General features: G+C 69.1%; 48 protein-coding genes and 2 pseudogenes (1 of these 50 running past the window's edge). 27 read left to right on the top strand and 23 right to left on the bottom strand.

What is annotated here, in order from left to right:
• On the top strand, positions 1-2,392 hold the 3' portion of the coding sequence (locus IEY95_RS48520; protein ID WP_229702489.1) for a TIR-like protein FxsC. The gene continues 479 nt to the left of window position 1, outside the view; 2,392 of the gene's 2,871 nt are visible here — the last part of the coding sequence; its start codon lies off the left edge, out of view; the stop codon is at positions 2,390-2,392.
• Positions 2,393-2,395: 3 nt separating this feature from the next.
• Here IEY95_RS48520 and IEY95_RS00235 read toward each other — a convergent pair whose 3' ends face one another.
• Entirely contained in the window at positions 2,396-4,027 is a 1,632-nt protein-coding gene (locus tag IEY95_RS00235) for an acyl-CoA synthetase (RefSeq protein ID WP_189183748.1), read from the bottom strand.
• Between the two features lie 176 nt (positions 4,028-4,203).
• Here IEY95_RS00235 and IEY95_RS00230 point away from each other — a divergent pair, with 176 nt between their 5' ends.
• The 8 genes from IEY95_RS00230 (at position 4,204) to IEY95_RS00195 (ending at position 12,047) form a co-directional block, all read left to right on the top strand.
• Positions 4,204-5,004: a crotonase/enoyl-CoA hydratase family protein gene (locus tag IEY95_RS00230; protein WP_189183747.1), complete on the top strand. Its 801-nt coding sequence runs from the start codon at positions 4,204-4,206 to the stop codon at positions 5,002-5,004.
• Positions 5,005-5,080: 76 nt separating this feature from the next.
• On the top strand, positions 5,081-6,019 hold the full coding sequence (locus IEY95_RS00225) for a Zn-ribbon domain-containing OB-fold protein (RefSeq protein WP_189183746.1): 939 nt from the start codon (positions 5,081-5,083) through the stop codon (positions 6,017-6,019).
• Positions 6,020-7,075: a thiolase family protein gene (locus IEY95_RS00220; RefSeq protein ID WP_189183745.1), complete on the top strand. Its 1,056-nt coding sequence runs from the start codon at positions 6,020-6,022 to the stop codon at positions 7,073-7,075. It begins immediately after the preceding gene.
• Positions 7,072-8,238: a thiolase family protein gene (locus IEY95_RS00215; protein ID WP_189183744.1), complete on the top strand. Its 1,167-nt coding sequence runs from the start codon at positions 7,072-7,074 to the stop codon at positions 8,236-8,238. The genes IEY95_RS00220 and IEY95_RS00215 overlap by 4 nt, the downstream gene beginning before the upstream one ends.
• A gap of 83 nt (positions 8,239-8,321) precedes the next feature.
• A complete protein-coding gene (locus IEY95_RS00210; protein WP_189183743.1) occupies positions 8,322-8,564 on the top strand; it encodes a DUF397 domain-containing protein in 243 nt (80 codons plus the stop codon).
• A gap of 347 nt (positions 8,565-8,911) precedes the next feature.
• Positions 8,912-9,814 (top strand): universal stress protein, encoded by a 903-nt coding sequence (locus IEY95_RS00205; protein WP_189183742.1) that lies wholly within the window; start codon positions 8,912-8,914, stop codon positions 9,812-9,814.
• A 49-nt stretch (positions 9,815-9,863) separates the two neighbouring features.
• Positions 9,864-10,463: a CGNR zinc finger domain-containing protein gene (locus IEY95_RS00200; RefSeq protein WP_189183741.1), complete on the top strand. Its 600-nt coding sequence runs from the start codon at positions 9,864-9,866 to the stop codon at positions 10,461-10,463.
• Between the two features lie 228 nt (positions 10,464-10,691).
• On the top strand, positions 10,692-12,047 hold the full coding sequence (locus IEY95_RS00195; protein ID WP_189183740.1) for an NAD(P)/FAD-dependent oxidoreductase: 1,356 nt from the start codon (positions 10,692-10,694) through the stop codon (positions 12,045-12,047).
• Positions 12,048-12,605: 558 nt separating this feature from the next.
• Here the strand turns inward: IEY95_RS00195 and IEY95_RS00190 are convergent.
• Positions 12,606-13,199 (bottom strand): hypothetical protein, encoded by a 594-nt coding sequence (locus IEY95_RS00190; RefSeq protein ID WP_189183739.1) that lies wholly within the window; start codon positions 13,197-13,199, stop codon positions 12,606-12,608.
• A gap of 825 nt (positions 13,200-14,024) precedes the next feature.
• On the opposite strand from IEY95_RS00190, the gene IEY95_RS00185 reads away from it, so the two are divergent.
• Positions 14,025-14,960, top strand: a complete 936-nt coding sequence (locus tag IEY95_RS00185; protein WP_189183738.1) for an RNA polymerase sigma-70 factor — start codon at positions 14,025-14,027, stop codon at positions 14,958-14,960.
• Between the two features lie 98 nt (positions 14,961-15,058).
• Here the strand turns inward: IEY95_RS00185 and IEY95_RS00180 are convergent, their stop codons facing one another.
• Positions 15,059-15,997, bottom strand: coding sequence for a sigma-70 family RNA polymerase sigma factor family protein (locus IEY95_RS00180; RefSeq protein WP_189183737.1), 939 nt, complete (start codon positions 15,995-15,997; stop codon positions 15,059-15,061).
• Between the two features lie 442 nt (positions 15,998-16,439).
• Positions 16,440-17,336 carry an aminoglycoside phosphotransferase family protein gene (locus tag IEY95_RS00175; protein ID WP_189183736.1) on the bottom strand — a complete coding sequence of 299 codons (897 nt, stop codon included), beginning with the start codon at positions 17,334-17,336 and terminating at the stop codon, positions 16,440-16,442.
• Positions 17,337-17,525: 189 nt separating this feature from the next.
• Between IEY95_RS00175 and IEY95_RS00170 the strand changes: the two genes are divergently transcribed.
• Positions 17,526-17,726, top strand: a complete 201-nt coding sequence (locus IEY95_RS00170; protein WP_189184654.1) for a hypothetical protein — start codon at positions 17,526-17,528, stop codon at positions 17,724-17,726.
• A 566-nt stretch (positions 17,727-18,292) separates the two neighbouring features.
• Here IEY95_RS00170 and IEY95_RS00165 read toward each other — a convergent pair.
• The 3 genes from IEY95_RS00165 to IEY95_RS00155 all read right to left on the bottom strand — a co-directional run bounded on the left by IEY95_RS00165 (position 18,293) and on the right by IEY95_RS00155 (position 21,712).
• On the bottom strand, positions 18,293-18,889 hold the full coding sequence (locus IEY95_RS00165) for a YceI family protein (protein WP_189183735.1): 597 nt from the start codon (positions 18,887-18,889) through the stop codon (positions 18,293-18,295).
• A 189-nt stretch (positions 18,890-19,078) separates the two neighbouring features.
• Positions 19,079-19,825 (bottom strand): SDR family oxidoreductase, encoded by a 747-nt coding sequence (locus IEY95_RS00160; RefSeq protein ID WP_189183734.1) that lies wholly within the window; start codon positions 19,823-19,825, stop codon positions 19,079-19,081.
• 186 nt (positions 19,826-20,011) lie between these two features.
• Positions 20,012-21,712, bottom strand: coding sequence for an FAD-dependent oxidoreductase (locus IEY95_RS00155; RefSeq protein WP_189184569.1), 1,701 nt, complete (start codon positions 21,710-21,712; stop codon positions 20,012-20,014).
• 190 nt (positions 21,713-21,902) lie between these two features.
• Here IEY95_RS00155 and IEY95_RS00150 point away from each other — a divergent pair, with 190 nt between their 5' ends.
• On the top strand, positions 21,903-22,163 hold the full coding sequence (locus IEY95_RS00150; RefSeq protein ID WP_189183733.1) for a hypothetical protein: 261 nt from the start codon (positions 21,903-21,905) through the stop codon (positions 22,161-22,163).
• A gap of 139 nt (positions 22,164-22,302) precedes the next feature.
• Here the strand turns inward: IEY95_RS00150 and IEY95_RS48515 are convergent, their stop codons facing one another.
• The 3 genes from IEY95_RS48515 to IEY95_RS00140 form a co-directional block, all read right to left on the bottom strand.
• The gene (locus tag IEY95_RS48515; protein ID WP_229702487.1) at positions 22,303-22,407 is read right to left on the bottom strand and encodes an SDR family oxidoreductase; all 105 of its coding nucleotides are present in this window, start codon (positions 22,405-22,407) and stop codon (positions 22,303-22,305) included.
• Positions 22,395-22,697, bottom strand: coding sequence for an SDR family oxidoreductase (locus tag IEY95_RS00145; RefSeq protein WP_229702486.1), 303 nt, complete (start codon positions 22,695-22,697; stop codon positions 22,395-22,397). Before IEY95_RS00145 ends, IEY95_RS48515 begins: the two co-directional genes overlap by 13 nt.
• Before the next feature lie 238 nt (positions 22,698-22,935).
• Positions 22,936-23,409, bottom strand: coding sequence for a carboxymuconolactone decarboxylase family protein (locus tag IEY95_RS00140; protein WP_189183732.1), 474 nt, complete (start codon positions 23,407-23,409; stop codon positions 22,936-22,938).
• A 421-nt stretch (positions 23,410-23,830) separates the two neighbouring features.
• On the opposite strand from IEY95_RS00140, the gene IEY95_RS00135 reads away from it, so the two are divergent.
• Entirely contained in the window at positions 23,831-24,304 is a 474-nt protein-coding gene (locus tag IEY95_RS00135; protein ID WP_189183731.1) for a nuclear transport factor 2 family protein, read from the top strand.
• Between the two features lie 466 nt (positions 24,305-24,770).
• On the top strand, positions 24,771-25,346 hold the full coding sequence (locus IEY95_RS00130; protein WP_189184568.1) for a TetR/AcrR family transcriptional regulator: 576 nt from the start codon (positions 24,771-24,773) through the stop codon (positions 25,344-25,346).
• A 377-nt stretch (positions 25,347-25,723) separates the two neighbouring features.
• On the opposite strand, the gene cynS is transcribed toward IEY95_RS00130, so the two are convergent.
• Both cynS and IEY95_RS00120 read right to left on the bottom strand, forming a co-directional pair.
• Positions 25,724-26,194 carry a cyanase gene (gene cynS / locus IEY95_RS00125; RefSeq protein ID WP_189184567.1) on the bottom strand — a complete coding sequence of 157 codons (471 nt, stop codon included), beginning with the start codon at positions 26,192-26,194 and terminating at the stop codon, positions 25,724-25,726.
• Positions 26,195-26,305: 111 nt separating this feature from the next.
• The gene (locus tag IEY95_RS00120) at positions 26,306-26,911 is read right to left on the bottom strand and encodes a carbonic anhydrase (RefSeq protein ID WP_189183730.1); all 606 of its coding nucleotides are present in this window, start codon (positions 26,909-26,911) and stop codon (positions 26,306-26,308) included.
• Positions 26,912-27,037: 126 nt separating this feature from the next.
• Between IEY95_RS00120 and cynR the strand changes: the two genes are divergently transcribed.
• From cynR to IEY95_RS00100, 4 genes are all read left to right on the top strand, one after another.
• Positions 27,038-27,931 carry a transcriptional regulator CynR gene (gene cynR, locus IEY95_RS00115; RefSeq protein ID WP_189183729.1) on the top strand — a complete coding sequence of 298 codons (894 nt, stop codon included), beginning with the start codon at positions 27,038-27,040 and terminating at the stop codon, positions 27,929-27,931.
• Positions 27,932-28,459: 528 nt separating this feature from the next.
• On the top strand, positions 28,460-31,351 hold the full coding sequence (locus tag IEY95_RS00110) for an ATP-binding protein (RefSeq protein ID WP_189183728.1): 2,892 nt from the start codon (positions 28,460-28,462) through the stop codon (positions 31,349-31,351).
• A 103-nt stretch (positions 31,352-31,454) separates the two neighbouring features.
• The gene (locus tag IEY95_RS00105; protein WP_028799502.1) at positions 31,455-31,952 is read left to right on the top strand and encodes a hypothetical protein; all 498 of its coding nucleotides are present in this window, start codon (positions 31,455-31,457) and stop codon (positions 31,950-31,952) included.
• Positions 31,953-32,032: 80 nt separating this feature from the next.
• Positions 32,033-32,224, top strand: coding sequence for a hypothetical protein (locus tag IEY95_RS00100; protein WP_189183727.1), 192 nt, complete (start codon positions 32,033-32,035; stop codon positions 32,222-32,224).
• A 103-nt stretch (positions 32,225-32,327) separates the two neighbouring features.
• On the opposite strand, the gene IEY95_RS00095 is transcribed toward IEY95_RS00100, so the two are convergent.
• Together IEY95_RS00095 and IEY95_RS00090 are read right to left on the bottom strand one after the other, a co-directional pair.
• Positions 32,328-34,307, bottom strand: a complete 1,980-nt coding sequence (locus IEY95_RS00095; protein ID WP_189183726.1) for an N-acetylmuramoyl-L-alanine amidase — start codon at positions 34,305-34,307, stop codon at positions 32,328-32,330.
• Positions 34,308-34,601: 294 nt separating this feature from the next.
• Positions 34,602-35,744 carry an aminoglycoside phosphotransferase family protein gene (locus IEY95_RS00090; protein WP_189183725.1) on the bottom strand — a complete coding sequence of 381 codons (1,143 nt, stop codon included), beginning with the start codon at positions 35,742-35,744 and terminating at the stop codon, positions 34,602-34,604.
• A 233-nt stretch (positions 35,745-35,977) separates the two neighbouring features.
• Between IEY95_RS00090 and IEY95_RS00085 the strand changes: the two genes are divergently transcribed.
• The gene (locus IEY95_RS00085; protein WP_189183724.1) at positions 35,978-37,477 is read left to right on the top strand and encodes a DNA-binding protein NsdB; all 1,500 of its coding nucleotides are present in this window, start codon (positions 35,978-35,980) and stop codon (positions 37,475-37,477) included.
• A 72-nt stretch (positions 37,478-37,549) separates the two neighbouring features.
• On the opposite strand, the gene IEY95_RS00080 is transcribed toward IEY95_RS00085, so the two are convergent.
• On the bottom strand, positions 37,550-39,034 hold the full coding sequence (locus IEY95_RS00080) for a PP2C family protein-serine/threonine phosphatase (protein ID WP_189183723.1): 1,485 nt from the start codon (positions 39,032-39,034) through the stop codon (positions 37,550-37,552).
• 308 nt (positions 39,035-39,342) lie between these two features.
• A complete protein-coding gene (locus IEY95_RS00075; protein WP_189183722.1) occupies positions 39,343-40,023 on the bottom strand; it encodes a TetR/AcrR family transcriptional regulator in 681 nt (226 codons plus the stop codon).
• A 116-nt stretch (positions 40,024-40,139) separates the two neighbouring features.
• Between IEY95_RS00075 and IEY95_RS00070 the strand changes: the two genes are divergently transcribed.
• From IEY95_RS00070 to IEY95_RS00060, 3 genes are all read left to right on the top strand, one after another.
• On the top strand, positions 40,140-41,210 hold the full coding sequence (locus IEY95_RS00070) for a medium chain dehydrogenase/reductase family protein (RefSeq protein ID WP_189183721.1): 1,071 nt from the start codon (positions 40,140-40,142) through the stop codon (positions 41,208-41,210).
• Between the two features lie 56 nt (positions 41,211-41,266).
• Positions 41,267-41,710, top strand: coding sequence for an ester cyclase (locus IEY95_RS00065; protein ID WP_189183720.1), 444 nt, complete (start codon positions 41,267-41,269; stop codon positions 41,708-41,710).
• A 338-nt stretch (positions 41,711-42,048) separates the two neighbouring features.
• Positions 42,049-44,079: a phosphocholine-specific phospholipase C gene (locus IEY95_RS00060; RefSeq protein ID WP_189183719.1), complete on the top strand. Its 2,031-nt coding sequence runs from the start codon at positions 42,049-42,051 to the stop codon at positions 44,077-44,079.
• Between the two features lie 39 nt (positions 44,080-44,118).
• On the opposite strand, the gene IEY95_RS00055 is transcribed toward IEY95_RS00060, so the two are convergent.
• Both IEY95_RS00055 and IEY95_RS00050 read right to left on the bottom strand, forming a co-directional pair.
• On the bottom strand, positions 44,119-45,132 hold the full coding sequence (locus tag IEY95_RS00055) for a Gfo/Idh/MocA family protein (RefSeq protein ID WP_189183718.1): 1,014 nt from the start codon (positions 45,130-45,132) through the stop codon (positions 44,119-44,121).
• Positions 45,133-45,192: 60 nt separating this feature from the next.
• Entirely contained in the window at positions 45,193-46,290 is a 1,098-nt protein-coding gene (locus IEY95_RS00050; RefSeq protein WP_189183717.1) for a baeRF3 domain-containing protein, read from the bottom strand.
• A gap of 195 nt (positions 46,291-46,485) precedes the next feature.
• On the opposite strand from IEY95_RS00050, the pseudogene IEY95_RS48510 reads away from it, so the two are divergent.
• Positions 46,486-46,674 (top strand): annotated as a pseudogene (locus tag IEY95_RS48510) (arginine-ornithine antiporter); the annotation flags it as partial.
• Positions 46,673-47,152 (top strand): annotated as a pseudogene (locus tag IEY95_RS00045) (arginine deiminase family protein); the annotation flags it as partial. The pseudogenes IEY95_RS48510 and IEY95_RS00045, both read left to right, overlap by 2 nt.
• A 3-nt stretch (positions 47,153-47,155) precedes the next feature.
• On the opposite strand, the gene IEY95_RS00040 reads toward IEY95_RS00045, so the two are convergent.
• The gene (locus IEY95_RS00040) at positions 47,156-48,724 is read right to left on the bottom strand and encodes an FMN-binding glutamate synthase family protein (protein ID WP_189183716.1); all 1,569 of its coding nucleotides are present in this window, start codon (positions 48,722-48,724) and stop codon (positions 47,156-47,158) included.
• Between the two features lie 340 nt (positions 48,725-49,064).
• Here IEY95_RS00040 and asnB point away from each other — a divergent pair, with 340 nt between their 5' ends.
• The gene (asnB, locus tag IEY95_RS00035; protein ID WP_189183715.1) at positions 49,065-50,906 is read left to right on the top strand and encodes an asparagine synthase (glutamine-hydrolyzing); all 1,842 of its coding nucleotides are present in this window, start codon (positions 49,065-49,067) and stop codon (positions 50,904-50,906) included.
• Here the strand turns inward: asnB and IEY95_RS00030 are convergent.
• Complete coding sequence (locus IEY95_RS00030) at positions 50,899-51,444, bottom strand: DUF4232 domain-containing protein (protein WP_189183714.1); 546 nt, start codon at positions 51,442-51,444, stop codon at positions 50,899-50,901. The two genes, asnB and IEY95_RS00030, sit on opposite strands and share 8 nt — an antisense overlap.
• A 153-nt stretch (positions 51,445-51,597) precedes the next feature.
• Complete coding sequence (locus tag IEY95_RS00025; protein WP_189183713.1) at positions 51,598-53,163, bottom strand: alpha/beta fold hydrolase; 1,566 nt, start codon at positions 53,161-53,163, stop codon at positions 51,598-51,600.
• A gap of 278 nt (positions 53,164-53,441) precedes the next feature.
• Here IEY95_RS00025 and IEY95_RS00020 point away from each other — a divergent pair, with 278 nt between their 5' ends.
• On the top strand, positions 53,442-54,086 hold the full coding sequence (locus IEY95_RS00020; RefSeq protein WP_189183712.1) for a chaplin: 645 nt from the start codon (positions 53,442-53,444) through the stop codon (positions 54,084-54,086).
• Between the two features lie 65 nt (positions 54,087-54,151).
• Here the strand turns inward: IEY95_RS00020 and IEY95_RS00015 are convergent, their stop codons facing one another.
• Both IEY95_RS00015 and IEY95_RS00010 read right to left on the bottom strand, forming a co-directional pair.
• Positions 54,152-55,618 carry a glycoside hydrolase family 76 protein gene (locus IEY95_RS00015; RefSeq protein ID WP_189183711.1) on the bottom strand — a complete coding sequence of 489 codons (1,467 nt, stop codon included), beginning with the start codon at positions 55,616-55,618 and terminating at the stop codon, positions 54,152-54,154.
• A gap of 48 nt (positions 55,619-55,666) precedes the next feature.
• Positions 55,667-56,203 carry a GNAT family N-acetyltransferase gene (locus tag IEY95_RS00010; protein ID WP_189183710.1) on the bottom strand — a complete coding sequence of 179 codons (537 nt, stop codon included), beginning with the start codon at positions 56,201-56,203 and terminating at the stop codon, positions 55,667-55,669.
• A gap of 194 nt (positions 56,204-56,397) precedes the next feature.
• On the opposite strand from IEY95_RS00010, the gene IEY95_RS00005 reads away from it, so the two are divergent.
• Positions 56,398-57,255: a GNAT family N-acetyltransferase gene (locus IEY95_RS00005; protein ID WP_189183709.1), complete on the top strand. Its 858-nt coding sequence runs from the start codon at positions 56,398-56,400 to the stop codon at positions 57,253-57,255.
• Positions 57,256-57,317 lie beyond the last annotated feature (62 nt).

The raw sequence follows: 57,317 nt of genomic DNA, 5'->3' as shown, positions 1-57,317 counted from the left end.
CGTCCTGGTGGTGGACCGCTCTCCCGCGATGCGGGTGTGGCGGGAGACGGTAGCCGACTTCACGGTCGTACTGGACCGGCTCGGTGCTTTCCGCACGCTCCAGGTGCGCGGTCTCGACTTGGGGGATCGCGGACCCGAACTCCGGGACGGTCAAGGCCGGTTGATGAGTCCAGGCCAGCTCAGGGCGCCCGACGGGCGTCGGCTGCTGGTGGTCGTGTCCGACTGCGCGGCCCCGGGCTGGCGGGAAACGGCGGTGTGGCGACAGCTGCGTGATTGGGCGTCGACGACGCCGGTCGTGCTGCTCAATCCCTTGCCGACGAGGCTATGGCGTCGAACGGGGCTCGACCTACCGACGGCGCGCGTCTCCAACGGCGCGCCAGGCTCGGCCAATTCCCGGCTGGGCTTCGATGCGCCGCAGGTGTTGTTGCGGGAAGTTGCCGACGGGAAGGAGGACGAGCTGCTGCCCATTCCCATGCTCTCACTGTCTCCGTATTCGCTGGACCGCTGGTCACGAACGGTGATGCGCGCGGATCCCGAGGGTTGCGGCGCGGTGCTGGTCCCGCACGGGGGACGGCCCCAGGAGCACGCACGACGGCGCTTGGGGAGAGTCACCGCGGAGGGCTTCCTGCGTACCGCCTCGCCCGCGGCCGCGCGTCTGGCGGTCCTGTGCTCCGCCTTCGACCGTCTGAGCATGCGCCTACTGCATCTCATTCGTCAGGAGCTGGTGCCTGAGTCCGAGGTGGCGGATGTCGCCGAACTGCTCACCAGTGGACTCATCGCGCTTGACGTCGATGAGCTGGGAAAGGTCGAACTGAGCCTGTCCGAAGCCGTACAGCGACGGCTGAGACAGGATCTCGCCGAGTACGAGGTCTGGCAGATCAACAGAGCCCTGAGTCGACATGTGTCGGCCGGCGAGAACCACCGCGGCCAACTGCCCACGGTGGCACACCACCCGGAAGCCCGGGTCGACGTCGCTGCTGAACTCCAGGCGTTCGGGCAGGCGTCCCGGCGGACGCTGGAGCTGCTCGGCCTGTCGGCGGAGGACGTCGTGGGGGTCGGCGAAGGGGCCTGGAGACCAGTGATGACGTCGCGACCCGGCGGGTTGGATCTGCCGGAGCGACAGCTGGACAACCGGCCTTATTTCTTCCTGAGTTACGCGCACACGCCGGCCTGGGGGCCCGGCGGCGGCGATCCGGATCACTGGGTGCACGTCCTCTTCAAGGACCTGTGCGATCACATCATGGCGCTCACCGATCTTCCGGCGGGCGCGCCTGCGGGTTTCATGGACCGGGAGATGCGCTCGGGGGACGGCTGGCCGGAAAAGCTGAGCGAGAATCTCGCGACGTGCCGGGTGTTCGTGCCGCTGTTCTCGCCGCGGTACTTCACGAGTGAGAGTTGCGGGCGGGAATGGTTCGCGTTCAACGAGCGCATTCTGCGGGCGCGGGCCGCCGGTTCCGGTGCCGTGTCGGCCATCGTCCCCGCGCTGTGGACCCATGTCGACTACGCTCAACTCCCGGACTCCATGCGGCACATTCATCTGGATCACGCGGCGTTCGGCGACCGGTACGCCGCCAACGGGATCTACGGTCTGATCAAGCTGAACCGGCTGCGCGACGAGTACGAGGAGACCGTCCTCGGGCTCGCCCAGCGGATCGTGCGGGTCGCCCACGAGTCGCCGCTGCCGCCCAGCAGACCCCGGCCGTACGCGTCGACGCCGAGCGCGTTCAAGCCGCGCGGTCATGGGCCCCGGAGCATCCGTCTGACCGTGGTGGCACCCACGCGCGAGAGCGTTGGCGAGCACCGCGATGTGCGAGCGTACGGCGATGACGCTCGGGACTGGAACCCCTACCACTCGGAGTCGACCCGTCCCCTGCCCACGGTGGCCGAGGAGCTGATCCGGGCGCTCGACTACCGGGTCACCGTCTCCTCGTTCGATGATGAAGAGGTCACCGGCGAGGACCTTGACAAGACAGGCGTGTCGGCGCCCCAGATCCTCCTGGTCGACCGGTGGGCGCTTACCGACGAGGAACGGCGACGCCGGCTCAAGGCATTCGACGGGAACGCCCGGCCCTGGGTGAGCGCGATCGTTCCCGGGAACCGGGACGTGCAGCGCCACGACGAGGGCCGAAAGCTGATAGCGGAGTTGGACCGCACGCTACCCAAGATCCTCGACCGGGACCGGCGGACCGAGCACCGGATGGCCGTCAACGGCGTACCCACGCTCAAGGCGTTCACCGACGTACTCCCGGCCGTCGTCGCCCACACCACTCGGCAGTACTTGAAACACGCCACCGAGCATCCGCCCCTGGGCCCATCCATAGCCAGGCCCCGACTGATGGGACCCACCCCGCCACTCCTCGAAGGCGGATCCGACCATGGAGGAGAAGGCTGATGGTCAGCAGTTCTCTGAGCCGGCCGCCCTTGCGGCCACCGACCGAGCCCACCGATAGTCCGCCTTGCCGCTCGGCGAGCGCTGGATGGTGTCCGTGATGACGAGCTGGCGGGGAATCTTGTAGCCCGCGAGGTGGGTGCGGCAGTGGCTCTGGATGTCCTCCAGGGAAGGTCGGCCCGCGCCCTCGCGGAGCTGAACGACCGCGGCTACGTGGTTGCCCCACTTCGCGTCGGGCACCCCGGCGACCAAGGCGTCGTACACGTCCGGATGCGACTTGAGGGCTTGTTCGACCTCTTCCGGATAGACCTTCTCGCCGCCGGTGTTGATGCACTGGGAGCCGCGGCCGAGGACGGTGACGATGCCCTCCTCGTCGACCGTGGCCATGTCGCCGAGGAGCACCCAGCGCTCGTCGCCCTTCTGGAAGAACGTCTCGGCGGTCTTCTTCGGGTCGTTGTAGTAGCCGAGGGGCACATGGCCGCGCTGGGCGATGCGGCCGGGCTCGCCGACGGCGACCGGCTCGTAGGTGACGGGATCCACCACCTGCGTACGAGAGTTGACGCGCACCCGGAAGCCGCGCGCCGGGCCCGAGTCCGCCGTCGCGGTGCCGTTGAAGCCGGACTCCGACGAGCCGAAGTTGTTCAGCAGCATCACGTTCGGGACCAGCGCCTGGAACTGCTCGCGCACCGTGTCCGACATGATCGCGCCGGAGGACGACACGCTGAACATCGACGAGCAGTCGGTGCCCTTCATGGGTCCGCTCAGCGCGTCGATCAGGGGCCGTAGCATCGCGTCACCGACCAGCGACATGCTGGTGACCTTCTCCTTCTCGATCGTCCGCAGGACTTCCTCGGGTGCGAACTTGCGGTGGATCACGATGCGTTGGCCGAAGTTGAAGCCGATGAAGGCGGTCAGCGTCGAGGTGCCGTGCATCAGCGGGGGAGTGGGGAAGAAGGTGATCCCGTCGCCGCCGGCCGCGACGCGTTCGGCGAGTTCCTCCGGCCTCTTGACCGGCTCACCGGTGGGAGCGCCACCGCCGAGGCCGGAGAAGAACAGGTCCTCCTGCCGCCACATCACCCCCTTGGGCATCCCTGTCGTGCCACCGGTATAGATGATGAACTGGTCGTCCGGCGAGCGCGGCGGGAACCCCCGTTCGGGAGATCCGGCGGCCTCGGCGTCCGTGAACTCCACCGCGTCCAACGAGGCCGCACCGGATGCGGGGGATCCCACGCGTACGACATGCCGCAGTGCCGGAGCGTGCGGCAGCGCCGCGGCCACCCGGTCCGTGAACTCCGCGTCGAAGACCAGGGCCACCAGGTCCGCGTCCCGATAGAGGTAGACCAACTCCTCTTCCACATAGCGGTAGTTCACGTTCACCGGCACGATCCGAGCCTTCAGGCAGCCCAGTACGGTCTGCAGGTACTCGACGCCGTTGTACAGGTGGAGTCCGAGGTGTTCGCCGGGGCGCATGCCGCTGTCGATCAGGTGGTGCGCGACGCGGTTCGCGGCGGCGTCCAGCTGGGCGTACGTCAGCCGGCGCTCCGCGCCCGTGCCCGGGTGGTCGATGTACACGAGCGCCTCGCGCCCCGGGACCACGTCGACGACCGACTCGAACAGGTCGGCAAGGTTGTACTCCACCGCTCCTCCTGACCCCGAACGTCCGTGGCTGCACTCGGCTCGACGGTCATCAGAGCAAAGCCGCACGCAACTGTGAAGGGTCCCGGCAGAAGAAATCTGACTGTCTGTCAGAAAACCCTTGTACTGGCTCGGCCCCTCCTGCAACCTGTTCTGGCATCCGAGACGGGAGGACGGCAATGGGTGGTACGGAACACCTCACCGTGCAGCGCGAAGGCGCCACACTGGTACTCACGCTCAACAGGCCCGAGGCCAAGAACGCGCTCTCGCTGCCGATGCTGGTCGGCCTGTACGACGGCTGGGTCGAGGCCGACGAGGACGACGCGATCCGCTCGATCGTGCTCACCGGAGCGGGGGGTGCCTTCTGCGCCGGAATGGACCTCAAGGCGCTGGCCGGAAAGGGGATGGAAGGCGAGCAGTACCGGGACCGGCTCAGGGCCGACCCCGATCTGCACTGGAAGGCGATGCTGCGCCATCACCGCCCCCGCAAGCCGGTGATCGCCGCTGTCGAAGGGCACTGCGTGGCGGGTGGTACAGAGATCCTCCAGGGCACCGACATCCGGGCCGCCGGTGAGTCCGCGACCTTCGGGCTCTTCGAGGTCAGGCGCGGCCTGTTCCCGATCGGCGGTTCGACGGTTCGGCTGCAACGCCAGATCCCTCGCACCCACGCCCTCGAAATGCTGCTCACGGGACGCCCGTACTCGGCCCGGGAAGCCGCCGACATCGGCCTGATCGGCCATGTCGTCCCCGATGGCACCGCGCTGGACAAAGCCCTCGCCCTCGCCGAGCAGATCAACGCCTGCGGCCCACTCGCCGTCGAGGCCGTGAAGGCCTCGGTGTACGAGACCGCCGAGATGACCGAGACCGACGGGCTCGCCGCCGAGCTCAAGCGCGGCTGGCCGGTCTTCGACACCGCCGACGCCAAGGAGGGCTCCCGAGCCTTCGCCGAGAAGCGCCCGCCCGTCTACCGGCGCGCCTGATCCGAAGCCCGCGCCCGGTCGCGCCCCACCCCCTGTGGGGAATGGCGTGTCCGACCCTCCGAAGGAGACACCCGGGATGCCCGAAGTCCTCAAAGCCCCACTCGTCGTCGAATTCCCCTTCACCCGCTCGCTCGGCCCCGTCCAGAGCGCCTTCCTCACCGGCCTGCGCGAGCGCGTCGTCCTCGGCGTGAAGACCACGGACGGCCGCACACTCGTCCCGCCCGTCGAGTACGACCCGGTCACCGCCGAGGAGATACACGACCTGGTCGAGGTCGCCTCCACCGGCACGGTCACCACCTGGGCCTGGAACCACGAACCCCGCCGCGGCCAGCCCCTCGACACCCCCTTCGCCTGGGCACTGGTGAAACTGGACGGCGCCGACACCGCCCTCCTGCACGCCCTCGACGCTCCTGGCCCCGACGCCGTACACACGGGCATGCGCGTCCGCGTCCGCTGGGCCGAGGAGCGCTCCGGTGCCATCACGGACATCGCCTGCTTCGAGCCGTACGAGGGCATCGCGGAACTCACGGGCCACAGCGGCCGGTTCGAGGACATGGTGACCGGCATCGTCGCCCCCGCCCGCCTCGACTACGTCTACTCGCCCGGTCGCGCCCAGAGCGGCTATATCAACGCTCTCTCCGATCAGCGCACCGTCGGCGAACGCTGCCCGTCCTGCCGCAAGGTGTACGTCCCGTCGAGGGGCGCCTGCCCCACCTGCGGTGTCGCCACTTCGGAGCAGGTCGAGGTGGGCCCGCGGGGCACAGTCACCACGTACTGCATCGTCAACATCAAGGCGAAGAACCTCGACATCGAAGTGCCTTACGTCTACGCGCACATCGCCCTCGACGGCGCCGACCTCGCGCTGCACGGCCGGATCGGCGGCATCGCCTACGACGAGGTGCGCATGGGGCTGCGCGTGGAGCCGGTGTGGACGGAAGGCGGCCGCCATCCGGACCACTACCGGCCCACCGGCGAACCGGACGCGGACTACGAGACGTACAAGGAGCTGTTGTAGATGCCGCCCATCAGGGACATCGCCGTCGTCGCCTTCGCGCAGACCGACCACCGACGCACCAGTGACGAGCTCTCCGAGGTGGAGATGCTCATCCCGGTCCTGCACGACGTCCTCGACCAGACGGGTCTGAAGACCAGCGACATCGGCTTCACGTGCTCCGGTTCCACCGACTATCTCGCGGGCCGTGCCTTCTCCTTCACGATGGCGCTCGACGGGGTGGGCGCCTGGCCGCCCATCTCCGAGTCGCACGTGGAGATGGACGGCGCCTGGGCGCTGTACGAGGCGTGGACGAAGCTGCTCACCGGGGAGGTCGACACCGCGCTCGTGTACGCGTACGGCAAGTCCTCGCCCGGGTCCGTACGAGACGTCTTGACGCGGCAGCTCGACCCGTACTACGTGGCGCCCCTGTGGCCGGATTCCGTCGCGCTCGCGGCGCTTCAGGCGCAGGCGCTCATCGACGCGGGCGAGACCGACGAGCCCGCTCTTGCCTCCGTCGCGGCCCGTAGCCGTGCCTCGGCGGCCGCCAACTCCCATGCACAGCTTCGTGGTTCGGTGGCTCAGGGCGACTACCTCGTACGTCCCCTGCGTACCGGCGACTGCCCGCCCATCGGGGACGGTGCCGCCGCCGTGATCCTCGCGACGGGTGAGCGGGCCCGCGAGCTGTGCGAACGGCCCGCCTGGATCCGGGGCATCGACCACCGCATCGAGGCGCACGGCCTCGGCGTCCGCGACCTGACCGACTCGCCGTCCGCGCGCCTGGCCGCGGAGAAGGCGGGCGTCTTCGAACGTCCCGTCGACACCGCCGAGTTGCACGCCCCCTTCACGTCTCAGGAGGTGGTCCTGCGCAAGGCGCTGCGGCTCGCGGAGAGCGTGACGGTCAACCCCTCCGGGGGCGCCCTCGCCGCCAACCCGGTGATGGCGGCCGGGCTGATCCGCATCGGTGAGGCCGCCGCGCGCATCCATCGGGGCGCATCCGACCGGGCGCTCGCGCACGCCACTTCAGGCCCCTGCCTCCAACAGAACCTGGTCGCCGTACTCGAAGGGGATGCCCGATGAGCAAGGAGCCCGTGGCCGTCGTAGGCATCGGCCAGACCAAGCACGTGGCGGCCCGCCGGGATGTGTCCATCGCCGGCCTGGTGCGCGAGGCGGCCCAACGTGCCCTGGACGACGCAGAGTTGACCTGGGCCGACATCGACGCCGTCGTGATCGGCAAGGCGCCCGACTTCTTCGAGGGTGTCATGATGCCGGAGCTGTATCTCGCGGACGCGCTGGGCGCGGTCGGCAAGCCGATGCTGCGGGTGCACACGGCCGGCTCCGTCGGCGGATCGACCGCCCTCGTCGCCACGAACCTGATCGCGGGACGCGTCCACGGCACTGTCCTGACCCTGGCCTACGAGAAGCAGTCCGAGTCGAACGCCATGTGGGGCCTGTCGCTGCCGATCCCTTTCCAGCAGCCGCTACTGGCCGGGGCCGGCGGCTTCTTCGCGCCGCACGTGCGCGCGTACATGCGGCGCACCGGCGCACCCGACACGGTCGGTTCGCTCGTCGCGTACAAGGACCGCCGCAACGCGCTGAAGAACCCCTACGCGCATCTCCACGAGCACGACCTCACGCTGGAGAAGGTCCAGGCCTCGCCCATGCTGTGGGACCCCATCCGCTATTCGGAGACCTGCCCGTCCTCGGACGGGGCCTGCGCGATGATCCTCACCGACCGTGCGGGGGCCGCCCGATCGCCGCGACCGCCCGCGTGGTTGCACGGCGGAGCGATGCGCAGTGAACCCACCCTCTTCGCGGGCAAGGACTTCGTGTCGCCGCAGGCGGGCAAGGACTGCGCGGCCGACGTGTACCGGCAGGCCGGCATCGCGGACCCGCGCCGTGACATCGACGCCGTCGAGATGTACGTGCCGTTCTCCTGGTACGAGCCGATGTGGCTGGAGAACCTCGGGTTCGCCGAGGAGGGCGAGGGCTGGAAGCTCACCGAGTCCGGGGTGACGGAGCTGGACGGGGACCTGCCCGTCAACATGTCGGGCGGGGTCCTCTCCACCAATCCGATCGGCGCTTCCGGCATGATCCGCTTCGCCGAAGCGGCACTTCAGGTGCGTGGGCAGGCCGGAGAACACCAGGTGGACGGGGCTCGCCGGGTGCTGGGGCACGCCTATGGCGGCGGATCCCAGTTCTTCTCCATGTGGCTGGTCGGCGCCGCGCCTCCCGCCTCCTGAAACCGTCCTCCTCACGTGGCCTGTCGGCCGCCGGAACCGATCGCTAGGCTGGCGGCGGACGACGAACCGGGAGGAGCACGGACGTGGCCGAAAGCACCATCGAGCAGCAACCGCTCAAGGGCTGGGACAAGCCGGAGCTGGACCTCAGCAACGCCGAGTGGCAGTCCAGCAGCCGAGGGCGGGGAGACGTCCAGATCGCCTTTGTCGAGGGCTTCATCGCGATGCGCAACAGCGGCCGGCCCGAAAGCCCTTCCTTGATCTTCACACCCGCGGAGTGGGGCGCGTTCGTATCGGGTGCCCGAGAGGGCGAGTTCGATCTGACCTGAGCCGACAGCGGTCGGGCCGTGCCGCGGCCCGTCTCGGCGGCGGTCGGTCGCGCGGCCGTCGTGACCGCGATGGCCGACTGCCGCGCGGACCGACCGCGATGGCCGACTGCCGCGCGGACCGACCGCGATGGCCGACTGCCGCGCGGACCGACCGCGATGGCCGACTGCCGCGCGGACCGACCGCGATGGCCGACTGCCGCGCGGACCGACCGCGCCCTCTGCCGCCCCGCCTCTCGTGCCGAGATCCTCCGGATTCCCGGACACACGCCCCGCCGGCCCGTCCTGCGGCCGTCCTTGAGTCAGGCTGACCCAAGGAAGATCAATGGCGTGCCGAAGGCGAGGATTTCATGAGCACCCTGCCGGTCATCGCGGCGGTGGACGGATCGGACGACGGCCTGCGCGCCCTGGACTGGGCCCTCGCGGCTGCCCGGACACGCCGGGCGCCGCTGCGTGTGGTCCATGTGCGGCAGTACGCGCCCTGGGGGCAACCGGACGTCCTGGTCGCCGGACCACCGGATCCGGCCGAGGATCATGTGCTCGACCAGGTGCGCACCCACCTGGCGGGGCGGGCCGACCCGCCGGCGACGGAGTACGTGGCCCTGGAGGGCACCCCGGGTGCCGTGCTGCCCGAACTCGGCTCCGCCGCCCAGCTGTTGGTACTCGGCTCCCGGGGCCGCGGTGGCTTCGTCGGTCTGCTGCTCGGTTCCAGCGGGATGGCCGCGGCGCGGGACGCCGATTGCCCGGTGGTCGTGGTGCCGCGCCCCGGACGCGACGTGCCCGACGCACCCCCGGTCGAACCGGGGCCGCGTGTCGTCGTCGGCCTTCACGTGGACAGTCCGGACGAGGCGACGCTCGCCTTCGCGTTCGGGGAGGCGGCCCTGCGCGCCGCCCGCGTCCAGGTGGTCGCCGCGTACACCTGGCCGGATCCGACGTGGGCCGTGCCCGGTGACTACGCACCCGCCACGCTCGACCAGGACGCCGTCGAGGGCGAGACCCGCACCCTGGCCGAGAGCTTTGTCGCCCCACACCGCGAACGACACCCCGATCTCCAGGTCGACCTCTACGTGCCACCGGGAGACGCGGCCGGCCACCTCGTCGCGGCCTCGAAGGACGCCGAACTACTCGTCGTGGGCCGCCACCGCCGTCGCCTCCTCGCACCCGCCCGCATGATCGGCTCGGTCACCCAGGCCGCGCTCCTGCACGCGGCGAGCCCGGTCGCGGTGGTGCCACCGGCGGCCGCCGCGGAGTGAGCGACGTCGTCGTGCGCTAATGAAAGTCGCTGAACTTATCATTAGCGCCATGGAGGACTCGATCAGCGGGGACGCCCGGCTCGCCCTGGACCTCGCCCTGACCATCCGGCACGACGGTCACGGCGGTGTCGCCGACGATCTCGCCGACCCGGCGGGGCTGACCGTCTGGCTCGACGCGCACCGCGACACGCTGCCGGGAGCCGACCGTTTCGTCGCCGATCAGGCGACGCTCACCGCCGTCCGAGTCCTCCGCGCCGCCGTCCGTGCCCTCTTCGCCCGCGCCGTACGCCCGGGTGAGCCGAGCGCGGCCGACAGCGCCCGGCTGCTTCCCGTACCGCAGGCCGTGGCGCGACTCAACGAGGCGGCCGCGCTCACCGCGACCGTTCCCGTCCTCGTATGGGACGAGGACGCCGACCCCGTCGTACGCGAGGAGGCCCCGTACGGGGACATTCCGCTCGCGGCCGTCCTCGCCCGCGCCGCGACGGCTTTCCTCGCGAGCCCCGACCGGCGGCGTCTGCGCGCCTGTCACGCGCCGCGCTGCGTGCGGTACTTCATCAAGGAGCACCCGCGCCAGGAGTGGTGCAAACCGTCGTGCGGAAACCGAGCCAGGGTCGCCCGGCACCACGAGCGGCACAAGAAGTCCGCATAGGCAGCGAGTCGTTGTCCGACTGTTCCGGCAGGACGGTTCGTTCGTGCCGGTGACGGCCTGGGCCTGGGCCTGACGAGCGCACACACGTTGTCATCAGTGCACCGCCCCGCCGCCTCTCACCCGTAGCCAGCCCGGTGCGGCACGCCTCGGCCGCTTTGCCACCGTCGTCTGTCACACGAGCGTGCCCCGCCCTGTCTATCTGTTGTCGGCCAACAGACAGAGGGAATCATGCGTGAGATTGTGATCGTCGGCGGCGGCTACGCAGGCTTCTACACGGCATGGGGCCTCGGGAAGAGGCTGCGTGCGGGTGAGGCGCGGGTCACGGTTGTCGATCCCCGCCCCTACATGACCTATCAGCCCTTTCTGCCGGAGGTGACGGCTGGATCGGTTGAGGCGCGTCATGCCGCAGTGTCGTTGCGACGGCACCTGCGCTCCACCCGACTGATCGCGGGAAGCGTGATCGAGATCCGCAACGCGGACCGGACAGCCACCGTCCGACCTGCGAACGGAGACGACTACGAACTGCGCTACGACATCCTCGTGGTCACAGCCGGTGCCGTGACCCGCACTTTCCCCATCCCCGGGCTTGCGCAGCAGGCGATCGGCCTGAAGCACGTGGAGGAGGCGGTGGCCATCCGCGACCGGCTGATGACCGCCTTGGATCAGGCAGCCTCGCTGCCGCCCGGCGCCGAGCGGCGGAGGCTGCTCACCGTCACGTTCGTGGGCGGCGGGTTCTCCGGCGTCGAAGGCTTCGGCGAGCTGCTGTCCCTGGCGACTGCGATGCTCAAGTCATATCCGGAGCTGAGCATCGACGACCTGTCCTTCCACCTGGTCGAGGCCCGGGGCCGCATCCTGCCCGAGGTGAACGACAAACCCGGTGCCTGGGTGGTGCGCTCCTTGGAACGCCGTGGCGCGCACATCCACCTGAACACGCAACTCGTCTCCGTCGAAGACGGGCATGTCGTGCTCTCCAACGGAGAGGAGTTCGACTCGGCGTTGATCGTCTGGACCGCCGGCAACGCCTCGAACCCCGTCGTGCACAACCACACCGATCTCCTGGTCGACGAGCGTGGCCTGCTCGTGGTCCGGCCTGACCTGCGAGCGGGCACCGACAGCGAACCTGTGCCGGATGTGTGGGCGGCCGGAGACGACGCGGCCGTTCCCGATCTGGCTTCGTCCGTGCCGGAGGCTCGCACGGTACCGAACGCGCAGCATGCTGTACGGCAGGGCAGGCGCCTTGCCAAGAACATCGCGGCGAGCCTGCACGGGGGAAGAATCCGAAACTACCGCCACAGCAGTCTCGGAGTGGTGGCGACACTGGGGCTGGGGCGAGGCATCTTCCAGTACAAGAGCATCGTCATCAAGGGACTTCCTGCCTGGCTGATGCACCGGGGCTATCACGTCCTGGCCGTGCCCTCCTGGGAGCGCAAGATCCGGGTTCTCACTGTCTGGCTCACCGCCGCCGTGTTCGGCCGGGATCTTGTCTCCCTCGCCTCTGTGCAGCACCCACGGGACGCGTTCGTCACGAGCGCGAATCCGGAGCGTTCCGGCGAGAGCCGAGCGAGTGACCACGCGGCCCCATGAGCGAGAACATGTCGCTGATCAAACGGTGGGGCACACTCGTCAGGCTCCAGCGCCAGATCGAGTCCCGTATGGAGCGATGGCTTGACGGACGAGGTGGCAACATGCATGGGCGGTGCCAACATCGTCGGCAAGGAAGCAAAACATTGATAGGATCAACATAGTGTTCCGGGCGCCACGCACTCCCCCGATGAGTGGCGCCCGGAACACGGCCCGGGCCTCAGGGCGCAGCGAAACGGAAGTCCGGCCGTCTTCCTCCGGGCGTGGTTCCACCCACCACACCTCGTGCCCGACCACGCCGACGTACGCCGGTGCCGCGATCTGCCCGGCAACCAGTCCTGCCGTGGCTGACTGGCTGCTGATGGGGGAGTGTCGCGAGCGTCTGCAGGGTTGCAGCGCTGTCGAGGGACGCGACGGCCGCGACGATTGGCCACGCCTCGGCGTCAGCGCACACAAGGTGTGGTCATCACATTCTTGGTGCTGCACTCGGGCAGGGCCGGACTGCTTCTCGGGCACAGCCGGACTGCTTACTGCTGTGCCCCGGACCGCCAGGGGTACGGCCTAGGAACGCTTGGCGCGGTAGAGGCCCCGGCCGGTTCGCCGGACACGGGACGTACCGACAAGGCGATCGAGTGTGCTGCGGACCGCGTTGATGCTTCCGCTGTCGGAGTCACGGCCGAGAGCAGCTGCGACTTCGCGAGCCCGCACGTCGACGTCGCCGACTTTGGCGAAGTACTCCATGATCTGCTCGGTGAGCTTGCCGTACTGCTTCTGCCCGTCCGCGTCGGTGTCGGTGGAAACCGGACGTTCCGCGGTCTTGCCCTTCTCCGGCTTCCGAGCCTTGGGTGCTGCGGATGGCGTTGTGGTGTCCGTGGCTCCGGGGGAGGCGACGGATGTCTGCGGGGCGGCCGGGGCTGCAGCCTGGCCGCGCTCCGCAGCTGCAGATCCGGTCGGTCCCGTCGACGCCGCAGCAGTCGGGGCGCGCATCAGTGACTCAAAGGCGCTGAGGGTCCGCCGCACCGAGCCGAGATGCGCCATGACCGCGGCCAATTCCCTTTCCAGCGCCTCCTTCTGAAGCTCCAGGCGGGCCAGTTCCTCTTGAAGGCCTTCAGCAGTGATCTCGATGTTGTGCGCCGCGTGGGTTACGGAGACCATGGGTTCCTCTCATCCTCAACCCTTCGTGCCGCGCCCCGGCTCACCTGCGGTGCCGCTCGGTCTGGACGCGGGTATGGGTACCCCTCGACATCATATGCAGCAGCCCAGGCGGAACGTAGATGCACTGGACAGCCCCACGGTTTCCCAAGAGACTCGCCCACGGAAGCAACCGCACCAATTGTTGCCACTGTTCACGGCTCATGCAACGGGTATGTCCCCTTCACGGCCTGCAGGGCATGGAGTGCTTTGCCCCATCCCCGCAGGCGTGATCGCTGAGACCGTCGGCATCCGTTCGCGCGAAGGATCCGCAGTGACTCTCACCGTCCGCAGCCTCAGCGGTGGAAGCCTGGAGCGCAGCCGGGGCAACGTGTCGGCGACTGCTGTGATGCGCGCGTCGACCAACCCATCACGCCCCGAACCTGACAGCGACACAGCCATGTCGAGTCAGACCAACTTCGGGCCTCGACGGGAAGCGGAACGACCGGCGTGCTGATCCACAACGTGTCAATGTTTTAATGGCACTGTTGGGAACGATTCCACGTGATTGGGCTTGCCCACACGATCGTGTCATGGGCTGCGAAAACACCGTGTGTCCGCCTGGAGTCGACTCCTCCGTCAGCAGCCGGCCGGCATTTTTCTGCCCAGTCCTGTCACAGGGACGCGCTCACCCCGGTCCATGAAGCAAGCGATTGGAACAGCCGTGACTTTCCGTGACCACAGTCCCTGCAGCACCCGAACACACCATGGAGTCGTCGGCAACCACGCGGTAGCCGCGTGGTCTCGACCGTAGACAGCCGCAATCGGAGGAACGGAGACCGCGGGAGCATGCATTTCGAACCGTCCCCCACGGCAAGTGACCTTGAAGAGGCTGTTTCGGTCTTTGTACAGCACAGGGCACGTCTCTTCGGCATCGCTTACCGCATACTCGGCAGCGCGGTCGAGGCTGAAGACGTGGTCCAGGAAGTGTGGCTGCGTTGGCAGAACGCCGACCGCTCTGTGGTGGTCAGCCCGGTGGCCTTCCTCTCGAGCACCGCGACCCGCTTGGCCATCAACGTCGCGCAATCGGCGCGCGTGCGCAGGGAGACCTACATCGGACCGTGGCTGCCCGAGCCCATCGACACGAGCGCGGACCCGGAGGTGGGCGCACAGCGCGCAGAGGCTTTGGAGCTGGCTCTGCTCCTGGTGTTGGAGACGCTGAGCCCAACCGAGCGTGCCGCATACGTACTGCGCGAGGCATTCGACTACGCCTATGCCGAGATCGCTGAAATCCTTCAACTCAGCCTCGTCAACGTGCGGAAGATCGTAAGCCGCGCTCGCAAGCATCTGGCGGACGGGCAGCGAGAGAGCGTGGACACGGCAGAGCACCGGCGCCTTCTGAACGCCTTCGTCTCCGCAGCTCAAACGGGAGACGTGGCTTCGCTGGAAGCCCTTCTCACCCCCGATGCCGTCAGCCTGTCCGATGGCAACGGCATCCGAGGCGCTGCTCGCAAGCCTGTGCTGGGCCGTGCACGCGTAGCCAACCTGGCGACCGCGTATCCGCGGTTCTGGCAGAGCGTGGGTGTCGAGTTGGTCGCCGCCAACGGCCGTACGGGCGTGATGATCTACCGAGACGGCGAACCCAGCACGTTCCTGACGATAGCCGCCGCGAAGGAAGGCATCTACAAGGTGATGTGGGTGTTCAACCCGAGCAAGATCGCCGCGTTCCTCGATTCACGGTCCCGCTTCACCACTGCCCTCGGCCCAGCGCCGGACGGTGTGTGACTGTGGCGATGGGACGAGGCCTTCCCGACGGGGCGCGGACGCTGTGGGACGACCTGCTGCCATGCCCGACGACTTCGAACACGCCTCTCAAAAAGCGATCAGGAACAGCTGTCCCCACGCTGTGACGGGAGCCGGTGTGAGGCGCGGCCATCGCGGGTGGTGGGTGGGTTCCAGGAGCGTAGTTTGTCGGGGTTGAGGATGACCCAGACCTGTGTGACCCGGTGGTCGGCGATGTCGAGGCTGATGACGGCGGCGACCTGGTGGTCGTAGCGGGCGACCAGGCCGGTACGACCGTTGACGGACTGAGGGGTCAGGGTGGTCCGCGGCCGACGGGCCAGCAGGGTCAGCAGACTGTGCGCGACCTGCCGGCCGCCGTGTACCGGCCTGCTCAACGCCCTCACCTTGCCACCGCCGTCGAAGAACGCCGTGACGTCCGGACACAGCAACGACGCCAGGAACTCCGCGTCCTCGGCCAGACAGGCCCGACCGACGGCGCGGACCAGCACATCGTGCTCCCGCGGCGTCGTGGGATGCGAGCGCTGGGCCCGAAGGCAGTCACGGGCCCGTTCGGCCAGGTCGGCGCACTCCGGCTCCGAGCGCCCCACGATGTCCGCGACCGTGTCGGGGGTCATCCCGAACACATCATTGAGCACGAACACCACCCGCTCGGCCGTTGACAGGCAACCCAGCCCGTCCAGCAGAATCCGACTCACCTCCACCTCCACCTCCAGCGCGGCAGCGGGACGCTCAGCCACCTCGACGGCCTCCAAGACCCCAGCCCCGAAGTCCCCGTCATCCAGCCGGTCGGCGAGGGCAAGCCGCATCAGACAGCTCCTGCCCGCGGTCTTCGCAAGCCAGCACCGCGGCCGTACGATCTCCCGGCGCGCCGTATCCGACAGCCCGTACCACCGACGGTAGACCTCATCGACCACACGCTCCGCCTCACCGGCACTACCCAACATCCAGTAGGCGACATCCAGCAGATACCGACGCTCGTCAAGCAACTCCGCGATCGGCACCGCGTCAGCCTCGTCCATACGGCATCCTCCCTCCCGCACGGCACCACACAACCCAACCGCATGCAGCAACTCCGTGGACGTTCAGGAGGGCTTCAGTGGTTTCGGCGTCCCGACGGTGTGCCACGAAGCACGCCCCTGTGCCCGGCACGAACGTTGCAGTAGCCGACGGCTGTGTCCAGCCGTACGACGCACCTGTTCACATTCTCGGCTCACTCCGTAAGACCGGGCACACGCGGATCTTGTGACACGGGCTGTCCCGTGGAGCGTCCCCCGCAGCGGGACGTGGAACGCGGCTGCGTGTCACACATGCCCGGTTGTCCGTCTCATCTGACAGCCCCCGGTACCTCTTCGCGGAGACCGAAAAGACCGTGAGCGAATTCTGGGGCCTCCTGCCGGTGTGCAACACGTGTGGCGCCCCTGCCGTGCCACCGAAGTCGAGCCAGCGGGAGTGTCCGGCCTCCTAGATCGATGCCAGAACACGATCAAGAGCCGCCCGGCCCGCAGGTCCCCATTTCGGTTTGCCGCCGGGCAGGCCCCGCTCCCCGGCCTGGCCCATGAGGATGAGGAAGAGGCTCTTCGAGGCAGCCAGCCCTCGAGCGCGCCGGATCATCGCCTCGTCGGTGTGCGCGTACGCGTCGAAGAACCGTGATACCGCGCCTGCGGGAAGGAGTACCCACGCAGCCGCGAGATCGACCGCCGGATCGCCGGCACACATGTCGCCGAAGTCGATCACGCCCGAGAGTGTCCCGTCCAGGACGACGACATTCGCCGGATGAAGGTCGCCGTGCAGCCATACCGGCGCACCCTGCCAATCGGGGGCCGCAACGGCCTCGTTCCAGACGTCCCGGACGTTCTGGAGGTCGGCGGCAACGCCTCCGGAGGCGACTTCCCTGACCATCTTTTCGAAACCGTCCGTGAGCGTCTTAAGGGAAACGCCGCGATCCGGACTGACCGGTGCCTCGGCGGGCGCCTTCACATGGAGCGCCTTGAGGAAACCCGCCAAAGTGTCGGCCGAGCGGTCGTGGCTGATGGGGGCGCGGTCTGCTGGTTCGCCGGGAACCCAGGTTGCGATGGTCCATGGCCGCGGAAAGCGTGCGGACGGTTCACCGATCCGCATGGGGGTCGGGACCGGTAGTGGAAGGCGCGGGGCCAGGGTCGGCAGCCACCGGTGCTCTTTGCGCAGGAGGGAGGGCGCTCGCTCCGTGCGCGGCATGCGCACGGCCAACTCGTCCCCGAGACGCCACAGTTGGTTGTCCCAACCGCCGGCCACCTCACGCACGTCCAAGCCTGCAAGGTCAGGATGCTGCTCTCGCACCAGGGAGCGCACCAAGCTGTGATCGATCTCGAAGCTGTCCATGGTGTCACTCAACCATCGATGGCACTGGGCCACCGATGGTTGAGCACGGAAACCGATGTGACTCAGCCGCGTTGGTTCAGAGCTCTGGTGAGGTCCCGGCTGTCAGCCGGCTCGTATAGTCAACCCCCCTCCCAGCACCACCGGTGACGAGGCTCCGTCCGGCCGGACGGAGTCCTCCAGGCGGGGCAGGTGGAAGGCATCTGGGGCGGCTTGACGGAGAGCGAATGCCGGTTGGTCCCCGCGGCCAATGGAGGAGGCACGGATGCCGGATTCCGCCTTGCGCGCCGCCTGCGTGCCGTGCTCAGCCGCAACCTCTACGGCGAGGGTACGCAGATCATCAAGCCGACGGCGCATGAGTATCAGGAGATCACCAGCAGACACCGACGCTGATACACGGGCTCAGGGAGAAATGCATTGCGGGTGGGGTCTGTTCCCATCCTGGCCTGGGAGTTGGGCGATTACGCCGATCCCGGGGGCGCGGCGCGCGATCATTTACCCGGTGACAGTCGTGCATGTGTGCCCAGTTCACCACCCAGAAGGCGAGCGAGTAGTCGTCGCCGGCGGCTTTGTGACCATGGGCCGGACTCAAACGCCCGATGGCATCCCGACGTATCCGCCGGACTTCGAACTGAACGGCCTCGGCTTGAACCTCACCCCGCCCGCGAGATACGTGGCTGTCTGGAGCAACATGCTGATTCATCTCCATTCCCACTCGGGCCATCACGTCGCTGAACGGTCCGGCAGCTTAAGTGGGGGGAATCTGCTGCAGAGCGGTGGAGATGGCCCTCATCCGGTCCTTGAGGTTCGCGAGTTCTTGGCGAAGCTCGTTGACACGGGTCTCCAGCTCTGTCGCTTCAGTGGCTAGCGACACGACTGTGGTCGCGATGTCGGTTGGGGTCTCAGTGGCTCGAGTCATCATGCGTCCTTCTGCGGCAGAGAGCGGAAAGAATGGGGGTCTAGGCGGCGCCTGTCTGCTCCAGCCGGACTGCGGAGATGTCGAGAATCAGCTTCACCTTGTCGCTGAGCAGGACCCCGCCTGCGGCCAATGCCGTGTTCCAGTCGAGTCCCCAGTCGGAACGTCGCAGGATGGCCGTGCCCTCGAAGCCGACACGGTTCAGACCGTTGGGGTCCCGGCTCGCTCCACCGAGCTCGAGGTCGATGTGAACGGGCAGTTCGATGTCCTTGATCCGAAGGTATCCGGCCATACGGAACTGGTCGTCATCGGCGTCGAGGACTCCGGTGGAGCGGAAGCTCATGAGGGGGAACGACGCGGAGTCGAGGAAATCCGGGCCGGTGACATGGGCGTCCCGCTCCGTGGATCCCGTGTCCAGACTGCCGGTCTGGACACTGACGTAGGCCTCGGACCGGGTGGGTTGGCGCCCATCGAGTTTGAGGAGTCCCTCGAAGGCGGTGAAATTCCCGCGCACGTTGGTGATCATGGCGTGCCGGACGGAAAAGGCGATCGTGCTGTGGACGGGGTCAATAGTGTAGACACCGGTCAGCCTTTCATGGGGCGCGAGAACAGGCGCGTTGGTTTCCCCGCGGCTCAGCATGGCGAGTCGGCTCCTCTTTGCGTACATCTCAGCTGGGGTGAATTCCGGTACGCTGCGGCCCCGCATCTGAATTCAAGGCTGCTGCTCGGCGGAAGTGTTGCGGGTCATGAACGTCGAAGCCCGGACTCTTGACCCACGGCTGGAGCGCAGACGTGGCCCCCGCCTGCTGACAGGGGCCACCCGCATGACTTACTGCTGCTGCGCGAGCCAGTCGACGAACCGAGTTGCGGCGATGTGCGCGTCAGGCCCCGGCAGGAGGGTGGTCTCTTTGAGCTCGGCACCGAAGTACCGGGCGTGCACATCCGAGACCACCGTGCGGGGGTCGTTCTTGGCGGCGAGCCCCTTGCGGATGAGCTCGTCGAGCTGGAACTCGTCGGGGCCCGCTACCTCCGCCACGCCGTTGACCGGAGTGCCGACGGCGGTGCGGCCGACGGCCGCGGCCACGTCGTCGGAGCCGATGGGCTGGATCTTGACAGGGGCCAGACGCACGGTGTCGCCCTTGGTGGCCTCTGCGGCGATCCCCTTCATGAACTCGAAGAACTGGGTGGCGTGGACAATGGAGTAGGGGATGCCGGACGCCTTGATCAGCTCTTCCTGGGCCTGCTTGGCGCGGAAGTAGCCGCTCTCCTGGAGACGTTCGGTGCCTACCACGGACAGCGCCACGTGGTGCTGCACGCCGGCCTCGGCCTCCGCCTTCAGGAGGTTGGTCGTGGAGGTGCGGAAGAAGTCCATGACGGCCTGGTCCTCGAAGGAGGGGGAGTTGGACACGTCGACGACGACCGACGCGCCCTCCAAGACTTCGGCCAGACCTTCGCCCGTCAGGGTGTTGACCCCGGTGTTGGGCGCGGCCGCGACCGCCTCATGCCCGTGATCATTGAGCTTGCCGACCAGCTTCGAGCCGATGAGCCCGGTTCCACCGATCACTACGACCTTCATAACGGATTCCTCTCGGAGGTTTTCATGGTGCGGCGCGCATTCTGAGATGAGCTGCTCACCGGCACTCGAACTAATTCGGTCTCCACTGGAAGAGACAGGACAGCTCCTTCACTTGTGACAGCGTGTTCGGAAGAATCGAGAAAATTCTCCGAATCGGCCATCAGGAGCCTGGTCGGACGAGACAGGTCATTCGGCAAGCTTCCCGTCGGTCGAGACCTCCTCCATCAGAGAGGAAATCTCGTCGGGGATGGCCGGAATACTCTCGCGGGTGATGCCCGTCGTCGGGGACCACACGAGATTGACCCGCAGGGCGGGATCCAGGTCGGGGTAGTCGCTGCGGTTGTGGCAGCCACGGGTCTCACGGCGCTCCAGCGCCGCCTCCAGGGTGGCCCGGGCTGCCAGGGCGGCGGACTTGAGATCAAAGGCGTGCGCGAGGTCCTGATAGCCGGCGATGTCCGGGTGTATGCCGACGTCCTCCATCCTCTTCTCGATCACCGCGAGTTCCGCCAGCCCGGTGCGTAGGCCCTCTTCGTCGCGTACAACTCCCGCATGCTCGGTCATGGTGTTGCGGATGGCACGCTGCAAGGCGCGGACGTTCTCCGGCCCGTCTGCGGCAAGGAGATCGTCGACCTCCTCACGGGCATGCGCGATTGCCGACGCCGACCGCGGCTGCGCGGTCAGGGACTGTGAATACGCGGCGGCCGCCTGACCCGTGATGCGGCCGAACACCAGCAGCTCTATGAGACTGTTCCCGCCGAGGCGATTGGCGCCGTGGAGCCCACTCGACGCCTCACCGATCGCGTACAGGCCACGCACATCGGTGCTGTGGTCCTCGGGACGCACCCACACCCCGCCCATCGAGTAGTGCGCGGTGGGCGCGATCTCGATCGGTTCGCGGGTGATGTCCAGCATCTGCAGGTCCAGAAGAGTCTGGTAGACACGGGGGAGCCGCGTCATGATCGTCTGCCGTGGCAGGTGGGAGACATCGAGCCACACCCCTCCCTTGGGGGTCCCCCGCCCTTCCTTGATCTCCGTGTACGAGGCCAGGGCCACGCGGTCGCGGGTGGACAGCTCCATACGGTCGGCGTCATAGCGGGCCATGAACCGTTCCCCGAGCGCATTGCGCAGAACCCCGCCCTCACCCCGGGCGGCCTCGCTGACCAGGGTGCCGGCCGCGTTCTCCGGCTCGATGATCCCGGAAGGATGGAACTGGACCAGTTCGGCGTCGCGCAGGCGGGCTCCGGCCTCCACGGCCAGGCGGAAGGAGTCGCCCGTGTTCTCGTCGCGCCGCGAGGAAGTGCGCCGCCAGATTCGCGTGTGGCCGCCGGCAGCGAGAATGACTGCGTCCGCGTGGATCAGGTAGCGCTTTCCGTTCGTGACGTCGAAGCCGTAGGCACCGAAGACAGCACCGTCGTGCACCAGGAGCCGAGTGATGTACACGCCGTCGAGCACGGGGATGTCGAGCTGGTCCATGCGCCTGATGAGCGTGCGCTGGATCTCCAGTCCGGTGTAGTCACCGGCGAAGGCGGTCCGGCGGAATTTGTGCGCGCCGAAGAAGCGCTGGGAGATGCGGCCGTCCTCTTCCCTGGCGAAGGCCATGCCGTAGCGTTCCAGGTCGTCGATGCCTCGGGCCGCGCCCTGGGTGACGATCCCGACAGTGCGAGGGTCGGCCAGCAGATAACTCTCCTTGAGAGTGTCGGCTGCGTGCTGCTGCCAGCTGTCCTCGGGATCCATGGTGGCCAGGGCCGCGTTGATGCCTCCGGCGGCAAGCGCGGTATGAGCGTCCTCCTTCGGACGCTTGCCGACCGCGAGGACGTCGACACCGGCCTCAGCCAGTTCGATCGCTGCTCGCAGCCCGGCTCCTCCGGTGCCGATCACCAGCACCATGGTGGCGAGACGTTGTTCGGTGATAGCCACGGTCTTCTCCGATCGCAAAGGTTGTCATTCACTACGACCGGGCCGTCGCGCCATCTGTGACAAGCTCGGCGCCACGGGGGCGTCACGGCAGGATGCGGTCGAGGATGCACGAGGAACGAATCGCGCTCCTCCTTGCCCAGCGGACAGCAGCGTCCACCCGATGCGCCCCAATCAGCGGCTGGCAGATCACCCTGTGGGCAGTCCGATCCGAATTGCCCAGGAGGAGTTCAACCAGACGTACTGCGTACTGCTCCATCTACTGGATCAGGCGTTCAACGGCAGTCCGAAGAAGCTTGGGGCCGCGACCGGCATGATGTACGCGCTCAAGGCACAGGCGCAGGGCCTGATGGAGGCGCCCGACGGAGACGGCACAACCGCCGGCCCGACCTTCGAGTACGTCGAACCCGAGTCCCACCGCTGAGCGGCGAGGAGCGGCGCCGGATTGTCCTGGATGGCCGCGCATATCGGCATGGCACGGCTGAATGACGCGTCGAAGGCTGCGCCTGAGCGCTACGCGTCCGGCCCCATGCCGACGAGCAGCGGCAGCGCTGCCACGGCGATCAGCCCGGAGGCCCGGAGCGATTGGTGGGGCCGGGGGCGATTGCGTTCACCCGCACTCCCTCCGGCGCGAGTTCGAGTGCCCAGCTCCGCGTCAGCTGTTCCATGGCGCTCTTGGTGGCGGCGTAGTGGTCTCCTCCGGCCAGAGGCCCCACCACTCCACGGCGGTGGCCACGACCGTGTCCGCGGCGTCGTCTTCGCAGATGTCGAGCGGCAGGACCGCGATGTTGGAGTGGACGTGAGCCGTCTCCTCCAGGGCTTCCTTCCGGCGTCCCCCGCCGAGGACGCGTGCTCCCAACTCGGCCAGGGCGATCGAGGTGGCCCGGCCGATGCCCGATCCTGCTCCTGTGACGATCGCGACTCGGTCCTCGAAGCGTGGTGGGGCGGAGCTGGGCATGGCCCTCTTGGTTCGTGGGATGTGGAACAAATATCAGAGGCTTGCAGATGCCATCGTGTGAAAAAGATTGTTGTGTTTGGAAGACATCGTTCCGGGTCGACTGATGGCGTCCCGGGCCGTGAGGTGGCGGAGTCCTCCGTACAACCCGGCCCATCGTGGGCGCCCGCAGTCCGTCTCCGCGCCATGGGGCGAGGCATCGCGGAGACGGACCGTGCGGGCCTGGTCCGGCTGGTGCCGGCTAGCCGAACTGGCCAGGCTGGTAGTCCCCGGCAGGCTGCTGGTTGATGACGTTGATGCGGTTGTAGGCGTTGATGACGGCGATGAGGGAAATCAGGGCGATGAGCTGGTCCTCGTCGAAGTGCTTGGCGGCGTTCGTCCAGGCCTCATCGGTGACACCACCGGCTGCGTCGGCGATGCGGGTGCCCTGCTCCGCCAACTCCAACGCGGCGCGCTCGGCCTCGGTGAACACCTTGGCCTCGCGCCAGGCGGCGACCAGGTGGAGGCGCTGGGCGCTCTCCCCGGCGTGCACGGCGTCCTTGGTGTGCATGTCGGTGCAGAAGCCGCAGCCGTTGATCTGGCTTGCGCGAATCTTCACCAGCTCCTGGATCACGGCCGGCAGTGTTGAGTCCGAAACCACTTTGCTGGCCGAGTTGATGTGCTTCAGCACCTTTCCCGCGAGGGGGTGGCCGAAGTAGTTGAGACGCGATTCCACGTTGATCTCCTTGCCGTGTTGGCGGATACACACTATTGACCCGGTGGCCCGGCCATGTGTGACAGGCAACTGGGTGTGACGTGGGTCTCACTCGTTCGTTTGGGGTGGCCCCGGTGGGGCGAATCCAGCCGAGTCAGCCCGGCGCAGGAGGCGCCCCGCGATGCGCCGTAGAGCAGCGACGGCCGGGGCGAGCTGAAGCCCTTTTGGACGTCCTTGATGGCCACCCTCACGAGCTGCGGCCCGTTCAGTGGCATGACAGGGGCATGGCCGCCAACTCGATCGAGGTCGAGTCACCCTTGCGCGAGAACCATCGTTCTCCTATGGTTGACCCAACAGAGAGAACGAACGTTCTCATTGACGGCCCGCGCCGACGGGACACGTACCCGCGGACGGCGATACGGCACAGACCCAAGGAAACGACATGACTGACCACCCACGTCCTCCGCTCCCGCCGTTCACCCGGGAGACCGCCATCGAGAAGGTCCGCCTGGCGGAAGACGGCTGGAACTCCCGCGACCCGGAGAAGGTCGCCCTGGCGTACACCGTGGACTCGCGATGGAGGAACCGCGCGGAGTTCGCCACCGGCCGTGACGAGATCATCGCCCTCCTCACCCGCAAGTGGAGCCGGGAGTTGGAGTATCGGCTCATCAAGGAGCTGTGGGCCTTCGACGGCAACCGCATCGCTGTGCGCTTCGCCTACGAATGCCGCGACGACTCACACAACTGGTTCCGCTCCTACGGCAACGAGAACTGGGAGTTCGACGACAACGGCCTGATGCGACGGCGCTATGCCTGCATCAACGACCTCCCCATCAAGGAGTCGGAGCGCAAGTTCCACTGGCCCCTTGGGCGCCGCCCCGACGACCACCCCGGCCTGAGCGACCTGGACCTCTGACCGCCCGGCCCCCCCGCCGTAGATCCGGGCCCGACGCTGGATCTACGGCGGGTCGCGTCGGCGCGAGACCGTACCTGCGGCAGAGACCGTCGCGTACATCGAAGGTTGTTCAGCGACGCCATCATTTCGCCCCATGCCCCTCTCGCAAACCGCAGCGCAACTCCCGCCGGCGGCCCCGTGTGCGTCCGGTGAACGGCCCCGGGTAACCTCCGCGACCCCTGCTCCGTCCCGCGTTCATGCGGGCATGCACCAGCACGGCGTGATCGCCCTTCCCGCCGAGGAACGCTGGGTACGCACAGCCCGCCACTGCATCGAGGTTGCAGACTCGGCGACGGGCAACACGCCCGGCCCTGATCCGAGCGGGGGCGTACGGTGCGCCGGGGCGGCCTGCACCTGGGAATTCAGCTTGTGGCCCGATGCGCTGTACCGTAGGAGAACGACCGTTTTCGAGAATGAGGTGATCGAGGTGGAACTCGAAACGACCGAGCAGCGGATCCTCGACGCTGCCGAGGAGCTGTTCTACGGCCGGGGCATACAGTCGGTGGGAATGGATGCGATTCGCACCGCCTCCGCAGTTCCCCTCAAGCGCCTGTACCAGATCTTCCCTTCCAAGAATTCCCTGGTCGAGGCCTATCTGAGGCGGCGGGACGCGAGGTGGCACAGCGATCTTGCTCAGTACGTGGACACCTACGACGCACCCGAGCAGCGGATTCTGGCGGTCTTCGACTGGCTGTTCCGCTGGTTCAACGAGCCGGGCTTCCGCGGCTGCGGCTTCATCAACTCCTTCGGGGAGCTGGGAGCGACCTCCCCGGCCGTGGTCGATATCGCGAAGGCCCACAAGAATGCCTTCCGGCGATATCTCGCCGATCTCGTGGTCGCGGCGGACGTGCCCACGTGGCTGGCCGACCAGCTCTTGCTCCTCGCCGAGGGCGCGATGACCACGGCGGCCATCTCCGGGTCGCCAGAGCCTGCCCGTCAGGCCAAGGACGCCGCACGTACCTTGCTGCTGACCGCTCACACAGACATCGTCGCCGCCGCCTGAGTACGCGGTCGCCGCCTCTCGTGCCGTCTCCCGTTTCCCCCGGGTGGCGCCCAGTGAGCAGGACACACGTGAGACTGGTCCCACGTCATGGGTGCGGCGCCGCGGCCTGTTTCGCCCAGTGCCCGGACCCGGGTGCGGGAGACGCGTTGACGGCACGCTGACCGACGGCCGACGGCCGACGGCCGACGGCCGACGGCCTGGCCGATGTCATGGCCGGAGCGGGCCCAAGGCCCCTGCCCCCTCGCCGCGAGCCCCCGTCGTGCTGGGGCGCGGGAAGTGGCAGGGGCCCGCAGCGACAGCCCTGATCGCTCGAAGCTGGTCGGCATGCCCGCCGGGCGCCTCATCGGTCATGGCCTCCGGCATGGCCAATCGCCGGATCAGAACGGCTTGGTGGGCAGATATTTGCCGTCCAGGGTGATCACCGCGCGCTCGCCGCCTTCGGGGTCGGCGACCTTCTTGACGTCGAGCTTGAAGTTGATTGCGCTGATGATGCCATCGCCGAATTGCTCGTGGATCAGGGCCTTGAGCGTGGTGCCGTAGACCTGGACGATCTCGTAGAAGCGGTAGATCGTCGGGTCGGTCGGTACGCCGCCGGGAAGGGAGCCGCGGGTCGGGATGGTCTGCAGCAGTACCGCCGCCTCCTCGTCCAGGTCCAGCAGTTCGGCGACCGACCTCGCGGCGGCTTCCGGCAACGGATGCTGACCCAGCAGAGCGGCGGTGGTGAACGCGACCGACAGGCCGGTGACGTCGGCGATCTGCTGCCAGGTCAGGTCCTTGCGCGTCTTGGCCTCGACAACCACAGCGGCCAGAGCCTGGCGAGCGGCGGGGTCGAACTGAGCGTGCATCATGAGGATGTTCCTTTCCAAGATGCCGGCCCGCACCGCGGCGGGCACAGCGGAGTCGTACGGTCGGGGGGCCAGATCGCCGGATGGCGGCCTGGAGAAGAGGGGCAGGACAGCTCAGGCCGCGAGGGCGGCGGAGCGGCCTGTGACTGGGTCGAGTTGGTCGACCGCGCCCGTGGGGATGTCGTAGACCCAGCCGCTCAACGTGACGGTCTTTGCTGCCAGCGCCCGGACGACGCAGGGGTGCGTTGCCAGGTTCGCCAGCTGAGCGATCACGTTGTTCCGCACCAGAGCACTTACCTTGTCCTCGCCGGGCCCGGAACAGGCCGCACGGGCCCAGGAGGCGTCCGCGTGTCGCAGCCAGTTGGCGACGGCCGGCAGGGCGGCGAGGTCGTGGCCGTCGGCCAGGGCGGTCATCGCGCCACAGGCGGAATGCCCGCAGACGACGATGTCGGACACGCCCAGGACGGCGACGGCGTACTCGATGCTCGCCGCGACCCCATCAGCGCTGGGGTAGGCGGGCACCAGGTTTCCGGCCGTACGGATGACGAACAGCTCGCCCGGCTCGCTCTGTGTGATCAGCTCTGGTATGACGCGCGCGTCGGAACAGCTGATGAACAAGGTGCTGGGCCGGTGCGTGGTGGCGAGATGCTGAAAGCGGGCCGCCTTGGCGGGGAAGACGCCCCGCTGAAAATGTGCGACTCCCTCTGCGAGGTCTTGCATGGTCACTCCTTTCGCGAGTGCCGGACTCGTGGTGGCGTTCGCGAGATCTACCATGCATGAACTGTGCCTATAGCGTCCAAGACGCCCTGAATATAAGATCTATTGGTCACATCTATAGTTGATGTCATGAGCTTCGAACTGCGTCATCTGCGCTATCTGCTGGCCGTCGCCGAACACGGCAGCTTCACCCGCGCCGCCGAAGCCCTGCACATCTCCCAACCGACCCTGTCTCAGCAGATCAAACAGATGGAACGCGTGATGGGCACGCAGCTGCTGGACCGTACGGGCCGTGCCGTACGACTCACCGACGCCGGTGAGACCTACGTCCACTACGCCCGTCGCGCCCTGCAGGAACTCGCCACGGCCGAACGCGCCGTCCACGACGTGGCCGACCTCTCCCGCGGCAGCCTGCGCCTGGCGGTCACCCCCACCTTCACCGCCTACCTCATCGGCCCCCTCGCCGGACAGTTCCACGCCCGCCATCCCCACATCAGCCTGAGCATCAAGGAGATGACGCAGGATCTGATCGAGTCCGCCCTCCTTGCCGACGACCTCGACCTCGGCATCGCCTTTCACGGTTCCCACCTGCCCGGCATCACCACGGGCGACTTGTTCACCGAAGCCCTCAGCCTCGTCGTCGGCACCCACCACCCCTACGCCGACCGCACCGGACCGCTACCCGTGCGAGAACTGGAGGGACGCCCCCTGGCCCTGCTCAGCAGCGATTTCGCCACTCGCGGGCACATTGACACCTACTTCGGTCAGCACCACACCACGCCGCACATCGCGGTGGAAGCCAACTCGATCAATGTCCTCACCGAAATGATTCAGCGCACCCCTCTGGCCTCCGTCCTGCCTGAGGCCATCGCCCACGATCACCCACGTCTGCGCACCATCCCCCTCGACCCGCCCCTGCCCGAGCGCACCGTTACTCTGCTCCGTCGCTCGGGCTCCTACCAAAGCGCCGCCGCCCGGGCTTTCGCCCAACTCACCCGACAATGGGTCGCCTCCAGCGGGTAACCCCACCTCCGCGGGACGTGTCAGTGAGGGCCTGGTGAACGCGTCCGCGCCGGCCCTGGTGTTCTGGGGAGCGCTCGACCCGGCCTGCCAGAGCGAGTTCGGCGAGAAGCTCGGCTCAGCTCCGCGGGCTTCCCGGATCTTGAGGCTCCACTGCAACCACCGGACTGTGCTGCAGAAGCCGGCCGAGGTCGCAGCGGCCCCTCGAGGCCCACTGGAGCCGGCCTCAGTAGACACGGCGTGCGGCGGCCGTCAAGGAGCACGTCGAGATCTCCGATCGCGTCGTGCAGAGCGGGGCCGCTTCGCTGCGCGGTCAGTCGCCGAAAATCTGCACGTGACGCGCACAGGGGTATCGGGAGGCAGGGGCGCCGTGCAGGTCGGGGCAGGTCTGGCGAAGTGCCGTAACGTTTCCGGTCAGTAGTGGTCGAGCGGGCACCGTCGGCTCGCTCCAGGCGTACGCTGAGGTGCCTGAAGGTCACGGTGCGCACCTGCTCCCCGCGCCGGCTGCCCCACCGTGGCAGGGGGTGCATCATGGGGCAACGCAGCCTACGGAGTCGACGGACGCTCTTCGAGCGCGAGAGTGAACTCGCCGCTGCCGAAGAGGCGTTGCGCGAGCTCACCGGACTGCACAGGGACAGTGGCGAGCCACCCGAGCGCCCTCGCGGCGCGCTCCTCGCCTTCGCGGGCCGTGCCGGAATCGGGAAGACCACCCTCCTCGCCGAAGTGCGCCGCCGTGCCGCCGCCAAGGGCTGCACCGTGCTGTCAGCCCGCGGTGGCGACCAGGAGCAGGGCGTCGCCTTCCATGTCGCCCGCCAGCTGCTGCAGCCGCAGCTCGCCGGGGCACCGGAGCCCGAACTCCGTGACCGGCTGGGGAGTTGGTACGCGATCGTCGGCCCCGCGCTCGGGCTGTGCGCGCCGGCCGAGGGCGCCCCGCCCGACCAGCAGGGATTGCGCGACGGCCTCGACTGGGTGCTCACGCATCTCGCGGTGCAGCGCGCCCCGATGGTGCTCGTCCTCGACGACGCGCACTGGGCCGACCCGGAGTCGCTGAGCTGGCTCGCCGCTTTCGCGCCGCGGGCCGAGCAACTCCCGCTGCTCCTGGCCGTCGCCTACCGGCCCGACGAACTCCCCGACCACGCCGAGGCGTTCAGGGGCCTGCCGGGGCGCGCGGGCCAGCGCCCCATCGGCCTCGAACCGCTCAGCGCGGCGGCCGTCGCCCGGCTCGTACGGGAGGATCTCGGCACCCAGGCCGACGACGCGTTCTGCCGTGAGTGCTGGGCGGTCACCGCCGGCAACCCCTTCGAAGCCGTCGAGCTGACCGCGAAGGTGCGCGACCGCGGACTGACCCCGACGGAGGCCGGAGCGCACCTGTTGCGCGACCTGGCGGCCGCCGTCAAGGGAAGCGGCCTGATCGCCCGGCTCGAACGCCTCGGCCCGTCTACCGTCCGCTTCGCCTGGGCCTGCGCGGTGCTCGGCACCGAGATCCATCCGACGCTCGCCGCCGCCGTCGCGGGCCTCGGCTCCGAGGAGGCCGCTGACGCGGCGGACGCCCTGCGCGGCGCCCGTATCCTCACCGGCGCCGACACCCTCGAGTTCGTCCATCCCCTCATCGCCACCGCGGTCTACCGCGCCATACCCGGCGGCGTCCGCGTCGCGCTGCACGGCCAGGCCGCCTGGTGTGTCGTCGACGAAGGCCTCGGCCCGTCCGCCGCCGCACGCCACCTCCTGGAGACGCACCCCGACGGCGACGCCTGGGTCGTCCATCAGTTGCGCGCCGCCGCCCGTGAGACGCTCCGTGCCGGAGCACCCGACGCCGCCCGTCGCTATCTGGCCCGGGCCCTGCGCGAACCACCGCCCTTCGAGGACCGAGCCGCCGTCCTGTACGAACTGGGCTGCGCCTCCCTGCTCACCGAACCGGCGACCACGGTCAACCATCTGCGTGCCGCCCTCGAAGAACCCATCGCCGCGCCGGAACTGCGCCACCACATCGTCTACCGCCTCTCCCAGGTCCTCGCCCACAGCGACCGCCTCGCCGAAGCCTCCGAGACACTCGCCCGCGAGATCCGCGTGACGGGCGACGCCCGGGTGCGGCTGCGCATGCAGTCCGAGCAGTTCATGTGGGACGCGTTCCGCGCCGACGAACCCGAGTCGCCCGCCCGCTCCCGCCGACTGGCCCGCCTCGCGGACCGGCTCACCGGCCGTGAACTCACCGAGCGCTATGTCATCGGCCTGCGCGCGTGGGACGCCACCCTGCGCGGGGAACCCGCCCACGTCGCCCTGCACCACGCCGAACGCGCCCTCGCCGGAGGATTCGGCTGGGCCGAGGCCGACCGCGGCTTCGAGGTGCCCGTCCTGGTCGCACTCACGTTCATGTACGCGGACCGGCCGGGGCGCTCGGAGGAACTGTTCGCCACCGGAATCGCCGACTTCGAGGCGCAGGGCTGGCACGGCGCGCACCTCTCCTTCGGCTACACGCTGCTCGGGTACCTGCGCTACCGCCGGGGTCGCCTTGCCGAGGCCGAGGACTTCGTCCGGGCGGGTCTGCGGCTCGCCGAGCGGGTGGGACCAGGCACCCCCGTTCACTGGTACGCCGTCGGCATCCTCATCGAGATCCTGCTCGCCCGCGGCCGGATCACCGAGGCCGCGCAGACCGGCGAGGACTACGCGTTCGAGGCGCCCTTCCCGGCCGCCGTGACCTTCCCCGACGCCCAGACCGTGCACGGCCAGCTGCTGCTCGCCCGCGGCCTCACCAAAGACGCCGCAGCCGAGCTGGCCGCAGCCGGGCGCCGTCTCGACCCGCGCGGCATGCGCAACCCCGCGTGGTGCCCCTGGCAGCTCCACCTCGCCCGTGCCGAGAGCCACGACGCTCCGGAGCGCGCCGTCGCCACGGCACTCGAAGCGGTGAACCGCGCCCGCCAGTACGGCACGCCCTCCGCGATCGGCCAGGCACTGCGCGCCGCCGCCGATGTCTCCTCCGGCTCGGCCCGCGTCAAGTTCCTCGAAGAGTCCGTCGGGCATCTGGAGCGCTCCCCGGCCGCGTACGAGCTCGCCTGCGCCCTGGTCGCGCTCGGCACCGAACTGCGCCGCGCCGGACGCCCCAAGGAAGCCGCCGAACACCTCTACCGGGGGCTCGACGCGGCCGTCCAGTGCGGGGCCGACGGGCTCGTCGAAGAAGCCCGCGACGAGCTGGCCGCCGCCGGGTTGCGGCCGCGTCGGCTGCACAGCACCGAGACGGACACACTGACGGCCCGTGAGCGCGCCGCCGCCGCGCTCATCGTCCGGGGCCGCGGGACCGACGAGATCGCCGACGAACTCCACACCGACGAGCCGACCGTCGTGCGCCTGCTGTCGGCGGTCTACCGAAAGGTGGGCACGGACCGCTCGGGACTCGGCCCCGCACTGGGCGAACGAGTGGCGCCATAGCCGGGGCCGGCTGTCCTCCACACAGGGGGTGCAGCCATCTCCTGGCCGCTCCGACGGGGCGCCCCCGGGGCCCGGTTCACGCCTGTGCACGTACCATTGCGGCATGTCCTTCCTCCGCCGCCGCAGCGCCACGCCCGCCGGGCCCGACTTCGATGTTCTGGCCATGGATCCGGGCGACTGGCCGGGCAATCTCGGCGCGGGCCTGCTGCCCGCCCCCGACGGCAGTTGCCAGGGCGTCTTCCTGCGCTACGACCTGTTCGGCGGCCGCGGCCCCGCGATGATCATCGGCAATCTGCCGGAGGGCTCCCCGGCCCGTGACGTCGCCGAGGGGGAGGTCCCCTTCGAGGTGGCCCAGCTGCTGCTCGCGCTGGAGAACGACGAGGAGGTCACCGTCACCGGGACCGAGGACATGCCGGTGATGCAGGGCGACAACCTCATGATCGTGCGCCGTCTCAAGCTCTCCGAGACCCGCATCTCGTGCGTGCAGTTCGACCGCAGTGACAATGTCCTGGTGACCATCGCCGCCTGGGACCGTCCCATCACCGACGACCTGTACGCGCTGCTCAAGCCCCTGCCCGCGGAGCTCTTCCAGCAGGGCTGAACGGCCCCCTGCTCGTCGAGGCGCTGAGCAGCGCCGACGAAGCGCCGGACAGCGATCTGCGGACCCTCCCGCTTGAGCGCATGGCAGGCCTGCCTGAGCCGGCGTGCGAGGTGCGGTCCGCCCTCGTCGTCGCGGCTGGCGAGTTCACCGACGACGTCCTGGGCGCTGTCGGTGCCCTGCCCGAATACGCGCTGCGGGCCGCCGTGAAGACGCTGGTCGGACGGGAACTCGTCGTGGTCCGCGGGACGGGTACGTCATCCGGCACTCCTTGATCCGGGAGACCGTGGCCCGCACCCATGACACCGGCCTCCCGGTTCCCCGACCGCACCTGACGGCAGAGGCCGGGACCGCGTACATCGGTCCCGGCCCAGGCCATCACGATTGCGACGGCATCACCTTCACGTCCGCGGCCCGCACGAACGCCACCCGGTGACCGAACTGGATCTCGTAGTACATGTCCTTGCCGATCACGACCCTGTGCGGTGCGGTGTCGAAGGTCGGCGCGTAGAAGTACTCACCCGGCACCTTGTCGCCGACCGCGTACCTCTGGCCCGCGAGGAGTTTGTAGGGCAGGGGTGAGACCGACTGGACGGGCACACCCGCCGGGTAGGCCTCCTTCTCCGGGTAGGCGCGCCCGTAGACGGGGATCTCCTTGAGATCGTCCTTGGGCGTGATGACCAAGCCCGACGCGTTGACCGCCGTCGGCTGCTTCTCCGGGTTCTTGAACCAGGCCTTCTGGCCCAGGTACCAGATCGCCGTCCAGTCACCGTCGCGGTCGGCGACCGCGTACTGCTGCCCCGTGGAGACGCGCGAGGCGACATCGTTCACGTCGATGGTCGAGGCGTCGCCCTTGGGGTAGAGACCGATGTCCTGGATGAGGGGTGACGTCTCGTCCGGCTGGGAGTAGAGCCGCACCTCGCCGGAGCCGTGCGCCGCGCAGGGCTCGCCCTTGGTGACGCAGCCCGTGTACACCGGCTGGTTCTTGTTGAAGTCGGGCAGCACGGTCACCAGCCCGCCGGCCTGCCGCGTAGTGCGCTGGAGGGGGTGCCCCAGCAGTGTGAAGTAGTGCCGCCAGTCCCAGTACGGGCCCGGGTCCGTGTGCATGCCGGGGATGTTCGACGCCGTCGGGCCGGGCACGTTCTCATGTCCCAGGATGTGCTGCCGGTCGAGCGGAATGGCGTACTTCTTGGCGAGGTACTTCACCAGCCGCGCCGAGGCCTGGTACATCTCCTCCGTGTACCAGGCGTCCGGCGAGGCGAGGAAGCCCTCGTGCTCCAGGCCGATCGACTTGGCATTGATGTACCAGTTGCCCGCGTGCCAGGCGACGTCCTTGGCCTTCACATGCTGGGCGATGTGGCCGTCGGTCGAGCGCAGGGTGTAGTTCCACGACACATAGGTCGGATCCTGGACCAGCTTCAGGACGCCGTCCCAGGTGCCCTCGGTGTCATGGATGACGATGTACTTGATGCTCTGCGAGACGGGCCGGTCGCCGAGGTCGTGGTTCCCGTAGTCGCCCTCGCCGAACTCCTCGTACGGAGCCGGAATCCACTCGCAGGCCACGCTCTCGGGACACTCCGTGCCATCGGCCGAGGCCGCACGCAGGCCCACCCGCCGGAGCTGTGCCATGTCGGGGCTCACTTCGGGCTGGGCGGCGAGCGCCACCTGCTGTCCGGCGTCGGTGAAGCGCTCCTCGCCCTCGTGGATCACGTCGTACACGTCATGGGCGTACGTCGCCGCCGTCGCGCTGTCATCCGCGCCCGAGAAGCGCGCCACCGCCCGGTACCAGTCGGCCGCGTCGTCGCTCAGCGGCTCGCCGAGGTCCCGCTGCGCGGCGGCGAGGAGCGCGGCGCCGCCCTCGACGTTCGCGGCCGCGTCCGTACGCAGCTGCTCCGCCGAGAGGCCGGTGAGCTCGGCAGCCTTCGGCAATGTCTTGAGCCGGGCCGGGAGTTCGGAGTTCTCCGGCACCTTCGTGTCGGGAAGGAGGGCCGCACGCGAGCTGTCACCGCGGGCGTCCTCGGTGCCCTCGCTGTGGTGCGGTGCCTCGACGATCGCCGTACGGGCGTCGGTGAGGTGCATGGGGCCGTAGCCGCCGCTGACGCTCGGGGCACCGGCGTGCGCGTCCCAGCGGGACTGCAGATAGGAGACCGCGAGAAGGACGCTCTGCGGCACGTGGTATTCGGCTGCCGCGTCGGCGAAGGCCCGCTGCAACTGCGCGGAGGAGGCCTGCGGGGCGGTGCCGGACGGGGCCGCGCCGAGCAACGGCAGGAGCAGCGCAGCGGAGGCCACGGCTCCCGCGGTTCTGCGCGCCCGTCTGTGCCCGGCGGTGGCGTTGGGGTCGGTGGCGGTTCCTCGCAATGCAGCCTCCTGGGACGGTCGAGCGTGCTGGGGCGTGCGGGGGCCGATCGTGGTCAGTGGTACCCGCTCTCCGACGATCCGTCAATCATGCCCAGAGACAGGCGATTTCCCACGTCAGCGGTGGGTGAAGGGATTTTCGTGGCGGCGGTCACCCGGCCTGCGGCGCGTCAGTGGAGTGGACCAATAGTCCGAACGGGGGACGCTCGGGTACGGCGCACGGGGAAGGGGTGCCGGACACGACGAAGGTCCGCGGTGCGCCCCTGTCCCTGGCGCAACCGCGGACCTCCGTCCCCGTCAGCGAGTGCCGACCGCCGCTCGAACGGCCCGACGGGCCAACTGGCAGTCGTCGTGCAGCCGCCTCAGCAACAGCCGCTGTTCCTCGCCGGACGGCGCAGCACCCGAGTGGGCCGGTCCCGGTGCCGCCGGGGTCGTGTCGTGCATCGAACGCTGCAGCGCCGTCTCGTACGTACGGATCTCTCTGGTGAGGACGAGCATCAGGTTCACCAGGAAGGCGTCGCGCGCCGCGGGCCCCGCCGACTGCGCGAGCTGGCTGATCTGACGCCGGGCCACGGGGGCGTCCCCGAGGACCGTCCACAGCGTTGCCAGGTCGTACCCCGGCAGGTACCAGCCCGCGTGCTCCCAGTCCACCAGCACTGGACCGGCCGGTGAGAGAAGGATGTTCGACAGGAGCGCGTCGCCGTGACAGAACTGGCCCATGCCCTGCCGGCCCGCCGAGTGGGCGATGCCGTGCACCAGCTTCTGCAGATCGCCCATGTCCCGGTCCGTGAGCAGACCCAGCTCATGGAAACGGGAGATCCGCTCCGCGTAGTTCAACGGGGCGTCGAACGTCCCCGCCGGCGGCCGCCACGCGTTCAGCCGGCAGATCGCGCCCAGCGCCGCCCGGATGTCCGCGCGGGGCGGGGCCTCCGCCGGATGCCGCTGCAGAGCGGCCACCCGGCCCGGCATCCGCTCGATCACCAGCGTGCAGTTGTCCGGATCCGCCGCGATCAGCCGGGGCACCCGCACCGGCGGCCGGTGCCGCACGAACGAGCGGTAGGCCGCTATTTCATGCCGGATCCGCTCGGTCCAGATGGGGGAGTGGTCCAGTAAACACTTGGCGACGGCCGTGCTGCGCCCCGTCGTGCCGACGAGGAGCACGGAGCGTCCGCTGCGGCGCAGCACCTGGACCGGAGCGAACTCCGGGCAGATCCGGTGCACCGACGCGAGCGCCGTACGCAGCTGCGCGCCCTGGGGGCCGGACAAGTCGAGTCTCCCGCTGAGCGGTTGGGCACCGAGCCCCGGAACGCGCCGGGCCCTGCCGGCGCCGAGCACGGGGGCCGCCGCCGGGCGCGCGGGGTCGAGGTAGGGGCCGCCGCCGACCGGGCGGGGGTGCAGCGACCGGGGCGGAGCGGACACGGAGGACGATGCTGCGTACATGGGCGATACAGATCCCTTCGTGTGCCTGCAAGTTGCTGCGCTACCCGCCCCGGCCGCCCTGGTGCACCCTGGGGAATGTCCGTGGGGCAACCGGGTCGGGGTGGCGCGTTCCTACCTGACACCCGTTGTCCACTGGCACACCATCTGGCGCACCCTGGCGAACCCTGGCGAATAGTCGCTCAGCAACTGACAGGCGGTTACTGTCAAATCAGCCGAGAACCTGGGGGCTTGACGTGAACGGACAACCCAACACCCGCCTGTCGGACCTGTTCGGCCTCGCCGGCTGGTCCAAGGGCGAGCTCGCGAGGATGGTCAACCGACAGGCGGCGGCCATGGGCCACCCCCAACTGGCGACCGACACCTCGCGGGTGCGGCGTTGGATCGACATGGGAGAGATCCCGCGCGATCCGGTGCCGAGGGTGCTGGCGGCTCTGTTCACCGAGCGTCTCGGCCGTGTCGTGACCATCGAGGACCTCGGTCTGGTCCGGCACGGGCGCGTGGGGAAGCGGCAGGGCGGCGGGAATGCGGAACATCCCGACGGTGTGCCGTGGGCGCCCGAGCGAACCGCCGCGGTCCTCACCGAATTCACGGGAATGGACCTCATGCTCAACCGACGCGGCTTGGTGGGCGCGGGTGCCGCGCTCGCCGCAGGATCCGCACTCAGTACGGCCATGCACGACTGGCTTCACACCGATCCGGCCCTCTCGGCCGACGCTCCCCAATTCGACGATCCCCTGCACGCCGACCCCGCTGGGTTCGACCGCTACGAGGCCGCCCCCATCGGGTCGCAGGAGATCGAGGAACTGGAGCGCTCGGTCGAGGTGTTCCGGGCCTGGGACGCGGCCCGCGGTGGCGGGCTGCAGCGCAAGGCTGTGGTGGGCCAGCTCAACGAAGTGGGAGGCATGCTCTCCTACCGACACCCCGACCATCTGCAGCGGCGCCTGTGGGGCGTCGCCGCCAACCTCGCCGTCCTCGCGGGCTGGATGTCGCACGACGTCGGCCTGGAGCCCACGGCCCAGAAGTACTTCGTCATCGCCGCCCACGCGGCCCGAGAAGGCGGTGACCGGCCCCGCGCCGGGGAGGCGCTCTCCCGAGCGGCTCGCCAGATGGTGCATCTGGGCCGGCCCGACGACGCACTCGACCTCATGAAGCTCGCCAAGTCCGGTTCCGGCGAAGAGGTGTTGCCCCGCACCCAGGCCATGCTCCACACCATCGAGGCCTGGGCACAGGCGTCCATGGGCAAGGGCCAGGCCATGCGGCGCACGCTCGGTCAGGCGGAGGACCTGTTCGTCTCCGACCGGGGTGACGTACCTCCGCCGAGCTGGATGCAGTTGTTCGACGAGGCCGACATGCACGGCATGCAGGCTCTGGCCTATCGCACCCTCGCCGAACACGAGCCGGCCGCGGCGGCCACCGCGCAGCGCCATGCGAAGGAGGCACTGAAGCTGCGCGAGTCCGGCCGGGAGCGGTCGAAGATCTTCGACCACATCTCCCTCGCGTCGGCCTGCTTCATCGCCGACGACCCCGAACAGGCCGACCGGTACGCGCGACTGGCCCTGACGTCGATGGGAGCCAACTCCTCCCACCGCACCTGGGACCGGCTGCGCGAGATGTACCGGCTCACCGGGCAGTACTCCAGCTATCCGAAGATTCAAGACCTGCGTGAGGAGATCAAATTCGCCCTTCCCCATGGCTCGCTGAAGCCCAGGGGCGGCCACAGCGCGCGGGCGTAAGGGGGGCCCGTGCCGGCAGCACGGGTCGGTCTAGGAGCCGGGGTCGCGGCATGACCCCGATGGACAGCGTCGTCAGGAGCCGACCCGGGCGATGAGCACGCAGGCATCGTCCTCGCGCTCGGTCTCGCCGAATTCCTCGACAACCATCCGTACACAGTCCTGGGTTGAGCGGGCTTCGTCGAAGCGCGGGGCCAGGTCGAGTAGCTTCTGGACGGCCGCCGTTCCTGCCGCGCTCTCGGCTTCTCCCCCACTCTCGGCTTGGCTCGAGCGGGGGGACCCCCATCGCCGGGGCACCAGCCCGTCGGTGTGCAGGAGCAGCAGGTCGCCCTCTTCGAGGCTCTCCTCGGCCTGCCCGTAGACGGCACCTGATGTCGCTCCGAGCAGCACGCCGTCGGGTGCTGCCAGCACGCGCCCCGTCCCGTTGCGGAACAGCAGCGGGGCGGGGTGTCCTGCCTGCGCCCAGCTGAGGGTGTGGGTCTCGGGCCGGTAGCGACAGCAGACGGCGCTGCCGAGGGCCGGCTGGACGGAGGCGTCGAGCAACTGGTTGAGCCAAGACAGCATGTGACCCGGCTGGGTGCCCGTTATGGCCATGCCGCGCAGGGCGCCGAGCAGCATTGCCATGCCCGAGGTCACGGAGACTCCGTGGCCGGTGAGGTCACCGACGCTCAACAGGGTGTCGCCGTCGGGCAGTTCGAGAGCGTCGTACCAGTCGCCGCCGATCAGTGCGCTGGTCGACGAGGGCAGATAGCGGGCGGTGAGGTCCAGGGTCTGCGTGCCCCGCTGAGGGAACCGCAGGGAGCCGCGCCACGGCGGCAGCACGGCCTCCTGCAGCTCGATCGCCAGCCGGTGCTCGGTCTGCGCGATGTGCCGCTCGCGTTGCAGCGAGTCGCGGGTCTCGCTCACCGTCCGCTGGCTGCGGCGCAGTTCGCTGACGTCGCGCAGCACGGCCCACATCGAGGCGGTGCTGCCGTCGGCGTCGAGCACCGGCTCGCCCATCATGTGCACGGTCCGCACCCCGCCGTCGGGACGCACGATGCGGAACTCCCCGTCGATGGGTTTGGCGTCGATGAGGCAGTCCGTGACCATCGTCGTCAGCCTCGGCCGGTCCTCGTCGAGCACCACCGACGGCAGTTCGTCGAGTGTGAGTGGGGGAGCGGCGGGGTCGCGGCCCAGGATCTGATAGAGCTCACCGGACCAACTGGCCTCGTCCGTCTGGAGGTTCCACTCGGCGCTGCCGACCCGGCTCAGCAGCGAGCCGCGCCGGGACGCGGCCGGCACGGCTCGGGCGGCGGGGACGGCTGTGGGTTGGACGCGCACGGGGGGCGGTCCGTCCCGCAATTGGGCCAAGTGCTCGTCGAGGTCGTTGAGTTGGTGCATCGCCAGATTGCACAGCGCGCGCTGCCAGCGTCCTTGAGGGTCCTCGCCGTCGACGGGAGCGTCACGCCGTACGGCGTCCACCTCGCCGCGCAGCCGCCGCGTCTGCGAGATGAGCGCGTCGACCGTGCCGCGCTGGGGCGGCTGAGCGGCTGAGCGGTCCGCAGAGAGATGGGAGGGCATGACGTGCTCCGATGCGGGGACGGTACGACCAAGGCTGACGGAAGGACCGTTACGACTGTTGCACAGCCTGCGACGCGCTGTAAGGGATTTGGCAACACACGATACGGTGGTGCTTCTGGCATATGCCGCAGTCCTCCCGGACCGGGTGTGCGGTATCGATTCGGTACGCGTCCGGCGTGGTCAAGTCGTAGGCGGCCTACGCGACTTGAGGGTCCCGCGAGGTATGCGCGACCGTGGTTCATTCTTCTGTTCGAGGGGCGTTTGTGCGAAGTCTTCTCGAGTACCGGATCCGGCAAACTCGCTCGGGTTCACAGTGAGCGCACGAAGTCCTTCACCTCTGACTCGTAGAGAGAGACCGGGTCGATCCCCATCGAGGTGAAGTTGCCCTCGATCTCCAGGCCGACCAGGCCGTGCAGATGAGCCCACAGCATCGTGGTCCGCAGGGCGACCGCCTCCGGCACGTCCACGATTTCATGGTGGTTCATCCACTCCCGGAACTGCGCCGCCGGGCCCTCCGCAACCGCTGTGCCCGGCTTCGCGAGGGCGCCCACCACCTCCAGTACGACCTTCATGGCGGGCTGGGAGGCCTCGACCAGGCTCGTGGACTGTGCGTCGTAGCCCTGAAGCGGTGCCCGGAACAGGAGCCGATAGCGGTGCGGCTCGGCCAGTGCCCAGGCGCGGTAGGCCTCGACGACCGCGGTCAGGCGGGCGACCGGGTCCGTCGTGCCGGCGTCGGCCGCGTGGGAGAGGGTGGATGCCAGGTCCCCGTAGGCGTCGATGACCAGCTCGGTCAGCAGACTGTCCCGGTTGGTGAAGTAGCGGTAGAGCGCGGGGCCTGTCATGCCCACCTGTTTGGCGATGGCGTTCAGTGACAGCGCCTCCGGGCCGCCCTCGGCCAGTTGTCGCAGTGCCGCAGTCTTGACCTCCTGCCGTACCTGCGCGCGGAACCGGTCGCGCAGGCCGGGCTCGGTCCGGCTCTCTGCCGCCATGTCATCGCCTCTTCGTCGTCTGTGGGTGGCTCTTGACTTACGGAATATAGAGGAGCAAGCTTTAGTTAGAGCCTATCACGAACACGAGAAGCTATAACGAAGGAGCGTGGACCGTTATGGACACGGAGACCGTGGCCGATGCGATGACCGAAGTCGTCCTCCCGGGTGTCGTGGAGCCTTCCGGCCTCGAGATCCGCGTGCGCCCCGCGCCGGAGCCGGCGGCCGGTGAGGTGGTCCTGGCCCTGGAGGCCTCCGGCGTGTCGTTCGCCGAACAGCAGATGCGGCGCGGCAAGTACTACGACCAGCCGCCGTTCCCCTTCGTGCCCGGCTACGACCTGGTCGGCGTCGTGGTCCGGACCGGCGCGGGGGTGGACGCGTCACTGGTCGGCCGGCGCTTCGCCGCTCTGACCAAGGTGGGCGGCTGGGCGAGCCGGGTCGTCCTGCCCGTCACCGATCTCGTCGAGGTCCCCGGCGGACTGGACCCCGCCGACGCCGAAACGGTGGTCGTCAACGGCATCACGGCCTGGCAGATGCTGCACCGCATCGCCAAGGTCGGCGCCGGAGGGACCGTTCTGGTGCACGGGGCGAACGGCGGCGTGGGCTCCACCCTGGTCCAGCTGGCCACGCAGGCCGGCATCCGCGTGATCGGCACCGCCTCGCCCCGGCATCACGACGCGGTGCGCGCGCTCGGCGCGACTCCCCTCGACTACCGCGCGACCGATCTGCCCGCCAGGGTAAGGGAGTTGGCGCCGCGGGGTGTCGACGCCGTCTTCGACCACATCGGCGGCGACGGGATCGTCGACTCCTTCGGGCTGCTGGCCCGGGGCGGCACGCTCGTCTCGTACGGCACCGCGGCAACGCGTGACGTCGCGGGGTCCTCCAAGCTGCCCGTCCTCAAGCTCATCGGACGGCTGTTCCTCTGGAAGATCCTGCCCAACGGCCGGCGTACGCACTTCTACAACATCTGGGCCGGCAAACGCCGTCCGGCCGCTTTCCACGAGCGCCTGCGCACCGACCTCGGTCGTGTCTTCGCCCTGCTCGCGGACGGCTCCATCACCGCGCAGGTCGCGGCCCGCATCCCGCTCAGTCAGGCCGCGGAGGCCATGCGGCTGGCCGAGTCCGGGACCGTCACCGGAAAGGTCATCCTCGTCCCCGACCCGGCCCCGGACGCGCCCGACGCCCACTGAAGTCAGTTCGTTCCGACACCGATACGCCCAAGACCGATACACCCGAGGAGTAACCCATGTCCGTACAGGAGAACGCCGCACTCGCCGAGCCCTGGAAAGCGCTCTGGAACAACGACCTCTCCCTCACGGAGAAGATCATCGCTCCCGACTTCGTCGCTCACGCCGCACCGATCACAGGATCGGGCGCCGACGAGATCCGCGGCCGGGAGGCGCTGAACCAGTGGATCGCCGGGATCCACTCCCTGCTGAGCGACCTGACCTTCGGCATCCAGGTGGGGCCCATCGCCACCGATGAGTATCTGGTGGTCCGCTGGCAGGCCCGGGGCATCTACGGCGGCGGGTTTCCGGGGGCCCCCGAGGAGGCGATCGGCAACGAGGTCGCGTTCACGGGAACCGACACTCTCCGGGTGGAGGACGGCCGGTTGGCCGAGTACTGGGCGAACGCGGACAGTCTGTTGCTGGTGCAGCAACTCGGGATACGCGAACTGCCCGGGGCCTGACGGGACACATGTCGACGGACCGGGCGCGATCGGCGGTCGGTCATGCACTCCGCGACCACGGCCGCCTCGGCTCCCCCGGCCCGACCACGGCGACGCCGAGACAGGGATGCCGAACTGGGCGCGGTGAAGGTCTGGCCCACGTCGATCGGGGTCGCATCGGCGCCGCGCTCCGCTCATCTCGTCGTCGGCGACCTGTTGTTGGGACGGTGCCGGGGGCCGGGCGAGTTTCGACCGCTGTTCACCCCTGCCTCACCGCACCGGTATGGGCCTTGACGAACACTGCGTGCACGCTGGCGCGCGGTGTGCCGCAGGGGCACTCCGGTGACGAGGGCGGACGAATGACACCGATCAGCCGAAGAGGCTTTGTAGGGCTCGGCGCATCCGTGGCGGCAGGTGCCGCGATGGGCGTCGGTTCGCGTCCAGCGGCCGCCGCCGCGAGCGCGGCGACGGCGACCGGCACGATCTCGGATGTACAGCACGTCGTGATCCTCATGCAGGAGAACCGCAGCTTCGACCACTACTTCGGGCGTCTCAGGGGCGTCCGCGGCTTCGACGACCGCAGCGGCATCACGCTCTCCGGCGGCAACTCCGTCTTCAACCAGCCGAGCGGCAGCGGCAGGCAGTACCCGTGGAAGCTCAGCTCCACGCCCGCTGCGGGCGGCAAGGACGGCGAGACCCTCGCGCAGTGCAACGGCGACCTCCCGCACTCCTGGTCCTCGCAGCACTCCGCCTGGAACAAGGGACGGCTCGACAACTGGGTCTCGGGCGTCGGCAATATCCGCACGATGGGCTATCTCGACCGCTCCGACATCCCGTTCCACTACGCGCTCGCCGACAACTACACCATCTGCGACGCCTACTTCTGCTCCGCGCTCAGCGCCACCGGCCCCAACCGTACGTACCTGTGGAGCGGCAAGGTCGACAGCACCAGCTACGACGGCGGCGACGAGTCCGGACTGACCTGGCAGAACTACGCCGAGGCACTCCAGGCGGCCGGCGTGAGCTGGAAGGTCTACCAGAACGCGCAGGACAACTACGGCGACAACGGCTGCGCCTACTTCAAGAAGTTCGCCGCCGCCAAGGCGGGCGACCCGCTGTACGACCGTGGCATGGCCTCCGTGCCGAACGTGACCGGCTCCACCCCCGACGACATCGCCGCCGCCATCAAGGCCGACGTCCTCGCGGGCACCCTGCCCCAGGTCTCGTGGGTGGTGGCCAACCAGGCCTTCTCGGAGCACCCCTACGCCCCGCCCGGCGACGGCGCGCACTTCGTCGACCTGGTGTACAAGGCGCTCGCCGCCGACTCGAGCGTCTTCAACTCGACCGTCCTGTTCCTCAACTACGACGAGAACGACGGCTTCTTCGACCATGTTCCGCCGCCGGCGCCGCCCGCGGGCACGGCGGGGGAGTTCCTCAACGGTGTTCCGTACGGTCTCGGCTTCCGCGTTCCCATGCTCGTCATCTCGCCTTGGACGCGCGGCGGTTGGGTCTCCTCGGAGGTCTTCGACCACACCTCCGTGCTGCGCTTCCTGGAGACCTGGACCAGCGCCCTCGGCAAGCCCGCGGCCTGCCCCAACATCAGCGCCTGGCGCCGTAAGGTCACCGGCGACCTGACCGGAGTCTTCGACTTCGCGCATCCGGTCTACGGCGCGGCCTCCCTGCCCGCGACCAGCGTCATCGGATACGACACCTGCGGCCCCCTGCCCAACCCGGTGCCCACCACCAACGCGCTGCCCACGCAGGAGTCCGGTACCCGGCCCGCTCGTGCGCTGCCGTACCAGCCCGGCGGCTATCTGGACCACCTGGAGTTCGGTGCGAGCGGCAAGATCCTTGCGTGGTTCACCGTGGCCAACCAGGGCACGCCCGCCAGGAGCGCCGCGCACTTCTCCGTCCACCCCAACGCCTACCGCGACACGACGCCTTGGCAGTACACGGTCGACGCGGGCGGCACCGCCTCGGACTACTTCAACATCGGCTCGGGCTATGGGGACGGGAAGTACGACCTTTCGATGGTCGGTCCCCACCGCTTCCTGCGCCGCTTCAAGGGCGACGCGACGAAGGCGGGCAAGTCGGCGGAGGTGAGCACCCGCTACGCGACCGAGCCCGGTACGGGGAAGACGGCCATCTACTTCAAGATGACCAACTCCTCGGCCGCCTCGGTGAAGTTCACCATCACCTCCAACCACTACCGCGGTGACGGTCCCTGGACGTACACCGTCGCCGCGGGCGGTTCGACGGAGGACTTCTTCAACGCGGTGGCGTACCAGGACGGTTGGTACGACTTCACGATCACCGTCGACTCCGACGCGACCTGGTCGCGTCGGTTCACCGGTCACATCGAGACGGGCGCGGCGAGCGTCAGCGGCTGATCCGGTACGACGGCGGGCCCGAGCGCCCGCCGTCGCTGTTCACGCGTACAGGTCCGGGCGCGGGGCGAGTTCGACGGTCACCCGGCCGCCGTTCTCCAGTGCCCGGACCCCCGCCTCGGCGACGGCGGACGCGGCATACCCGTCCCAGACACTGGGCCCGGTGACCCGTCCCGCCCGGGTGGCATCCACCCATGCCTGCACCTCGCGGTCGTAGGCATCGGCGAAACGTACGAGGTAGTCCTGGGCGACCTCCTCGTTCGCACCGCCCGCCGTCGTCACCACCATGGCGTGCTCGTCCCCGATCCGCGCGCTCCCCGACTCGCACACCGCCTCGCACCGCACCTGATAACCGAAGCCGCAGTTGACGAAGACCTCGACGTCGACCAGAGCCCCGTCCGCGGTCTCGAACACCACGAATTGGGGATCGAGCAGGCTCTCCGGGGCGTTGGAGGACGGTCGCGGACGGAGTACGGTCACGGCCGTGAGCTCCTGGCCCAGCAGCCAGCGCGCCGCGTCGATCTCGTGCGAGACGGAGCTGTTGACGAGCATCGCCGAGGTGAAGCCGGGCGGGGACGAGACATTGCGGTGCGTGCAGTGCAGCATCAGCGGACGGCCCAACCGCCCGCCATCCAGCAGCGACTTGAGGCGCTGATACTCGGCGTCGTACCGGCGCATGAACCCGACCTGCGCCAGCCGCCGCCCGAGCCGCGCCTCGGCCTCCACCACGCGCAGCGCCCCGGCCGACTCCGGCACCAGCGGCTTCTCGCAGAGCACCGGCAGACCGCGCTCGAACGCCGCGAGCAGCGCCTCCTCGTGGGCGGGCCCGGGGGAGGCGATCAACACCGCCTGGACGCCGGGCGCGTCGAGGGCGGCCGGTACCTCGGTGTGGACCGAGGCACCGTCGATGCCGGCCACGGCGTCCTTGGCGCGGCCGGTGTCGGGATCCGCCACCGCGGCTACCCTCGCGCCACTCACCACTTGGTCGATTCGCCGTATGTGGTCGGTACCCATGTGTCCGGCACCCAGGACCGCCACACCCAACAGCTCACTCACGCGCTCCGCACCTTTCTGCCGACAGCTCGGTCCCCGTGATGCGATTGTCGGTCGGAAAGATCAGTAACGCAGCACCCCGGCGATGCCTTTGGCATCCCCGAGGCTGCCGTCGGGGACGAAACGAACCTCGGCGCCCGTGTCCAGACAGCGCTCGACGATCTCGTCCACGATGTCCTCCCTGGCGTCCAGCTCACCGCTCTCGGCCGGGATCAGATGGTCACCACCGTCGTCGCGGACCGTCACGCGGTAGTTCTCCTCGACCGCGAGGAGTCCGATGCGGCCGTCGGAGGCGTTCTGCCAGACCTCGTCGACACCGGCGGCGAACGCCTTCCGGCCGCGGGCCGCCACCAGTTCACGGCTCACCGCGTCGATGCTCTTGCGGTCCTCGGCGGCGATCACCGGCTGGACCGCCTGCCACACGGCGTTGGGGGTGCCGTGCGCCAGACCGCCGTGCGGCACGTGGACGGCGTCCTTGGCGGCGATGCCGACCTCGTCGAGCAGCGATAGCGCGGCCTGCTCGCCCGTGATGTACAGCGGTCGCGGTTGGTCGCGCAGGACCGCGGTCAGGGCAGTGTCCGCGTCGCGCAGGAAGTGGCGGGTGCCCTCGTCGCGGAAGGTGCTCGGGATGTCGCCGATCTGCTCTTGGCGCTCCGCGTCGAAATTCTCGCGGCCCCGGGTCAGCGGGAAACCACCGGAGTGGTCCTCGACGACATGTTCGGCGCCACCGTTCCACAGCGTCACCCGGTCGGGCGAGACCGCGAGCAGCCAGAACGGGCGTTCGGAGGCCTGTGCGGCGACGAGGTTGCGGGTCAGGAAGGTGTCCGAGAGCACCACGCGCTCGGGCACGGTGCGGGCCAGCGACCAGACCTGGTGCTCACCCGGCGCCGCGAAGATCGCCAGGCCGTCCTCGGCGTGCGCCAGATCGACCTCGGCCAGGGCCCGCTCGAGCTGCTCGACGACATCAGTTCGCCGTTCGCGGGTGACCGAGGGGTCGGCCTCCAGTTGCTTCTTGGCCTCGGCCACGACATTGCGGAGCCGGACCGGATCCTGTGCGTTGTCGGGTTCGCGGCGGTGCGTCGGCGTCAGCACGGACACCGCCGGATAGGGCCGCGGCCTGCGCAGCTCGGTGAGGGTCGCGGGGCTGAGTGCGTGCTCCATACCAGCACCATAGGACCGATTCGCCTATCAGGCATTTGGGGCAATTGATGGTGAGTGTCGCTCGGGTCGGCAGATGAGGTTCCCCGCGTCGTGGTCGCCGTACGACGATGCCCGTCTCCGCAGGACGCCCATGAGCAGGTCGACGCAGAAATCCAGGCGCCGCCGGCCGCCAAATTGACACTGCTGACCCTCACCATGATGGTCGTCGGTTCGATGGTCGCGGCCGGGGTCTTCTCGCTGCCGCGGCGCTTCGCCGAGGAGACGGGCGTGGCCGGCGCCCTGATCGCATCGGCCGTCGCCGGTACCGGGATGCTGATGCTCGCCTTCGTCTGCCAGCGGCCGGCGATCCGCAGACCCGACCTCGACGCGGGCGTCTACGCGTACGGCGGCCGAGCACGTCATCATCGCGGGCATGCCGAAGCTGCGCTCCGCGATGCACCTCGACACCGTCTTCACCTTCGCCGACCGCGACTTGGTCACGCTCTACCCGACCATCATGGACGGGGTCCACACGTTCTCCCTCCGCCCGGGCGACAAGGCTCCCGGCGTCGAACTCACCGACGAGGGCTCGCGCCCCTTCACCGATGTCGTTGCCAAGGCGCTCGGCCTCTCCGAGTTGCGGGTCGTCGAGACGGGCGGCGACGTGTACGCCTCCGAGCGGCAGCAGTGGGACAGCGGCAACAACGCCGTGGCCCTGGAACCGGGCGTGGTGTTCACCTACGACCGCAACACGCAGACCAACACCTTGCTGCGGAAGACGGGGATCGAGGTCATCACCGTCGACGGCGCCGCACTCGGGCAGGGCAGGGGCGGCGGCCACTGCATGACCTGCCCCATCGCGCGCGACCCCGTCGCCTTCTGACCCTCAGAAGGCATCCGGATCGGCGGCGGCCCAGTCCGACTCCCAGGAGGCGGGCGGCTCCTGGAGCAGGACCCCGGGCGCGAGCCACTCGTAGAGCTCCGCGTACGTCCGCACAGTCGTCGCGTCCATGCGCCGGAGCAGCTGGTGAGGCCCGAGCTCGCCCGGATCCCGTACGCCCATGGCGGCCATGATCCGGCTCGCGCTGCGCACGGTCGCCCGCTGGTAGCGCTGGACGCGCTCGGACTTGTCGGCCACGTCCAGGGCGCGGACCCGGCGCGGGTCCTGTGTCGTGACACCCACCGGGCATCGGTTCGTGTGGCAGCGCCGGGCCTGCAGGCAGCCCACGGCGAACATCATCGCGCGGGCCGCGTTCGTGTAGTCCGCGCCCTGCGCCAGCCGTTTGACGATGTCCGAACCGATGGCGACCTTGCCACTCGCGCCGATCCGCACCCGCTCGCGCAGCCCCGCACCGACCAGCGCGTTGTGCACCGTGATCAGCCCCTCGGTGAGCGGCGTGCCGAGGCTGTCGGCGAACTCGAGCGGCGCGGCGCCGGTACCGCCCTCCGATCCGTCGACCACGATGAAGTCGGGCGTGACCCCCTCGGCGAGCATCGCCTTGCAGACCGCGAGGAACTGGCGGCGCGAGCCGACGCAGAGCTTGAAACCGGTCGGCTTTCCGCCCGCCAGCTCACGCATACGGGCGAGAAAGCGCACCATTTCACGCGGCGTCGAGAACACCCGGTGGTACGGCGGAGAGATGACCGTTCTGCCCTCCGGGACGTCGCGCGCCCGGGCGATCTCGGCGCTCACCTTGGCGCCGGGCAGCACTCCGCCGATGCCCGCCTTCGCTCCCTGGGAAAGCTTCAGCGAGACGCACTTGACCTCCGGCAGCGCGGCCTTGTCCGCGAACTCCCGTGCCTCGAAGCCTCCTTCGGGAGTGCGGCAGCCGAAGTACCCCGTACCGATCTCCCAGATCAGATCGCCGCCGCCCCGCAAGTGGTACTCCGACAGGCCGCCCTCGCCGGTGTCCTGCGCGAAACCGCCCAGCGCCGCGCCCCTGTTGAGCGCCAGAACCGCGTTCGAGGACAGCGCCCCGAAGCTCATCGCGGAGACGTTGAGCAGGGCCATGTCGTACGGCTGGGTGCAGTCGGGACCTCCGACGCGGACCACGGGCGGCTCCGTGGGCACCTCGACCGGGAGCATCGACGGTTCCAGGAACTCGTACCCGTCCCCGTACACGTCCCGCTCGGTGCCGAACGGCTCCTCGGCCTCGACGCCCTTGGAGCGCTCGTACACGATGCCGCGCACGTCACGGTCGTACGGGTGTCCGTCGTGGTTCCGCTCGACGAAGTACCTCCGCAGTTCCGGGCGCGGCGTTTCCCTGAGGAGGCGGAGATGGCCGAGCAGCGGATAGTTCCGCAGCACCGAGTGGCGGCGCTGCACCAGGTCCCACGCCCCGAGCGCGGTGAGCGCCAGGAGGGGACCCGCGGCGAACCACCACCACGACGAGACGGCGCACACCAGGACCAGCGCCCCGACCGCACCGAGGGCGACGAGCAGCAGCAAGAGCATCCGGCACACACCATGAGTCAAACGCATGGAAAGGGAAGGGGCGAAAGCAGGCGAGCCGCTCGAGTTCCCCCGATGTTGAGCAAGTCTTTGCCCGTGGCCGATTCCTGTTGAGAACGCGGCCGGGCGTCGGGGATTCCGCGGTTCCGGCGGGGGGAAGCGCGGCCGAAAGGGTGGGGGTGGCTGGGCCGATCGGGTTACGGGTGTGTTGACGGCCCTCCGCGCATGAAACAGCCTCGTCATATAGCTGCTGAATACAGCTGGTTTTGCGGAAACGGCCGTACGCCCCTGAAACCTCAGGTCGGCGCCGTGCTCCACGCGAACCGGACGCAGGAGGTAACGCATGTGCGGCATCACCGGCTGGGTCTCCTTCGACCGCGACCTGGACGCCGAGACCGAGACATTGGATGCAATGACCGAGACGATGTCCTGCCGCGGACCCGATGACCGGGGCACCTGGTCCGACGGCCCCGCCGCCCTCGGACATCGCAGGCTCGCGATCATCGATCTGCCCGGCGGGCGCCAGCCGATGACCGCCGAGACGCCGGACGGCACGGTCGCGCTCGTCTACTCGGGGGAGACCTACAACTTCACCGAGCTGCGCCGCGAGCTGTCCGACCACGGTCACCGCTTCTCCACCGACTCCGACACCGAGGTCGTCCTGCGCGGTTATCTCGAATGGGGCGAGCAGCTTCCCGGACGGCTCAATGGCATGTACGCGTTCGCCGTCTGGGACGGCCGCCACGACAAACTCGTCATGATCCGCGATCGCATGGGCATCAAGCCCTTCTACTACTACCCGACCCCCGACGGTGTCCTCTTCGGCTCCGAGCCCAAGGCAATCCTCGCCAACCCGCTGGCCCGCGCTCGGGTCCGCCTCGACGGCCTGCGGGAGCTGTTCGCCCTGGTCAAGACACCCCGGCACGCCATCTGGGACGGCATGCACGAGGTCGAGTCCGGCACCGTCGTCACCGTCGATCGCAGCGGACTGCGCCGCCATGTCTACTGGCGGCTGGAGACCCGGCCGCACACCGACGACCGCGACGCGTCCATCGCCACCGTCCGCTCGCTCCTCGACGACATCGTGCGCCGCCAGCTCGTCGCCGATGTGCCGCGCTGCACCCTGCTCTCCGGAGGCCTCGACTCCTCCGCCATGACCGCACTCGCGGCCCGGCAGCTCGCCGAGCACGGCGAGAAGGTCCGCAGCTTCGCCGTCGACTTCGTCGGCCAGGCCGATCACTTCGTCGCCGACGAACTGCGCGGTACCCCCGACACCCCCTTCGTGCACGACGTGGCCCGCGCCTCCCGCACGGACCACCAGGACATCGTCCTCGACTCGCACGCCCTCGCCGATCCGGACGTACGGGCGAAGATGATCCGCGCCCGTGACCTCCCCATGGGCTTCGGCGACATGGACGCCTCGCTCTACCTGTTGTTCCGGGCCATCCGCGAGCACTCCACGGTCGCGCTCTCCGGAGAGTCGGCGGACGAGGTCTTCGGTGGCTACCTGCAGTTCTTCGACGAGGAGGCCCGCCGCGCCGACACCTTCCCCTGGCTCGTGCGCTTCCGAGAGCACTTCGGCGAGGACGCCGAGGTACTGCGATCGGACGTCGCCACGGCGCTGGACCTGGAGTCGTACATCGCCGAGGGCTACCGCACGGCCGTCGCCGACGTCCAGCGCCTCGACGGCGAGAGCGACTTCGAGTACCGCATGCGCCGCATCTGCCACCTCCACCTGACCCGCTTCGTACGGATCCTGCTCGACCGCAAGGACCGCGCGAGCATGGCCGTCGGGCTCGAGGTCCGGGTGCCGTTCTGCGACCACCGGCTCGTCGAGTACGTCTACAACACACCCTGGTCCCTGAAGTCCTTCGACGGCCGGGAGAAGAGCCTGCTGCGGGAGGCGACCGCGGACCTGATCCCGAAGTCCGTGTACGACAGGGTCAAGAGCCCCTATCCGTCCACTCAGGACCCCAAGTACGCGATCGCCCTCCAGGAGCACGTCAAGGACCTGCTGGCCCGCCCCTCGCACCCGGTCTTCGACCTCGTCGACCGCGAGGGGGTCCGCCGGGCCGCTCACCGCGACACCCCGCAGATCACGCAGGCGTCGCGGCGCGGCCTGGAACGGACCCTCGATCTGGCGCTCTGGATGGAGATGTACGCCCCGGAGGTGTCGCTCAGCTGAGTCCGAGCGCCTTGTCCGCGGCGGCCACGGACGGCTTCCACCACGTCGTCACCGGCTCCCACACGAGGACGGCGTCGCCGGCGCCGAGCTCCTTCGCGGTGAAGGACCGTCCGACGTACGCCGGGTTCGCGGAGACCCCGATGGAGCCCACCCGGCGGGCCTCCGGGTCGCCCGGGTCGGCGATCGTCCGCACGGCCGCGTACGCCGTCCTGCCCGCGCCGATGCGGTAGGGCCCGCTCTCCCCGGCGGGAGTCGGCAGGGCCGCGCCGTCGAGGTCACCGAAGGTGACGGTGGGGATACGGTCGACGGTGCAGACGCGCGTGGAGCGGTTGGTGACGCTGATGTGCACGACGGTGGGGTCCGCGGACTGCTCGGCCCGCAGCCTGAGCGCCTTCTCCGCGCACTTCGCGGGCTGAGCGGCCTTCGCGGCCTGGGCGGCGGCCTTCGCGGGTCGCGGTGCGGCCGAGCCGCTCTGCGGCACGGCGAGAAGCAGCGCGGTGGCGGCGGTCGAGAGGACGAGAACGGTTCGGATGCGCATCGGTGGACTTCCCCCTGCTGTGGTCACCTGCAGTTACGGCGTGCCCGGTCGCGGCGACGCCTGCCCAGTGTGACGGCCGGGGTGGACGAGGGGTTGTAGCCGAGTTGTCCGTGTTACGCGGTGGTGGCACTTCCCGGTTCGGGGAACCCGGGTTCAGTCGTCGGACTCCGGCCCGCACGAGCTGCCGCTGTCCGGCAGGGACCCGTACAGCAGGAAGTCGTCGACCTTCTGGTGCACGCACTTGGAGGACGTGTACCCGGTATGCCCCTCGCCCCTGTTGTCGAGCACGACCGCCGACGAGCCGAGCCGCTTGGCGGTCTCCAGGGTCCAGCGGTAGGGGGTCGCGGGATCGCCGCGGGTGCCGACGAGCAGCATCTTCGGGGTGTGGACGTCGCGCACCTTGTCACGGATGTAGTCGGTGCCCTTGGGGCGCCCGTAGCACAGCAGCACCTGGGTGAGCCGGAACTGGCCGAAGACGGGGGACGCCTCCTCGTACGAGGCGCGGAGCTTGTCGATGTCCTTGGTGACCTGGTCGGCGGTGGGCCGATCGGGGTCGTCCGCGCAGTTGATCGCCATCAGGGCGGCGGGAAGGTTGTCGATGGGGATGTCCTGTTCGTCGACGAGGCCGCCGTCCTGTCGGGCTGCCGCGGCGCCCGGGAAGGCGACGCCTCCCGACAGCTGCGTGAGTCCGCGGGTGTCGCCGTCCTCGACGAGTTGCTTCAGGGCCCGCTCGAGTGTGGGCCAGTACCCCTTGCTGTACAGCGCCTGGCTGAGGGCGCCCACGAGATCCTGGCCGGAGAACTGCCGGCCGAGGTTCGTCGGGACCGGATCCTTGTCGAGCGAGTCGACGAGCTGGACGACCTGCGCTCGCGCGCTGCGCGGATCCTGGCCGAACGGACAGCCCATGTCCTTGGTGCACCAGGTGAGGAAGTCCTCAAGGGCGGTCTGCTGACCCTCGGCGCTCACCAGGCCCTGTTCCGTCAGCGGTTCGGTGAGCGTGTCCACTCCGTCGAACACCAGCCGGCCGGTCTTCTTGGGGAACTGGGACGCGTACACCGCGCCGAGCCGTGACCCGTACGAGAAACCGAGGTAGTTGAGCTTCTTGTCGCCCAGTGCCTGGCGCATGACGTCCAAGTCCCGGGAGGCGTTGACCGTGCCGATGTGCGGCAGTACGGGACCGGAGTTCTTGGCGCACAGCTCGGCGGCCTTCTTCACGACCTTGAGTGCGGCGCGCGGATCACTGCTGTCGGCGCTGGTGCCGATCGCGCCGGAGGCCTCGTCTGCGCCCTCACCACAGCTGATTGGTGACGACTGCCCGACGCCGCGGGGGTCGAAGGTCACCACGTCGTAGCCGTTCGTCAGGCTCATGAAGTCCTTGCCCGAGAGGGCGAGCTGGCTGATCCCTGCGGCTCCGGGGCCCCCGAAGTTCAGCAGCACGGAGCCCCGCGACTTGCCCGTGGCCCGATAGCGGGCCAGCGCCACGTCGAGCGTCCCTGAGCCCGGGTGCGCGTAGTCCAGCGGGACGGTCACCTTCCCGCACTGCATGTCCTTGGGTATCCCGTCGCCCTTGCACGCCGACCACGTGATCTTCTGGCGGTAGAAACGGGACAGATCCGGGCTGTCGGCGGCCGTCGCCTCCATGGGCAGCCCGCCCGCCAGCAGGGCCAGGGTCACGGTCGCGGCTCCGACGAACGCGCCGCGTTGGTGCACGGACAGCATGCATGCCTCCAGGGACCCCCGGCGGTGGACCGGCGATGCCCCCTCGCTCACGATAAGCGCGGGTCCGGGGCCACGCCTCTGGGCGAGCGGAAGGGGCCGTCGTGCCTCGTCCTGCACGCCGCACGACGTCCGGTTCCCGCACTCGCATCGGGCACACCTGTTCGAAATGGTGACGCTCGATGGGGTGAAAGGCCGATAAGCCATAACTCAGATGGTTCTTCCGCGTTTTACGCCATGCGGGCGAGTGCCCGCGACCATGTCTGGAAGGCAGGGAACCTATGAAACGGGTTACCCGAAATGGTTGGATCACCGCCGCTGCCGCCGCCTCGGGTGCGCTGGCCGTGACCATGCCGGCGCACGCCGACTCCGGGGCGGACGGCACCGCGGCGGGTTCGTCCGGGCTGATCTCCGGCAACACCATCCAGCTCCCGGTGCACGTTCCCGTGAACGTGTGCGGGAACACCGTGAACGTGGCCGGGCTGCTCAATCCGGCCGTGGGCAACAGCTGCGCCAACAAGAGCGACCGTGGCGGGGCAGGACACCCCGGCGGAACGCACGGCGGTGCCGTCGCGCACGGCAGCGGAAAGGATTCGCCGGGTGTGCTCTCGGGCAACGGCGTACAGCTTCCGGTGCAGGTGCCGGTGAACGTCAGCGGCAACTCCGCGACGGTGGTCGGTCTCGGCAACTCGGCCACCGGCAATCAATCCACGAACACCTCCGGGGATGTGCCCCACCACCCCGTCGGGCGCGCACCCAAGCCGTCCGCCCCGCCCAAGGCGCCCCGTCCCGCCCCGCAGCAGCCCGTCGCCTCCCTCGCCCACACCGGCGCGGACCAGACGGTTCCCGCGATCGCCGGGGGGCTGGCCCTGGTCCTGGGCGGTGCCGTCCTGTACCGGAGGTTCCGGCCCGCCGTGGTTCACTGATCCACGGCGGGCCGAGGGCGGAAGGCCCCACCGGGCCGATGGCCGGTGGGGTCTCCTCGGTTCCCTCACCCGGCGGCGTTCAGCAGATCGAGAGCGCTTTGCTGCCGGGCCGCGTCGATCCCGTCCAGCGGGCCTGACCAGCGCAGGCCGTACTGATCGAGTGCGTTGCGGTCCCCGCCGTAGGCGGCGTCGGCCTGCCTCCTCAGATACGCGGTGTACGGATGGTCGGGCAGGGCGGAATTGAGTGTGCCCAGGCCGCGCACATGAGCACCCTTGAAGGACGGGCCGTCTGCCCCGCAGTCCCCGCTCTCGCAGGGATCCCGCAGAATCCCGTCCGCGGTGTTGAGCGCCGACGAGGTGGTCGCCGCGTCGGCGATCTGCCGCGCCGTGGTGAGCGGCGCGTTGTCACCGGTCGCACGGTTCAGCTCGGTCAGCGCTCCGAGAAGTACGCCCTGGTTGTACGACCACACGGTGCCGCCGTTGTTTCGACAGGTCGACAGGCTGATCCCGTCGTTCACCAGGTGCGCGGAGTTCACCATGCCCGTCGACTGGAACCAGGACCAGCCGGCCCGGGCGCGCGCGAGGTAGCCGCTGTCGCCGGGGACGCGGTTGTGCAGCGCTGCGTTGAGCTGAATGTAGAGCGAGTTCGCGATCGCGTTCTTGTACGTCTTCGCGGTGCTCCACCACACCCCGCCGCCGCAGGTGGTGTCCCAGTACGCGGCCATGTGGTCGGCGTCGGCCCGCGCGGTGTCGAGGTAGCGGCTGTCGCCGGTCAGGTCGTACGCCGCCACCCAGGCGAGTCCCCACCAGCCGGTGTCGTCGAGGTAGTCGTTGCGGAACTGCCCGCCCTGCGCGCCCAGTTGGCGATCGTAGGTGGTGGCGACGGCGTACCGGTAGCTGCCCATGCCGGTGACCCGGATGTTGTCGATCAGGGCGGTGAGCGCGTTGGCCGAGTTCCACCAACCGGTCGTGGCGAAGAGACCGGTGGAGTTGTCGTAGAACATCATCTGGGCCGTCGCCGCGGCTGTCCGCCGCTCGCCCGCGTTCCATGTCGTACGCGCCCACGCGGTGCAGGCGATGTCGCTGCGGTCGCCTGCCTTGCCGCAGGCGCGCAGGGCGCCGACGCCGTGGCTGTTCCAGTCGTCGACGTTGTACATGAGGGTGCGCCAACCTCGTTGCCCCGCGGGCACGGTGGTGTCGCCGAGTCGGCTGCCCGAACTCCAGGTGCGGCCGCCGTCGAAGGAACGGTCGAGCCACACCTCGTCTCCGGGGCTGCCGTTGTCCAGCGACGCCCAGCCCATCGCGTCCGTGTCGTCGAAGTGGAGGGTGAAGGAGCGCGAGAACAGGGTGGTGGAGACCGGGGCGCGGTCCTGCGGGGAAAGGGCGGGGTCGCGGGCGTCGCAGTACTTGTTGCACACGGTCGCCGTGGGTGCGGCCGCGGATGGCTGGGGGAGGGCGAACCCCGCGGAGACGGCGAGGACGAGGGGCAGGGCTCTTCGCAGACAGCGCGACAGGTGAGACAACGTTGTCATCGTCAATCGACCTCTGATCGAGAGGGAGAGTGAGAGCGCTCTCGGAAGCTAGCTGCGTGACGCGTCCGCGCCAATCTCATCGCGCAGGATGCTGTACCGCACGCCGTCGCGCCAGCGCCCGTCACGGAACACGACGCTGCGCAGCACGCCCTCGCGAGTGAATCCGGCCTTCTCCAGGGCACGTTGCTCGGCGAAGTTGTCCGACTCGGTGTCGGCCTCGATGCGCATCACGAGCGTATGGGCGAAGAGATACCGGACCAGTTGCCGCTGCGCTTCGGTCCCCACGCCCTTGCCACGCGCCTCCGGCAGCAGAGCGATCCCCATGTTCCAGTAGTGCGTGGTCCGGCTGGAGACGATCTTCCGCCAGGCGACGAATCCCAGCCGCTCATCGTCGCTCACGACCATCAGCTGGCCCGATTCCTCGGTGATCAGGCCGGTCTCCGCCCATTGACGCCGCCAGCGCCGGATGTCCCACCAGCCGAACCACTGGAAGGGTTCGGCTGTCCGCGGTTCCAGCAGGAACCGCTCCATGACGGGCAGGTCGTCTTCGGCCACCGGGCGCAAGGTCACGCGTTCGACGCTCATGAAGGGCAACCCTAGGCCGGACGGGTGGTTGGCGCTGCCGCAACCGGGATCCGCTCAGCGGCGCGGGAGATCCTGGCCAAATCCCCTCCCACGCCCGGTGATTGCCGCTGCGAACGGCGTGGAGATCGGGAAGGATGCTGCGGGTGCGACCGACCACCGCACCACCGCGACCCCGTATGGAATGGAGCGCCCACATGACCCCTCCGGGACCCGAAGACCTCGTCGTCTCTCACGCCTCGCTCGACGACTGGAAGGTGGTCGGCGGATGGGCGGCGGACGAGGGATGGAATCCCGGGCTGTCCGACAGCACGAGCTTCTTCGTCCAGGACCCGGAGGGCTTCTTCATCGGCCGGATCGGGGGAGAACCCGTCTCGGCCGTCTCGGTGGTCAACTACAGCGCCGACTACGCCTTCCTGGGCTTCTACCTCGTACGCCCCGACCAGCGCGGCCGCGGCTACGGCATCGCCACCTGGAAGACGGCTCTCGCCCACGCCGGCGGGCGCACCGTCGGCCTCGACGGGGTGGTCGCACAGCAGGACAACTACCGCCAGTCCGGCTTCGAACTCGCCTACCGCACCGTCCGTTTCGGTGGAGTCACCCCCGTGGGGCAGGCGCCGTCGGGAGTGCGGCCTGCCGAGGAGGCGGACCTCGTGGCGATCACGGCGTACGACAGTGCTTGTTATCCCGCCGAACGCCCGCGCTTCCTGGAGCGGTGGCTGACCGGGCCGGGTCACCGCACCTTTGTCCGCCTCGCCGACGACGGGCACCTCACCGGCTACGCCGTGATCCGCCCGGCCCGCGACTCCCTGCGCATCGGACCGCTGTTCGCCGACACCGCCGAGGACGCCCGGGCGCTGTTCGCCGCACTGTCCGCCGACGCCGCCGGAAGCGCCCTGGCCGTCGACGTCCCCGAGACGAACGCGGCGGGCATCGCCCTTGTCGAGGAACTCGGCCTCGCCCCCTCCTTCGAAACGGCCCGTATGTACACGGGCCCGGTCAGGCCCTTCGCCCAGGAGCGCGTCTACGGCGTCACGACGCTGGAGCTCGGCTAGACGAGTCATTCCGAATGCTGACGGTGTGTCCGGCAACGCAGACAGGGCGTCCAAGATCGTTG

The sequence above is a fragment of the Streptomyces albiflavescens genome, from assembly GCF_014645835.1.
Taxonomy (GTDB): Bacteria; Actinomycetota; Actinomycetes; order Streptomycetales; family Streptomycetaceae; genus Streptomyces; species Streptomyces albiflavescens.
This window is presented reverse-complemented; position numbering and strand designations above follow the sequence as displayed.

Bases quoted from the DNA above. Each gene is read 5' to 3' on its own strand.
- IEY95_RS00230 (WP_189183747.1), top strand. From the start codon at position 4,204: ATGGGTGGTACGGAACACCTCACCGTGCAGCGCGAAGGCGCCACACTG.
- IEY95_RS00225 (WP_189183746.1), top strand. From the start codon at position 5,081: ATGCCCGAAGTCCTCAAAGCCCCACTCGTCGTCGAATTCCCCTTCACC.
- IEY95_RS00220 (WP_189183745.1), top strand. From the start codon at position 6,020: ATGCCGCCCATCAGGGACATCGCCGTCGTCGCCTTCGCGCAGACCGAC.
- IEY95_RS00215 (WP_189183744.1), top strand. From the start codon at position 7,072: ATGAGCAAGGAGCCCGTGGCCGTCGTAGGCATCGGCCAGACCAAGCAC.
- IEY95_RS00205 (WP_189183742.1), top strand. From the start codon at position 8,912: ATGAGCACCCTGCCGGTCATCGCGGCGGTGGACGGATCGGACGACGGC.
- IEY95_RS00200 (WP_189183741.1), top strand. From the start codon at position 9,864: ATGGAGGACTCGATCAGCGGGGACGCCCGGCTCGCCCTGGACCTCGCC.
- IEY95_RS00195 (WP_189183740.1), top strand. From the start codon at position 10,692: ATGCGTGAGATTGTGATCGTCGGCGGCGGCTACGCAGGCTTCTACACG.
- IEY95_RS00190 (WP_189183739.1), bottom strand. From the start codon at position 13,199: ATGGTCTCCGTAACCCACGCGGCGCACAACATCGAGATCACTGCTGAA.
- IEY95_RS00185 (WP_189183738.1), top strand. From the start codon at position 14,025: ATGCATTTCGAACCGTCCCCCACGGCAAGTGACCTTGAAGAGGCTGTT.
- IEY95_RS00180 (WP_189183737.1), bottom strand. From the start codon at position 15,997: ATGGACGAGGCTGACGCGGTGCCGATCGCGGAGTTGCTTGACGAGCGT.
- IEY95_RS00175 (WP_189183736.1), bottom strand. From the start codon at position 17,336: ATGGACAGCTTCGAGATCGATCACAGCTTGGTGCGCTCCCTGGTGCGA.
- IEY95_RS00165 (WP_189183735.1), bottom strand. From the start codon at position 18,889: ATGCTGAGCCGCGGGGAAACCAACGCGCCTGTTCTCGCGCCCCATGAA.
- IEY95_RS00160 (WP_189183734.1), bottom strand. From the start codon at position 19,825: ATGAAGGTCGTAGTGATCGGTGGAACCGGGCTCATCGGCTCGAAGCTG.
- IEY95_RS00155 (WP_189184569.1), bottom strand. From the start codon at position 21,712: ATGGTGCTGGTGATCGGCACCGGAGGAGCCGGGCTGCGAGCAGCGATC.
- IEY95_RS00150 (WP_189183733.1), top strand. From the start codon at position 21,903: ATGCGCCCCAATCAGCGGCTGGCAGATCACCCTGTGGGCAGTCCGATC.
- IEY95_RS48515 (WP_229702487.1), bottom strand. From the start codon at position 22,407: ATGGAACAGCTGACGCGGAGCTGGGCACTCGAACTCGCGCCGGAGGGA.
- IEY95_RS00145 (WP_229702486.1), bottom strand. From the start codon at position 22,697: ATGCCCAGCTCCGCCCCACCACGCTTCGAGGACCGAGTCGCGATCGTC.
- IEY95_RS00135 (WP_189183731.1), top strand. From the start codon at position 23,831: ATGACTGACCACCCACGTCCTCCGCTCCCGCCGTTCACCCGGGAGACC.
- cynS (WP_189184567.1), bottom strand. From the start codon at position 26,194: ATGATGCACGCTCAGTTCGACCCCGCCGCTCGCCAGGCTCTGGCCGCT.
- IEY95_RS00120 (WP_189183730.1), bottom strand. From the start codon at position 26,911: ATGCAAGACCTCGCAGAGGGAGTCGCACATTTTCAGCGGGGCGTCTTC.
- cynR (WP_189183729.1), top strand. From the start codon at position 27,038: ATGAGCTTCGAACTGCGTCATCTGCGCTATCTGCTGGCCGTCGCCGAA.
- IEY95_RS00110 (WP_189183728.1), top strand. From the start codon at position 28,460: ATGGGGCAACGCAGCCTACGGAGTCGACGGACGCTCTTCGAGCGCGAG.
- IEY95_RS00105 (WP_028799502.1), top strand. From the start codon at position 31,455: ATGTCCTTCCTCCGCCGCCGCAGCGCCACGCCCGCCGGGCCCGACTTC.
- IEY95_RS00100 (WP_189183727.1), top strand. From the start codon at position 32,033: ATGGCAGGCCTGCCTGAGCCGGCGTGCGAGGTGCGGTCCGCCCTCGTC.
- IEY95_RS00090 (WP_189183725.1), bottom strand. From the start codon at position 35,744: ATGTACGCAGCATCGTCCTCCGTGTCCGCTCCGCCCCGGTCGCTGCAC.
- IEY95_RS00080 (WP_189183723.1), bottom strand. From the start codon at position 39,034: ATGCCCTCCCATCTCTCTGCGGACCGCTCAGCCGCTCAGCCGCCCCAG.
- IEY95_RS00075 (WP_189183722.1), bottom strand. From the start codon at position 40,023: ATGGCGGCAGAGAGCCGGACCGAGCCCGGCCTGCGCGACCGGTTCCGC.
- IEY95_RS00070 (WP_189183721.1), top strand. From the start codon at position 40,140: ATGGACACGGAGACCGTGGCCGATGCGATGACCGAAGTCGTCCTCCCG.
- IEY95_RS00065 (WP_189183720.1), top strand. From the start codon at position 41,267: ATGTCCGTACAGGAGAACGCCGCACTCGCCGAGCCCTGGAAAGCGCTC.
- IEY95_RS00060 (WP_189183719.1), top strand. From the start codon at position 42,049: ATGACACCGATCAGCCGAAGAGGCTTTGTAGGGCTCGGCGCATCCGTG.
- IEY95_RS00050 (WP_189183717.1), bottom strand. From the start codon at position 46,290: ATGGAGCACGCACTCAGCCCCGCGACCCTCACCGAGCTGCGCAGGCCG.
- IEY95_RS00040 (WP_189183716.1), bottom strand. From the start codon at position 48,724: ATGCTCTTGCTGCTGCTCGTCGCCCTCGGTGCGGTCGGGGCGCTGGTC.
- asnB (WP_189183715.1), top strand. From the start codon at position 49,065: ATGTGCGGCATCACCGGCTGGGTCTCCTTCGACCGCGACCTGGACGCC.
- IEY95_RS00030 (WP_189183714.1), bottom strand. From the start codon at position 51,444: ATGCGCATCCGAACCGTTCTCGTCCTCTCGACCGCCGCCACCGCGCTG.
- IEY95_RS00025 (WP_189183713.1), bottom strand. From the start codon at position 53,163: ATGCTGTCCGTGCACCAACGCGGCGCGTTCGTCGGAGCCGCGACCGTG.
- IEY95_RS00020 (WP_189183712.1), top strand. From the start codon at position 53,442: ATGAAACGGGTTACCCGAAATGGTTGGATCACCGCCGCTGCCGCCGCC.
- IEY95_RS00015 (WP_189183711.1), bottom strand. From the start codon at position 55,618: ATGACAACGTTGTCTCACCTGTCGCGCTGTCTGCGAAGAGCCCTGCCC.
- IEY95_RS00010 (WP_189183710.1), bottom strand. From the start codon at position 56,203: ATGAGCGTCGAACGCGTGACCTTGCGCCCGGTGGCCGAAGACGACCTG.
- IEY95_RS00005 (WP_189183709.1), top strand. From the start codon at position 56,398: ATGACCCCTCCGGGACCCGAAGACCTCGTCGTCTCTCACGCCTCGCTC.